Below are 57321 nucleotides of genomic sequence, written 5' to 3'. Positions count from 1 at the left end.
TCGAGCTGGTGCTCAGCGACCACGGGGGACCTCCTCGAGGATCAGCCGCGCCAGGACGGCGTCGGCGTCGCGCACGCCGTGCTCCCGGCTGGCGGCGGCCATGGCGGCGAGCCGGTCCGGCTCGGCCAGCAGCGGGTGGACGTGCTCGCGGTACCAGCCGGGGGTGAAGGCGTCGTCGGACACCAGCCGCGCCGCGCCCGCGGCCACGAGGGAGGCGGCGTTGAGCTCCTGCTCGCCGTTGCCCACGGGCAGCGGCACGAACACGGCCGGCAGCCCGACGGCCGCGACCTCGGAGACGGTCGCCGCCCCGGCGCGGGCCACGAGCAGGTCCGCGGCGGCGTAGACCCGCTCCATGCCGTCGACGTACTCGACCTGCACGTAGCCGGGGGCCTCCAGCAACGTGCCGTCGTCGCGGGTGACCTGCTTGCCGCGACCGGTGACGTGCAGCAGCTGGTGGCCGTGGGCGGCGACCTCCCCGGCCACCGCGGCCACGGTCCGGTTCATGTTCAGGGCTCCGGAGGAGCCGCCGGTGACCACGACGGTGGGCAGCTCGGGGTCGAGCCCGAAGGACCGGCGGGCCTCGGCGCGCCGGCCCGCCCGGTCCAGGCCGGCGATCTCCCGGCGCATGGGCATGCCCACGGTGACCGCCCCGCGCAGGGGCGTGCCGGGGAACGCGGTGGCCACGGTCCGGGCCCAGCGCGCGCCCACCCGGTTGGCGAGGCCGGGGCGGGCGTTCGCCTCGTGCACCACGACGGGCAGCCCGCGCCGGGCGGCGGCCAGGTAGACCGGGGTGCAGACGTACCCGCCGACGCCGACCACCACGTCGGGGCGCACCCGGTCCAGGATCTCCCCCGCCTGCCGCACGGCGGCGAGCAGCCGGCCGGGCAGCCGGGCGAGGTCCACGGAGATCCGCCGGGGCAGCGGCACCCGGTCGACGAGCTCGAGCGCCAGCCCGGCCTGCGGCACGAGCCGCGTCTCCATCCCGGAGGCGGTGCCCACCGCCGTGAGCCGGGCTCCCGGCGCCTGCTCGCGCAGGGCGGCGGCGACGGCCAGCAGGGGGCTCACGTGCCCGGCGGTGCCGCCGCCGGCGAGCAGGACCGACGGGGCGGCGCCCTCGGTGGTCGGTTCGGACGGTGTCATGCGCGATCCTCGTTCGGGGTGCGGGGGCGGGGGGTGCGGGAGGGGACCGGGATCCGCCGCGGCAGGCGGGTGAAGGACATCACCACGCCGACGGCGGCCAGGCTCATCAGCAACGAGGACCCACCGTAGCTGATGAACGGCAGGGGGACGCCGATCACCGGGAGCACCCCGGTGACCATGCCGATGTTGATGAACGCCTGTCCCACCAGCCACGTCACCACGCACGCCGTGGCGATCCGCACGAACCGGCTGCGCGCGCGCAGGATGATCCGCGCCATCGCCAGGGTCATGACCGCGAACAGGGCGAGGATCAGCACCGTGCCCAGCAGCCCCAGCTCCTCGCCGATGATGGAGAAGATGTAGTCGTTGTGCGCCTCGGGCACGTAGTTGTACTTGAGCCGCGACTGCCCCAGGCCCACGCCCCACCAGCCGCCCGAGGCCAGGGCGTTGAGCCCCTGGTCGGCCTGGTAGCAGGCGTCGGTGGCGCCGCACTCGCCGAACAGCCAGCCGGTGATGCGGTCCACCCGGTGGGGCGCCGCGGCGATCGCGACCGCCCCCAGCGTGACCGCCCCGGCGGCGGCGACGGCGAACAGCCGCAGCGGCGCCCCGGCGAAGAACAGCGCGGCGGCGTAGATGAGGGCGAAGACCAGGGCGGTGCCGACGTCGTCGCCGAGCACGACCATCAGGGCGGGGACCCCGATGCCCAGCGCCGAGGGCCACAGGGCCTGACGCCAGTCGCGCACGGCGTCACCCTGCCGGGCGAGGACCATCGCCAGCCACACGGACACGGCGAGCTTCGCGGCCTCGGAGGGCTGGAAGGACTGCCCGCCGACCACGATCCAGTTCCGGTTGCCGTTGATCTCCTGCCCCAGCGGGGTGAACACGAGCAGCAGGAGCAGCACGGCCAGCACCAGCAGGCCCGTGGCGCCGCGCCGGTACCAGGACGTGGGCACGAAGGAGAGCCCGAACATCAGCACGACGCCCAGGCCCGCGTACGTGGCCTGCTTCATGAAGTACGAGTAGGCGGACTCCTGGGCGGAGATGGACTCCACCGCGGAGGCGGAGAGCACCATCATGATGCCGATCCCGGTGAGCAGCAGCACGGACCCGGCCAGCGCGTAGTAGGAGTGCACGAGCGGGCCGTCCACGAGCGTGCGCCAGAAGCGCCGCAGCCCGCCCCGGGACCGGGTCACGCTCTCCGCGGCGCCGGGGCGGTCCTGGAGCTGCGTCACGACAGCCGCTCCACGAGCTCGGCGACCTCGCGGATGAACGCGTCGCCCCGGTGGGCGTAGGAGGTGAACTGGTCCATCGACGCGGACGCCGGGGCCATCAGGACGGTGTCCCCCCGCTGCGCCGCCCCGTGGGCCAGGCGCACCGCCGCGGCCATCACGGCGTCCCCGTCCGTGGCGCCGTCCGCCCCGGCCGGCAGGACGGGGACGCCGGGGGCGTGCTCGGCGAGGGCCGCCAGCAGCCCGTCGTTGTCGGTGCCGATGATCACCACCGAGCGCAGCCGGTCCGCGTGCCGGGCCACGAGCCGGTCGTAGGACACGCCCTTGGAGAGCCCGCCGGCGATCCACACCACCGAGCCGAAGGCCGACAGGGCGGCGTCCGCGGCGTGCGGGTTGGTGGCCTTGGAGTCGTTGACCCACACGACCCCGTGCGTGGTGGCCACGGCCTGGATCCGGTGGTCGCCGGGCTCCCAGGCGCGCAGCCCGTCCCGCACGGCCTCCGGGGGCGCGCCGGCGGCGCGGGCCAGCGCCGCGGCGGCCAGGGCGTTGGCGACCCCGTGCGGGGTCGGGAGGGGTCCGGTGTCCGCCACGGAGGCGAGCTCGAGGGCGGAGCCGCGCCGGTCCTCGAGGAACGCCCGGTCCACCAGCAGGTCCTCGACCACGCCGAGCATGCTCACGTCGGGGGTCTCCAGGGTGAAGCCCACGGCCCGGCAGCCCTCCACCACGTCGGCCTCCTCGACCATCCGCACCGTCTCGGGCTGCTGGGCGTTGTAGACGCAGGCCACCCGGGTGTGCTCGTAGATCCGCGACTTGTCCGCGACGTAGTTGGCGTAGCCGCCGTGCCAGTCCACGTGGTCCTCGGCGACGTTGAGCACCGCCGAGGCCAGCGGGGACACGGAGTGCGCCCAGTGCAGCTGGAAGCTGGAGAGCTCCACCACGAGCACGTCGTGCTCCACCGGCTCGCGCAGCGCGTCGAGGATCGGGGTGCCCACGTTGCCGACCGCGGCCACGGTGAGCCCGGCGGCCCGCAGCATCGCCTCCGTCATCCCCACCGTGGTGGTCTTGCCGTTGGTGCCGGTGACGCACACCCACTCGGCGGTCCGGCGCCCGGCGCGCTCCCGGACCCGCCAGGCGAGCTCGACGTCGCCCCAGATCTGGATCCGCTCGGCGGCCGCGGCGGCCAGCAGCGGGGAGTCGGGCCGCAGCCCGGGAGAGGTGACCACCAGCTCGGGGCGCTGCCCGTCGACGTCGGGCACGGAGGACTGGTGCTCCTCCCCCAGCAGGACGTCGGCGGTGCCCACGATCCGCAGGGTGTCGGCCTTGCCGCGGTTCGCGGGGGTGTCCGCCCCGTCGACGACGACGACGCGGGCGCCCAGCTCGATCAGGGTGTCGGCGGCGGCGAAGCCGGACACGCCGATCCCGGCCACGACCACGCGCAGCCCGGCCCAGTCCGCGTCCCAGGCGGTGAGCCCGGCCAGCCGCGGGCGGTCCAGGACGGGGTTGTCGTTGCTCGCGTGGATCATTGGATCATTCCTCCGTGGGAGAGCAGCCAGTCGCCGTAGAAGACGCCGAGCGCGGCCGCGACGAACAGCCCGGCGATGATCCAGAAGCGGACCACGATGGTCACCTCGTTCCAGCCCTTGAGCTCGAAGTGGTGCTGCAGGGGCGCCATCTTGAAGATGCGCTTGCCGCCGGAGAGCTTGAAGTAGCCGACCTGCAGGATCACGGAGACCGTGATCACCACGAACAGCCCGGCGATCAGCACGAGCAGCAGCTCGGTGCGGGTCAGCACGGCGAAGGCGGCCAGCGCCCCGCCGAGACCGAGGGATCCGGTGTCGCCCATGAAGATCTTCGCCGGGGAGGTGTTCCACCACAGGAAGCCCACGAGGGCGCCCACCAGCGCGGACGCGGTCAGGGCGAGGTCGGCGGCGTCGCGCACCTCGTAGCACACGCCCTCGGCCACCGTCCCGCACAGATGGGTGTTCTGCCACATGGCGATCAGCATGTAGCCGCTGAACACCAGGATCGACGCCCCGGTGGCGAGCCCGTCCAGTCCGTCGGTGAGGTTCACGGCGTTGGTGGTGGCCGTGGCGATGAGGTTGACCCAGACCACGAAGAGCAGCGCCCCGAGCACGGAGCCCGCGAAGGCGAGGTCCAGGGCGGTGTCCCGGGTGAAGGAGATCGCCGAGGACGCGGCGGTGGAGCCCTCCGGGTCGGGCACGAGCAGCACGAGCAGGGCGAACGCCGTGCCGATCAGCCCCTGCAGCACGATCTTGCCCAGGGGGCTCAGGCCCAGGTTCTGCTTCTTGGCGATCTTCTTGTAGTCGTCGATGAACCCGACCAGGCCCATGCCGAGCATGAGCAGCAGCGCGGAGAGCCCGGAGAGGGTCATCCCGCCGTAGGCGGGCCACAGCAGCCCGGAGGCCAGGTGGGTGAGGCCGTAGGCCAGCACCACGGAGCCGAGGATCGCGACGCCGCCCATCGTGGGCGTTCCGCGCTTGGTGTGGTGGCTGGTCGGCCCGTCGTCGCGGATGAACTGGCCGTAGCCGCGGCGGGCGAGGAACTTGATGAAGGCCGGGGTCCCGAACAGGGACAGCACGAGGGCGAGCCCGGCGGCCATGAGGATCTGGATCATGCCCGCTCGTCCCCCTCGGCGGCGGCGCCCGGGGTGACCGGCCGTCCGCTCGCGTCGAGGGAGGCGTTGACGAAGGGCCCTGCCGAGCGCCAGTGGTCGCCGCGTGCGGGGGCGTCGTTGCCGGGCGCGGGCCCGTCGGCGCCGGCGGAGGCGGTGGCCGCGACCCGGTCGCCCAGCACCCCGAGACCGGAGGCGTTGGACGCCTTGAACAGCACGATGTCGCCCGGGGCCAGTTCCCGGCGCAGGATCTCCTCGGCCTCCTCGGCCGTGGCCACCCACGTGGCCTCGTTGCCCCAGGAGCCCTCCAGCTGGGCGGCGTCGTAGACGGGGCGGGCGAGCTCGCCGACCGCGACCAGCTTGGAGATGTTGAGCCGCACGACCATGCGGCCCAGGGCGTCGTGCTCCTCGACGGTGCTGTCCCCGAGCTCGAGCATGCCGCCCAGCACCGCCCACGTGCGGCGGGGGGCGGAGCCGCCGGTCCCGCGGCCCAGCTGGGCCAGGGTCTGCAGCGCCGCGCGCATCGACTGCGGGTTGGCGTTGTAGGCGTCGTTGACCACGGTCACCCCGTCGGCCCGCTCGGTGCGCTCCATCCGCCACCGGCTCGCGGGGCCCTGGGCGTTGAGCGAGGCGGCGATCCGCTCCGGGGCCACCCCGGCCACGAAGGCCGCGGAGGCGGCCGCGAGGAGGTTGCTCACGTGGTGCTCCCCGATGAGCCGGGAGACGATCCGGTGCGCGGAGCCGTCGGGGAAGTGCAGCAGGAACTCGGGGCTGCCCCCGGGCCCGAGCCGCACCTCGGAGGCGTGGACCCGGGCGGCCGGGACGTCCGGCAGGGCGTTGGCCGGGGACTCCCCGAAGAACAGCACGGGGGCGACGGTGCGCCGGTGCATCTGCCGCACCAGGGCGTCGTCGTCGTTGAGGACGGCCACCCCGTCGGCGCGCAGGGACTCCACCATCTCGCCCTTGGCCCGGGCGATGTTGGCGACGCCGCCGAACTCCCCGGCGTGGGCCGAGCCCACGCACAGCACCACCCCGACGTCGGGGCGGACCATGCGGCACAGGTAGTCGATGTTGCCGATCCGGGTGGCGCCCATCTCGACCACGAGGTAGCGCGTCTCGGAGGTGCACTCGAAGACCGTCAGGGGCACCCCGACCTCGCCGTTGTACGAGCCGCGGGGGGCCACCGTGGGGCCCTCGGCGGAGAGGATGCCGCGGAGCAGGTCCTTGGTGGTCGTCTTGCCCACGGACCCGGTCACCGCGACGACCGTGACCTCGTGGTCGGCGCGCAGCTGGGCCACGACCCAGGCGGCCAGCCGGCCCATCGCCTCGACCACGTCGGGGACGAGGACGCCCGGGTAGGCCGCGCCGGCGGCGTCGGTCACCTCCCGTTCCACCAGGGCCAGCACCGCCCCGGCGGCGAAGGCCGCGCCCACGAACTCGTGGCCGTCGGTGACCTCGCCCGGCTTCGCCACGAACAGCGTCCCGGGGCGTGCCTCGCGGGAGTCGGTCGTGACGTGCCCGACGACGACCTCCCGCGCGGCGGCGTCGCCGACGGCGCGCCCGCCGGTGATCTGCGCGATCTGTGCTGCGGTCAGTTCGATCATCGGTCCTCCCTACGGCCCTGCTGCGCGTCCGCCAGTGCGGCCCGCAGCTCTTCCCTGTCGTCGAGCGGGTGGTCCACGCCCCGGATCTCCTGGACCGTCTCGTGCCCGCGGCCGGCCACGAGCACGGAGTCGCCCGGTCCCGCCATGGCCACCGCGGCCCGGATGGCCACGGCCCGCGGTGCGAGCACGAGCACCTCCTGGGCGCGCGCGCCGGCGGCCGCCCGCGCCCCGGCGGCGACCTCCTCGCGGATCCCGGCCGGCTCCTCGTCGTGGGGGTCGTCGTCGGTGACGATCACCACGTCGGCGTGCCGGGCGGCGATCGCGCCCATGACGGGGCGCTTGGTCCGGTCCCGCTCCCCGGTGGCGCCGAAGACGACGATCACGCGGCCCTGTCCGTCGGGGGGCTCCACGGCGGCGAGCGCCCGGCGGAGGGCGTCGGGGTTGTGCGCGAAGTCGACGACGGCGGTCGGCTCGGTGCCGATCAGCTGCATGCGCCCGGGCACGTCCGTGGTGAGCGGGTCGTCCTCGTCGAGCACGCGCTGCAGCTGCCCGGCGTCGACCCCGGAGGCCAGCACCATCACCACGGCGAGCGCGGCGTTGGCGACGTTGAAGTCCCCCGGCAGGCCGGTGGACACGCGCAGCGAGCGGCCGTCCCGGTGCACCAGGGTGAAGGAGTGGCCGATGCCGCGGCGGGTCAGGGCGGTGAGGGTCCAGTCGGCGCCGTGCCGGTCCGGCCCGGCGTCCCGGTCCTCGGCCACGTCGCCGCGCAGGGCGATCGTGTCCACCAGGTCCGCGCCGAGCTGCGCCCGGGCGTGGGCGGCCATGCGGGCGCCCCAGACGTCGTCCTCGTCCTGGAGGACCACCACGGCGCGGCCGGTCCGCCCGGGCGTGAACAGGCGGGCCTTCACGGAGAAGTACTCCTCCATGGACCCGTGGAGGTCCAGGTGGTCCTGGGTGAGGTTGGTGAACCCGGCGACGTCGAAGCGGACCCCGTCGACCCGGTGGAACTCCAGGGCGTGGGAGGAGACCTCCATGGACGCCGCGGTGATGCCGCGCTCGCGCATGAGGGCGAGCAGGGCGTGCACGTGGGGGGCCTCGGGGGTGGTCAGCCGGGAGGGGATGGCCTGCTCCCCGGCGAGGATCTCGATGGTGCCGATCAGCCCGGTGGTGCGGCCGAGCGCGCGCAGCAGCGAGTTGGTGAAGTAGGTCGTGGTCGTCTTGCCGTTCGTGCCGGTCACCGCGAGGAGCACCGGGGCGGTGCCGTCCTCGGGCCGGGAGCCGTAGACGCGGGCCGCGATCGTCCCGACCGACCGGCGGGGGTCCGGGGCCACGACGACGGGCAGGTCCACGCCGGTGCGCTCGAGCAGGTCGGCGCCCTCCGCGTCGGTGAGCACCGCGGCCGCACCCGACCGCTCGGCCTGTGCCGCGAACTGCGCGCCGTGCGCCCGGGCCCCGGGCAGCGCCGCGTAGAGGTCCCCCGGGCGCAGCTGCCGGGAGTCCAGGGAGATGCCGGTGACGTCCACGGTGCGGGCGGGGGCCGCCGCCCCGGCCAGCCGGGCCGCCTCCGTGAGGCTCAGCGGGCGGGGCCTGGCGGGGCGCATCGTCTGCGCGTCGTGTCCCTGCTGGGCTGTCGCGTCCATCAACGTCCTTCGTGGTCTGGAGGGCGGGTGGGTGGTCCGCCAGGTGCTGGGGGGAAGGTGCCCAGGGGGTCTCCGGGCACAGCGATACGGAAGTCTAGTCGCCCTCGTCGGCCCGCCGGGACGGGCTCGTCCCGGCGGAGCCCTGATCCGCGGTGGTCCCGGCCGCGCCCGCCTCCCGGTCCGTGGTGTCCTCCGCGGCGCTGTCCGTGGCGCCCTCCGCGGCGCTGTCCGTGGCGCCCTCCGCGGCGCCCTCCCCGGCGTCGTCCGCGGTGCCCGTGGTGTCCTCCGTCCCCACGACGTCCGGGGCGGCGTCCTCCGGGGCGGTCTTCTCCGGCTCGTCCGTGCGCAGGGGGATCTCCACCGGGTCCTCGGTCGAGGGCGGGACGTCGTAGTGGCGCAGCACCTGGCCCATGATCTTGCTGAAGGTGCCGGTCGTGCCGATGCTGCGGACGTCGCCCTGGGGTCGCTGGAGGGTCACGGCCACGAGGTACTGGGGGTCCTCGATGGGCGCCACGCCCACGAAGGAGGTGGTGTAGCCGTCGTAGCCGCCCTGCGCGCCGGGGGCCTCGGCGGTGCCGGTCTTCCCGCCCACGCGGTAGCCCTCCACGGCGGCCTCCTTGGCGCCGCCCTCCGTGACGGTGACCTCCATCATGTCCAGGATCTGCTCCGACGTCTCCTCGGAGACGATCCGCTCACCCTCGGGGCGCTCGACCGGGGTGCGGGTGCCGTCGGGCTCGATGACGGCCTCGACGACGCGCGGCTCCACTTGGACCCCGCCGTTGGCGATCGCCTGGAAGACGGTGGCGGTGCGCAAGGGCGTCTGGGACACGCCCTGGCCGAAGAGCACGGTGTACTGCTGGCGCTTGTCCCACTGGTCGGCCGCGGCCAGGATGCCCGGGGACTCCCCCGGCAGCTCGATCCCCGTGGTCTCGCCCACCCCGAAGCGCTGCATCCAGTCGTGGCGCTGCTCGCGGGAGAGCTGGCTGCCGACCATCACGGTGCCCGTGTTCATCGAGTCGGCGATGATCCCGGCGAAGGTGCGGTCCTGCTCGCCGTGGTCGAAGGAGTCGGTGATCTTCTCCCCGTCGATCTCCAGGAACGGCGGCACCGTGATCTCCGTCCAGGGCGTGGCCAGGCCCTCCTCCACGGCGGCCGCGGCGGTGAGGATCTTCTGGGTGGAGCCCGGCTCCACGGCCTGGGTCACGGCCCGCGCCCCGAGGTCCTCGGCGTCCGCCGAGCCGATGTCGTTGGGGTCCACGGTCGAGGAGTCCGCCAGCGCCAGGACCGCGCCGTCCTCGATGCGCATCACCACGGCGGTGCCCCAGTCGGCGTCGAGCTCCTGGGCGCGCTCGGTGACCGACTGCTGGGCGATGAACTGGACGTCGCTGTCGATGGACAGCTGCACCGAGGACCCGTCCACCACGGGGCTCTCCTCGGTGGGGGCCACCGGGATCCGCACCCCGTCGGCGCTGATCTCGAAGGTGCGGCTGCCGTCCGTGCCGCGCAGCAGCTCGTCCTGGGTCTGCTCGATCCCGCCGAGGGCCTCGTCGTCGCCGCCCATGAAGCCCACCACGCTGCCGGCCACGGGCCCGTTGGGGTAGATCCGGTCCGAGGACGGCTGGCCGTAGACGTAGGGCAGGTCGAGCTCGCGCACGGTGTTCCACTGCTCGGGCGTGACCCCGCGGGCCACGTACTCGAACGGCTTGTCGCCGTCGAGGGCGTCCTTGACCTCCGCGTCCTCGAGCTCGAGGGCGTCGGCGAGCTGGTACACCGCCTGCGTGGGCGTGACGGTCTCGGTGGTCCCGTCCGCCTTCAGCCGCTCGAACTCCCGGACCTTCGTCTGGTCGACCGTCACGTCGTAGCGCTGCAGCGTCCGGGCGAGCACGTTGCCCTCGGTGTCGCGGATCTCCCCGCGCCGGGCCGGGACCACCTCGGTGCGGGAGCGGTCCGTGGCGGCGGCCTCGGCCCGGCCGGAGACGTCGAAGCCCTGCACCCACACGAGGCGCAGCCCCAGCACCACGAGCAGGGCGAGCACGAGGACCACGCCGACGTGGCTGCGGCCGATGCCGGGTGCGCCGGGGGTGCCGTCGGTGGGCGTCGAGCGTGCGCGTGCCACGTGAATGCCTCGTTCCTGGTCTCGGCTGGGGGTCTCCGGTGAGCTGCTGGGTGCGGGGGCGGTGTCGGCGCCCCCGGTCACTCCCCGGGGGCGCGCTGCTGCGGGGCCGGCAGGCTTCCGCCGCCGAGCCCGGCGTCCGGCGCAGCGTCCTCGCGGGCCCGCCGTTCGGCGTCCTCCCGCTGCTGCTCCGCCTTCTCCCGCTCGCGGTCCTCCGCGCGCTGGGCGGCGCGGTCCGCCGCCTCCGAGCCGGTCTGCTGCGCGTGGTCGACCAGGATCTCGTGGTTCTCCTGCGGCTGCGCCGGCAGGGGGTCGCCCTCGACGGACCCGGTCGTGAGGTCCACCGTGCCCGAGCCCTGCGCGGGGACCATGCCGAGGTCCGAGGCCATCACGGCGAGGTTCTGCGGGGCGTCGTAGAACTCGAGGTCCTGGGTGAGGGCCTCGTTCTGCTGGCTCAGCGCCTGCTCCTGGGCGCGCAGCTCCACCAGCCGGTACTGGCCCCCGGAGATCTGGATGTTCAGGACGAGGATGGAGGCCAGCGCGACCACGAGCGCGAGCAGGCTCAGCGCCACCGTGGAGACCCGTCCCCGCCGGGCCCGGCCGGGCACCACGGACAGGGGTGCCCGGGTGGACCCGACGGTCTCCGGGGCGGGCGGTGCCGGGGTCTCGAGCTGACGTGCGGAGCTGCCGTCCACCGGCGGGCGCTGGCCGCGCCGGGCGGCCCACGCGCCGATGCCGGTGCGCGGAGGGGCCGGGCGGGCCGGTCGTCGCTGGAGTCCGGTGCCGCTCATGCGTTGTACCTCTGCGCGTTCTGTGGGGAGTGCGGTGGGTTCTGCCGGATCCGCTCGGCCGCCCGCAGGCGTGCCGAGGCGGCCCGGGGGTTCTCCTCGATCTCCCGGGGCGTGGGGGTCTCGGTGCCCCGGGTGAGGATCCGCAGCGTGGGCTTGTGCTCGTCGAGCTCCACGGGGAAGCCCTTGGGCGCGGTGGAGGTCGCACCGCGGGCGAAGGCCTGCTTGACGATCCGGTCCTCCAGGGAGTGGTAGCTCATCGCCACGACCCGCCCGCCCACGGGCACGGCGTCCAGGGCGGCGGGGACGGCCCGGCGCAGGACGTCGAGCTCTTCGTTGACCTCGATCCGCAGCGCCTGGAAGGTCTGCTTGGCCGGGTGGCCCTTGCGGTGCTGAGCGCCCTGGGGCACGGCTGCGCGGACGACCTCGACGAGCTCGCCCGTGGTCCGCAGCGGGGCCTGCGCCCGGCGCTCCACGACGGCCCGGGCGATCCGGGACGCGAAGCGCTCCTCGCCCCAGTCGCGCAGGATCCGGCGCAGGTCGGCCTCGCTGTAGTCGTTGAGCACGTCCTGGGCCGTCACGGGCGCGGTGGAGTCCATCCGCATGTCGAGCGGGGCGTCGTAGGAGTAGGCGAAGCCGCGCTCGCGCTCGTCGAGCTGGAGGGACGAGACCCCGAGGTCGAACAGGACCGCGTCCGCGGTGTCGAAGCCGTGCTGGGCGAGGGCCTCGGGGATGCGGTCGTAGGTGGTGTGCACCGGGTGGAACCGGTCGGCGAACGGGGCCAGCCGCGCCCCGGCGAGGGCGTGCGCCTGCGGGTCTCGGTCGATGGCCACGAGCTGCAGCCGGGGGAAGCGCCGCAGCAGCGCCTCGGAGTGACCGCCCATGCCCATCGTCGCGTCCACCGCCACGGCACCGTCCTCGGCGAGCGCGGGGGCCATCAGGTCCAGGCAGCGCTCGAGCAGCACGGGGACGTGGAGCTGCTCGGCTGGGCGTTGCGCCATGGGCCCTCTCTTCGGCGGTCGGTCGGTCTGGGATGGCCGGCGCCGGGTCGACGCCGTGGTGGGGCCGCGGGCGTTCCAGGATCAGAACCCCATCCGCTGGCCGTCCCTCGAATCCGGCCTGGCTCAGGGGAAGGTGAGTCAGGACGGTGACGGCTGTGCGGCTGGAGATCTCATCCGGGAGGCGGTGCCGCGCCCCGCGGGTGATGGTCGGCGACCCTGTGCTCAGAAGAGCCCGGGTACCACTTCCTCCTCGGTCTCGGAGAAGACGGCCTCCTTCTCGTTCAGGTACTCCTTCCACGCCTGGGCGTCCCAGATCTCCGCCCGGGTGCCCGCGCCGATCACTGCGAGCTCCCGGTCCAGACCGGCGTACTCCCGCAGCGGCGGCGGAATGGTGACGCGGCCCTGCTTGTCCGGGACCTCGTCCGAGGCGCCCGAGAGAAAGACCCTGATGTAGTCCCGGGCCTGCCTCGAGGACAGCGGCGCCGCCCTCAGCTGCTCGTGGACCCGCTCGAACTCGCGGACGCTGAAGACGTACAGGCACCGTTCCTGACCTCGTGTCAGGACCAGGCCCTCCGCCAGCTCCTCCCGGTATTTCGCCGGCAGGATCAGACGGCCCTTCTCGTCGAGACGGGGTGAGTACGTTCCGAGAAACATGCTCACCGCCTCTCCAGCCCGAGAGTTCTCCCAGATCCATCTCTTCGCCCCACTTTACTCCACTTCACTCCCCGGTCAACGAAACCGGGGTCCGCCCGGCCCGGCGTGGCGTGGCGGGCGGCGCGCCCGCCCGGCATCGCCCCAGGTGGGGCCCGGCGGTGCCGGAGCGGGGGCCCGGGGAGGCCGGCGGGGAGGAGAGTGGAGGGGCCGGCGGCGGCAGCGGCCCCCGGCACGAAGAAGCTCCCCGGCGGGACGCCGGGGAGCTGTTCGGGGACGGTGGGGGCGCCCTGCGGGCGCCGAGGTGGTGGATGGTGGAGGGGCCGGCCGCGCGGCGGTGCGCGGGGCCCCGGGCTAGGGCTGGCCCCCGGAGTTGCGCTGGTCCCAGCGCTGCTCGAGGTTCTGCAGGAAGGGCGAGGACCGGCGCGGGGAACCGCCCTTGCCGCCGGCGGCCTCGGAGCGGGGCTTGCCGGAGCGCAACGTGGCGACATAGACGCCGGCGCCCATGACGACGAAGCCCAGCACCCCCAGCAGGACGGTCTTGAGGACGACTCCACCGAGCAGGACGAGCAGGCCGACGACGGCGATGACGATCCCGAGGACGATGTTGCGGGTGGACGCGCCCCGGACGGCACGGGAGCCCATGCTCGTCACGAACCGCGGATCGTCCGCGTGGAGCTGCTTCTCGAGCTGGGCCAGGAGCTGTTGCTCGTGCTCGGACAGTGGCACGGTATGCCTCCTCATCCTTCGGGTGCGGAAATCCCCGGCTGTTCCGGCGCCGCCTGGTACCAGGATAGACCGTCGGCTGTGGATTGTGCACCGCGCGCGCGGCTGTCAACAGCCTTGGAATTGCCTTGCCGCTCGCGCGGCGCGGCGGGCAGCAGGCGGGCCGGACCGAGCCGGTCCGCCCCGAACCGGGCGTGCACCCGGTCCATGGCCTCCTCCGCGGCGCCCCACTCCTCCTCGCGGCCGTCGAGGCTCAGCTGCAGGGCGTCCGTGGACTGTTCCAGGGCCTCGGCGCGGATGCCGATGAGGCGCACCGCCTGCGGGCGCTCGCCCAGCTCCTCGAGCAGGCCGGCGCCGTGCTGGAGGAGGTCGTGGGCGGAGGTGAACGGCTGGGAGAGGGTCCGCGAGCGCGTGAGGGTGGTGAAGTCGGCGTAGCGCAGCTTGAGCCCCACCCGGCGGGCGCGCAGCCCATGGCGGCGCAGCCGCGAGGCGGTCCGGTGGCTGAGCCGGAGCAGGACCTCGTGCAGCACCCGGTCGTCGGAGACGTCCTGCGGGAACGTCTCCTCCGCGCCCACGCTCTTCTCCTCCCGCACCGGCACCACCGGGCGCGGGTCCCGGCCGTTGGCCAGTTCGTGCAGGTGGTGCCCCGCGGCCCGGCCGACCACCCGGGTGAGCTGGGGCAGCGGCGCGGCCGCGAGGTCGCCGACGTGCCGCAGGCCGGCACCGACCAGGGCCTCCGCCGTGCGCCCGCCGACTCCCCACAGGGCCGTGACCGGCAGCTCCGCGAGGAACGCGACCGTGTCCTCGGGCTGCACCAGCAGCAGGCCGTCGGGCTTGGAGCGGGTGGAGGCGATCTTGGCCACGGTCTTGTTGACCCCGATGCCCACGGAGGCCGTGAGCCCCAGCTCCTCCTGCACCCGGGCGCGCAGCGTCCGGGCGATGCCCACCGGCGGGCCGAGACGCCGGACGGCGCCGGCGACGTCCAGGAAGGCCTCGTCCACGCTGATCTGCTCCACCCGGTCGGTGATCTCCCAGAACATGGCCATGACCCGCCGCGAGTAGGCCTCGTAGGCGCTGCGGTGCGGCTCGAGGAGCACGGCGCCGGGGCACATGGCGCGGGCGCGCGCCAGCGGCATGCCCGAGCGCACCCCGAAGGCCCGTGCCTCGTAGGAGGCCGAGAGGACGACGGAACGGTGGCCCGAGCCGGCCACGATGACGGGCCGGCCGCGCAGTCCGGGGGCGGCGAGCAGCTCCACGCCGACGTAGAACATGTCCATGTCGACGTGCATGACGGCACACGCCCGCCAGCGGGCCAGCCGGTCCTTCGGCGTCTCGGTCACCGCGCCCTCCTCCTGCGTCCGGCACAGCATAGTTCCCGGCCCGGACAGCCGAGCCGCTTCGCTAGGCTGGGCGGAGACCGCGGACGGCCGCCCGGCCCGTCCTCCGCCGCCCGAGACCGAGGTCGATCCGCCCATGACGTCACCGTCCCTGCCGCACTCCTCCCACGCGCGTGCCGACACCGTGCCGCGCGAGGCGCCCGAGGACGCCTTCCGCGCCGAGGACGGTCGTTTCGTCGACCGGCTGCACGCCGAGCTGGAGCGCTTCTTCGAGGGCCAGCGGGACGTCCTCGGTGCCATCTCGGCGGACACCCTGCCGCTGCTGGAGGCCGTCGCCGGGCTCTCCTCCGGGGGCAAGCGGCTGCGCGCGCGGCTGTGCTACTGGGGCTGGCGGGCGGCGGGCGGCGACCCGGAGGACCCCGCGGTGGTCCGGGCCGGGGCGGCCCTCGAGCTCTTCCAGTCCGCCGCCCTGATCCACGACGACGTCATCGACCGCTCCGACACGCGCCGCGGCGCGCCCAGCGTCCACCGCCGCTTCGAGGCCCTGCACGCCGAGCACGGCTGGTCACTGGACGGGCCCGCGTTCGGGGTGGCGGCCGCGATCCTCTCCGGGGACCTGTGCCTGTCCTGGAGCGAGCAGCTGTTCGCCGGCGCGGCCGCGCCGGGGGCGGCGCGGGCCCGGGCAGTGTTCGACCTCATGCGCTCGGAGGTGATGGTCGGCCAGTACCTGGACGTGCAGGGGGAGGTCGCCGGGGCGGGTCAGGACCGGGCCGGCGCGGTGCAGCGGGCGCTGGACGTGATCCGCTACAAGTCGGCCAAGTACTCGGTGGAGCACCCCGTGGTCCTGGGGGCCGCCCTGGCCGGCGCGCCGAAGGCCGTGCTCGAGCGCTGCTCGGCGTTCGCGCTGCCCCTGGGCGAGGCGTTCCAGCTGCGCGACGACGTCCTGGGCGTGTTCGGCGACCCGGCCACCACGGGCAAGCCCGCCGGGGACGACCTGCGCGAGGGCAAGCGCACGGTGCTGGTGGGCTACGTGCGCCGGCTCGGCGACGAGGCGCAGATCGCCCGGCTGGAGGCCGCCCTGGGCCAGGCCGACCTGGGCGAGCGCGACGTGGCGGAGCTCCGCGCGGTCATCACCGGCTGCGGCGCCCTGCGCGCCACGGAGGAGCTCATCGACGCGCTCACCGCGGAGGCCTTCGCGGCGCTGGACCGGCTCGACGCCGACCCGGTGCCCCTGGCCGCGCTGCGCGGGCTCGCCGCGGCGGCGGTGCGCCGCTCGTCCTGACGCGCCCGGGCCCCAGCGCGTCAGGACGCCGGGGCCCAGGGCCGGGTCACCAGGCCAGGGCCTGGGCGCGGCGGCGGATCTCGGTCTTGCGGCCGTCGCGCAGCGCGTCCACGGGCCGGCCGGGCAGGGACTCGTCCTCGGTGAACAACCAGGCGATCGCCTCGGCATCGGTGAACCCGGAGTCCCGGAGGACCGCCACGGTGCCCTTGAGGGAGTCGAGCACGGCGCCGTCCTGGAGGAACGCCGCCGGGATCCGTCGGATGTTGTCGTGCGGGTTGCGCACCGCGAGCAGCGTCCCGTCGTCGACGAGACCGTGGACGCGGGTGACCACGAGACCGAGCTGTTCGGCGACGTCGGGCAGGGGCAGCCAGTCCTGGACGAGACCGTCCAGGCGGTCGAACTCCTCGGTGCTGTTTCCGGATGTCTTCTTCACGTTCCCAGAGTGCCACGTCCGCCGGTGCCCGTGCCACGCGGGGCCCGCACGGTATGCTCGGACCCGCGGAGACCGCTGAGACCTCCGCCTCTTCCCCGATCAGCGTCAGAGAGCCACTTCATGCCGTTTCCCCCCGAGCGCGACACGACCGACCCGAACGACGCACCGCACCGCACCACCACCGCCCGCACCACCACCGCCCGCTCCGGCGACCCCGACGGGGACCGCGGGGCCCGGGAGGACCGCTCCCCCCGCTGGGCCCGCCGCGCGAGGACCGGCTCGGCGGTGACCGCCGTGGCCGCCATGGCCGCGCTCGGCGGGGGCACCGTGGCCCACGCCGCCCCGGCCCAGACCTCCCAGGTCGCTCCGGCGCCCCTGGTCCTGGGGAAGAAGGCGTCCGCGGCCCCCGAGCACACCGTCGCCCCCGGGGACTCCCTGTGGGCGGTCGCCCAGCGCCACGGCGTGGCCGTCGACGAGCTGATGCGCTGGAACGACCTCTCCGGAGCCGCCCTGCTCCTGCCCGGACAGACCCTCCGCCTGGCCGCCCCGGAGTCCGCGGCGCCCCGGCCCGCCGAGGACCCGGCACCCGCCGCGCCGCAGCCGCGCGCCGCGCCGGCGGCCACCGAGCACGCCGTGCGCTCCGGGGACACCCTGTGGAGCATCGCCCAGGCCCACGACGTGTCGGTCCAGCAGCTGCTGGACGACAACGACCTCACCGTCGGATCGCTGCTGCGCCCCGGTCAGAAGCTCACGGTCGCCGGCAGCGCCGCCGCCCGGCCCGCGGCCGTCCCGGAGCCCGCCCGGACCCCCGCGACGGAGCCCGAGCCGGAGCCCGAGCGCGCCGTCGGGGACACGTTCCTCGGCCGGAGCTACGAACGGGACGTGGTGAAGTCCGCGAACCGCCACCACGAGCAGCTGGCCTCCCGGCCGGCACCGTCCCGGGAGGAGATGCGGCGGATCGTCCACGACACCGCCGTGCAGATGGGCGTGGACCCCGCCCTCGCGCTCGCCCACGCCCACCAGGAGTCCGGGTTCGACCACCACGCGGTCTCCCCCGCCGACGCCGTGGGCACCATGCAGGTCATCCCGGACGCCGGCGAGTGGGCGTCGGGGCTCGTCGGCCGCGAGCTCGACCTGCTCGACCCGCAGGACAACGTCACCGCCGGGGTCGCGATCATCCGCCAGCTCGGCCGCAGCGCCCCCAGCACGGACGTGGCCATCGCCGCCTACTACCAGGGCCTGCACGGGGTGAAGAAGTACGGGATGTACGACGACACGAAGCAGTACGTCAAGAGCGTCAAGGCCCACCGCCGGTCGTTCGGCGCGTGAGCCGCGGCTCAGCCGCCGCACAGCGCCGCGCTCTAGACTGATCCCGTGCAGCACGCGCACCCCGACCGCCTGACCGGGTCCCTCCTGGAGGGCCGGTACGAGCTCGGACCCCGGATCGCCCGCGGGGGCACGGCCACCGTGTACCGCGCGGTGGACACGCGCCTCGAGCGCACCGTGGCCGTCAAGCTCATGCACCCGCACCTGGCCGAGGACCCGGCGGCCGCGGACCGGTTCGTGCGCGAGGCCCGGGCGGCCGCGCGGCTGTCCCACCCGCACGTCGTGTCCGTGCTGGACCAGGGCCACGCCGCGGACGGGGTGCCCTACCTCGTCATGGAGCACGTGGAGGGCTCCACGCTGCGGGACCTGCTGCGCCGGCGCGGCGCCCTGACCCCGCGCGAGGCGCTGGAGGTGATGGAGGCGGCCCTGGACGGGCTGGCCGCCGCCCACCGCGCCGGCCTGGTGCACCGCGACGTCAAGCCGGAGAACGTGCTGATCGCGGCCGGCGGCCGGGTCACCGTGGCGGACTTCGGGCTCACCCGGGCGGTCGACCAGCACACGGCCAGCGGCACCGTGCTGGGCACCGTGGGCTACGCCTCGCCCGAGCTCGTGACCGGTCAGCGGGTGGACACCCGCGCGGACGTCTACTCGGCCGGCATCGTGCTCTTCGAGCTGCTGTGCGGGCGCCGCCCGTTCGAGGGCACCCCGCTCGCCGTGGCCCGCGCCCACGCCGAGGGGAGGGTGCCGGACCTGCGCTCCGTCGACCCCGGTGTCCCGGGAGCGCTGGCACGGCTGGTGGCCCGGGCCACCGCCCGGGACCCGGAGGACCGCCCCGCGGACGCCCGGGAGATGCTCGAGCAGCTGCGCGCGGTGCGCGCGGTCCTGCACCCCGGCGAGCTCGACCGGACCCCCGCACCGCGGCCGCGGACCGGCGGCCCGGCCCCGCAGGCCACGGGCACCGACAGCGCCGGGACCGGGACGCCCGCCCCCCGCAGCGCCCGCACCGAGGTGCTCGACCGGCACCCGGACGCCGGCGGGTCGCCCGCCCCCGGCGGCACCCGGACCGGGACCCTCGGCCGGCAGCAGGCTCCGACGCAGACCCTGCGCCGGCACCTGGCCCCCACCGAGGCCCTCCGCCCGGCCGTGGCGGCGACCGAGGCGCTGCCGGCGCCGCGCCCGGCGGGCTCGACCGACCCGTGGCGGCCCGCGATCGAGCTGCGCCCGGTGCGTCCCCTGCGCACGGCGGCGCACCTGGCGCTGGCCGCGCTCGCGGTGGCCGCGGCCGCCTTCCTGGGCTGGTTGATCGGGACCGGGCCGGGCGGGACGGTGAGCGTGCCGGAGGTGCGCGGCACCGGGGCGGAGCTCGCCCAGCAGTACCTCGCCGGAGCCGGGCTCCGGAACGTGGCCGTGCACGAGACCCCCGATCCGGCCGCGCCCGCCGGGACGGTGATCGGCACCGACCCGGCCGCGTCCGCGACCGTGCGCCCCGCGGAGCAGGTCGTCCTGCTCGTCTCGAGCGGCCCGGAGCAGGTCACCGCCCCGGACGTCGTCGGGATGAGCGCGGAGGACGCCGCCGCCCGCCTGGGCGACGCCGACCTGGCCGCCGGGCAGCGGACGGCGGTGACCGACGACGCCGCCGCGGGCACGGTGGTGGGCCAGCACCCGGAGGCGGGCACGGACGTGGCCGCCGGTTCGGCGGTGGACCTGGCCGTCTCCCGCGGCCCGCGGGCCGAGAGCGCCCCCGACGTCGTGGGCCGGCCGGTGGAGGAGGCGGTGCAGGTGCTCGAGGAGGCGGGCTTCACCGCGCGGGTCGAGGAGAGCTTCGGCGCCCCCTTCGGCTACGTGCTGTCCCAGACGACGGACGGGGCCGAGGTCGTCCTGACCGTCCTGTAGCGGACGGCCGGTCCGGTCCCGGCCCCGTCGGCCCGGTCCCGCTCAGCGGCGGGAGAGGTAGCCCGCCACGAGGAAGGCGATCTCCAGGGACTGCATGTGGTTCAGCCGCGGGTCGCACAGCGACTCGTAGCGGTCCTCGAAGGAGGACTCGTCCACGGGATCGGCGCCGCCGAGGCACTCGGCGACGTCGTCACCGGTCATCTCCACGTGGATGCCGCCGGGGAAGGAGCCGATCGCCTCGTGCACCTCGAAGAAGCCGCGCACCTCGTCCACGACGTCGTCGAAGTTGCGGGTCTTGTACCCGGACGGCAGCGACACCGTGTTGCCGTGCATGGGGTCGGTGACCCACACGACCTTCGCGCCGGAGCGCTCCACGGCCTCGACCAGCGGCGGCAGCTTCTCGCGGATGTTCTTCGCCCCCATGCGGGTGATGAAGGTCAGCCGGCCGGGCTCGCGCTGCGGGTCCAGCTTGTCGATGAGCGCCAGGGCGTCGTCGCCGGTGGTCTTCGGGCCGAGCTTCACGCCGATCGGGTTGCGCAGCTTCGAGAGCAGGTCCACGTGGGCGCCGTCGAGCTCGCGGGTGCGCTCCCCGATCCACAGGAAGTGCCCGGACGTCCCGTACGGCAGGTGGGTGCGGGAGTCGATGCGGCTCAGCGCGCGCTCGTAGTCCAGCAGCAGCGCCTCGTGCCCGGCGTAGAACTCGGTGGTGCGCAACGCGTCGAAGTCCGCCCCGCAGGCGCCCATGAACTTCACGGCCCGGTCGATCTCGCGGGCCAGGGACTCGTAGCGGGCGTGGGCGGGGTTCGTGGTGAAGCCCATGTTCCAGGCGTGCACCAGGCGCAGGTCGGCGAAGCCGCCGGTGGTGAAGGCCCGGATGAGGTTCAGGGTGGACGCGGACGTGTGGTAGCCGCGGACCATCCGCCGGGGGTCGTGGACCCGGGACTCCTCGGTGAAGTCGAAGCCGTTGACCATCTCCCCGCGGAAGGTCGGCAGGGTGACGCCGTCGCGGGTCTCGTCGTTGGACGAGCGCGGCTTCGAGAACTGGCCCGCCATGCGGCCCATCTTCACGACCGGCATGGACGCGCCGTAGGTGAGCACCACGGCCATCTGCAGCAGGGTCTTGACCCGGGCGCTGATCCGGTCGGCCGTGGCCCCCTCGAAGGTCTCCGCGCAGTCGCCGCCCTGCAGGAAGAAGGCCCGGCCGTGGGCGACCTCGGCCAGGCGCTCGCGCAGCTGGTCCACCTCTCCGGCGAAGACGAGCGGCGGGACCGCGTTGAGCTCCCCGATGGCGGCGGCGAAGTCCGGGTGGTCGCGCCACGTCGGCTGCTGGTCGGCGGGCAGCTCGCGCCAGTCGTCCAGCCCGGGGTAGTCGGCCGCCGAGGGCACGGGCGAGGCCAGGTGGCGGAGGCTGTCGGGAACGGTGAAGTCGAGCATCATGTCTTCCTATGGTCTCGTCCGGGGCGGGCCCGGACGGGGGGTTCAGGGTGCGGTGGTCCCGGACGCGTCGTCGTCCGCGGCCGCGGGACGGTCGCGGTGGGTGAGGGAGTCTGCGGCGTGCCGGGCGGTCTGGGCGGCGGTGCGCGCCCGGTCCTTGGCGCTGCCCACGAGCTCCGCGGCGGCCTGCTTGGTCTCCTGGCGCTTCTGCTCCGCGAGGCGCTTCTTGTGCTCGGCCGCGTAGACGTCCACGTAGACCTGGCCCGAGAGCGCCTGGATGGCGTGCATGATCTCGTCGGTGACCTCGCGCAGCAGGGCGTGCTCGCTCTGGCGGCCCTGGTAGCGGGAGAAGTCGAGCGGCTCCCCGAAGATCGTGGTCACCCGAGCCCTGCCGCGGGGCAGCGGCACCCGCGCGCCGATCGGCTGCACCTTGTCGGTGCCCACCATCGCGATGGGCACGACCGGCGCGCCGGTCTCGAGCGCGAGCCGGGCCACGCCGATCTTCCCCTTGTACATCCGCCCGTCCGGGGAGCGGGTGCCCTCCGGATAGATGCCGAGCAGCTCGCCCTCCTGCAGCTTGCGGCCCCCGTTGCTCAGGGACGTGGCGCTGGCGCGGCCGCCCGAGCGGTCCATGGGGATCTGGTTGATGGCCCGGAAGAAGGCGGCCATGACCCGGCCCTTGAGACCGGGGCTGTTGAAGTAGTCCGACTTCGCGAGGAAGAACACCTGGCGCGGCACGGCCACGGGCATGAACACCGAGTCGGAGACGGAGAGGTGGTTGCTGGCCAGGATCGCCGGACCCTCGCTCGGCACGTGCTCCAGGCCGCGGACCTCGGGACGGAAGGCGACGTTGACCAGGGGTCCGACGACGTAGCGCTTCAAGAACATGTAGACCATCTGGGAGAGGACTCCTTCGTGCTGATCGGGATGTCGCGAGGGTCCGTGCCGCTCGGACCGGGTCCGGCCTCCGGTATTCTCTCACGTCCGCGCGCCCGCGAGCGCCAGAGCGCCCGGCCCGGGCCCCCTCCTGCCATCATGGACCCATGACGCATCCCGTCGAGGACCACCGCCCGCCCGCCCCGGCCGCGCCCGCGGCCGCCGACTCCCCCGCGGCGCCCTTCCGCTACCGGGCCGAGGGCCCGGCGGGCGTCCTCGTGCTGCACGGCTTCACCGGCGTCCCGTTCAGCGTCCGCCCGTGGGGCCGCGCCCTGCACGAGGCCGGGGCCGAGGTCCTCGGCCCCGTGCTGCCCGGCCACGGCACCCGCTGGGAGGACCTGGCCGCCGTGCGATGGGAGCAGTGGCGCGACCACGCCGCCCGGCACGTGCGGGAGCTGCGCGCCCGGCACGACGTCGTGGTGGTCTGCGGGCTGTCCATGGGCGGGGCACTGGCCCTGCACCTCGCCGCGCTCCTGCCCGTGGACGGGGTCGTGGCCCTCAACCCGGCGCTGTCCCTGGTGAGCCGCACGGCGCGGTTCGCCCCGGCCCTGCACCGCGCGGTGCCCTCCGTGGCCTCCGTGGCGGACGACATCAGCCTCCCGGGCGTCACCGAGCACGCCTATCCGCGCACCCCGGTGGCGGGGGTCGCGGAGCTGGGCCGGTTCATGGCCAGGACCCGCCGGCTCCTGCCCGCGGTGACCGCCCCGGTGCTGCTGCTGCGCTCGCAGCACGACCACGTGGTCTCCGACGCCTCCCACGCCCACGTGCTCCGGCGCGCGGGCGGGGACGTGGAGATCGTGCGCCTGACCCAGAGCTTCCACGTGGCCACCCTCGACCGGGAGGCGGACGTCCTGCACGCCCGGTCGGTGCGCTTCGTGGGCGACCTCGTGGCCGGGCGCAACCCGGTCACCGGCGTGCCCCGGCGCCCCGCCGCCCCGGGAGCCGGACGATGAGCGCCCGGCCCGGCGGGACCGGGCCCGAGGACGAGTGGACGGAGATCGTCTCGGGGCTGGAGGACGTGCGCCGGGCCGGGGACCGGCACCTCGCCGGACCCCGGGACTGGTCGCCCGAGGACGCCACCCCCGGCGGTGTCCCCGCGGAGGCGGACGACGGGCCGGACGACGTGCCGGACGACGACGCGCCCTACTCCCCCGACCCCGGCCCCATCACGCAGGGGCTCAGCCGCGGGGCGCTGCTGTCCTGGGCCGTGCTGATCGGCGTGCCGGTGCTCCTGCTGGTGCTGGGCCTGATGCCCGGGTCGCTGCCGTGGTGGGCGATCGTGGCGGGGCTGGTGGCCGTGGTCGGGGCGATCGTCCACCTGCTGACGTCCCTGCCGGAGGACCGTGACGACCTGGACGACGGCGCCCGCGTCTGAGCAGGTTTGCGTGAGCCAACTCACTAGACTGGGGAGGAACAGCACAGCCACCGATCCGAGGAGAACTCCATGCGCCACGTCGCCACCGACGCCCTCGTGGACCCGCCCGCCCACCGCAGCATCACGGACTTCCTGCTGATGCAGGCCGACCGGGACGGGGACCCGCACCTGTACACGGTGCTGGGCCCGGGCGGGGCCGCCCGCGAGGTCCGGGCCCGGGAGTTCCGCACGGCGGTGCAGGGGGTGGCCAAGGGTCTCGTGGCGGCGGGCATCGAGCCCGGGGACCGCGTGGGCATCCTCAGCCGGACCCGGTACGAGTGGACCCTGGTGGACTTCGCGATCTGGTACGCCGGTGCGGTCCCCGTCCCGGTCTACGACTCCTCCTCGGCGCAGCAGATCCGCTGGATCATGGCCGACTCCGACGCCAAGGCGGTCTTCGTCGAGACCGAGGCCCTGGAGCGCGCCGTGGCCGAGGCCGCCCGGGAGGAGCCGTTCGCGGCCGCGGAGCGGATCTGGCGCCTGGACGGCACCGGCGCCGACCTGGACGGGCTCATCGCCTCCGGGGCGGGCGTCCCGGACGAGGAGCTCGAGGCGCGGCGCTCGTCCCGGGGGCTCGAGGACGTCGCCACGATCATCTACACCTCGGGCACCACCGGCCCGCCCAAGGGCTGCGAGCTCACGCACGGCAACTTCGTGCGGCTGTGCGAGAACACCACCCTCGTGGTGGCGGAGATCATCCACCCCGGCGCCCGCACCCTGCTCTTCCTGCCGCTGGCCCACGTGTTCGCGCGCTTCGTGGAGGTCATCGCCCTCTACTCGGGCACCGTCCTGGCCCACACCCCGGACGTGAAGAACCTCATGGGGGACCTCGAGTCCTTCCGGCCCACGTTCATCCTCGCCGTGCCGCGGGTGTTCGAGAAGATCTACCAGAGCGCCCGGCTCAAGGCCGAGAAGGGCGGGAAGGCCAAGGCCCTGATCTTCGAGCGGGCCGTGCGCACGGCCGTCGCCTACTCCCGGGCCCAGCAGTCCGGGCGGGTGCTGCCGCTGCTGCGCGCCCGGCACGCCCTCTACGACCGGCTCGTCTACACCAAGCTGCGCGAGGCGATGGGCGGGGAGGTCACGCACGCCGTCTCGGGCGGGGCCGCCCTCGGGACCCGCCTGGGCCACTTCTTCGACGGCATCGGCGTCTACGTGGTCGAGGGCTACGGGCTGACCGAGACCACCGCCCCGATCGCCGTGAACACCCCGGAGGTCGGCAAGATCGGCACCGTGGGGCTGCCGCTGCCCGGCAACGAGGTCCGGATCGCCGAGGACGGCGAGGTCCTGGTCCGCGGCACCCACGTGATGCGCGGCTACCACGGGCGCGAGGACCTCACCGCGGCCGCGTTCGAGGACGGGTGGTTCCGCACCGGCGACCTCGGCTCCCTGGACGAGGACGGCGCCCTGACGATCACCGGGCGGAAGAAGGAGATCATCGTCACCGCCGGCGGCAAGAACGTGGTGCCCAACGTGCTGGAGGACCCCATCCGCGCGTCGGCCGTGGTCTCCCAGGTGATGGTCGTCGGCGACGACCGCCCGTTCGTCGCGGCCCTCGTGACCCTGGACCAGGACGTGCTCCCCGCGCGCCTGGAACTGATGGGCCTGGACCCGGCGATGCCGCTGGCCGAGGCCGCCCGGCACCCGAGGATCGTGGAGCACGTGCAGGAGATCGTCGACCACGCCAACAAGGCGGTCTCCCGGGCGGAGAGCATCCGCTCGTTCGAGATCCTCGACGTCGACTGGACGGAGGCCTCCGGGCACCTGACCCCGTCCATGAAGATCAAGCGGGCGAGGATCGCCCAGGACTTCGCGGACCGGATCGAGGAGATCTACTCGCGGCCGGCGCCGGAGCCGGCCCCGGCGCCGGCCACCCCGGCGGAGCGGATCAAGGAGAAGCTCTCCCACGCCCACCTGCCGGGCCGCGGCGAGGGCTGAGCCGCGCGGCGGCCGGTGGGCTCACCGGCCGCCGACCAGCTCCTGCCGGGCCAGCGGCGAGTGCTCCGGGACCTCCAGGCCCAGCAGCGCGTTCTCCACGACCTCGCTCAGCGCCGGGTGGATCCAGTACTGGCCCCGGGCCATCGTGTGGGCGTCCAGGCCGAAGGACATGGCCTGCACCAGCGGCTGGATCAGCAGGGAGGCCTCCTCCCCGACGAGGTGGGCGCCCAGCAGCCGGCCCGTGCCCTTCTCCGCGATGAGCTTGCACAGGCCGGTGTGGTCCTCCATGGCCCAGCCGTAGGCCGTGGCGCCGTAGTCCTGCACCTTCACCGTGATCTCGGTGCCGTGCTCGACCGCCCACTGCTCCGCCTCGTCCTGGGTCATGCCCACGGAGGCGATCTGCGGGCTGGTGAACACCGCCGAGGGGACGAACCGGTGGTCGGTGGCCCGGAGATCGCCGGGGTTCAGCAGGTTGTGCTGGACCGTGCGCGCCTCGGCGTTGGCCACGTGCTTGAGCTGGTACGGGGAGCTGATGTCGCCCAGCGCCCACACCCCCTCCGCCGGCGCCCCGTCCGACAGGGCCCGCTGGTACTCGTCGACGGCGAGCAGGCCGTCCTCGCGCACGTCGAGCCCGCCCGCCCGGGCGTCGAGCACGTCGGTGTTCGGCTGCCGTCCCGTGGCCACGAGCACGACGTCGGCGGGCAGGCGCAGGGTGAGCTCCGGGTCCTCGGGGTCGCGGAAGGTGACCATCGCGGCGCACTCGTCCCCGGCCCACTCCTCGATCGCCGTCAGCGTCCAGCCCGTCTCGAGCTTCCACTGCCGGGAGGCCTCCCGGGCGAACCGCTCGGCGATCTCGGGGTCGTGGTAGCGCAGGAGGCGCTGGGAGCGGTTCACCTGGGTGACCCGGGAGCCCAGGCTCGAGAAGACGTGGGCGAACTCGGCGCCGATGTAGCCGCCGCCGACCACCACCACGCGGCGCGGCAGCTCGTCGATGCGCATCACGGTGTCCGAGGTGTGCACCTGGGGCAGGTCGATCCCGGGGACGTTGGGGCGGACCGGACGGGACCCGGAGGCCACCACGATCCGCGGGGCGGTGATCTCCTCCCCGGACGCGGTGCGCAGGACCCGCGGCCTGACGAAGCGCACGTGCTCCTGGTAGACGGTCACCTGCGGCAGCGTCCGGCGGTACTCCAGGCCCCCCTGGGAGATCGCGTCGATCCGCCCGAAGATCCGGTCCCGCATCTCCCGCCAGCGCACGTCCTGCACCTCCGCGCGGACCCCGAGCCGGTCGGCGTCCGCGGTGTGCCGGGCCAGCGTGGCCGGGTAGGCGTACATCTTCGTGGGGATGCAGCCCACGTTCAGACAGGTGCCCCCGAAGGTCCCCCCGTCGACGATCGCCACGTCCAGGCCCTCGTAGTCCTCGTTGAGGATCGAGTTGCCGGAGCCGGAGCCGATGATGATGAGGTCGAATGTCCGCATGGCGCCATCCTATGCGCCTCCCGTGCCCTCCCGGCCGGCCGCCCCTACCCTGGATTCACGAGCACGGGCACGGAGGATGTGGTGGCGACAGCAGCGGCGGCCGGGGCGGCGTGGGACGCCTGGTGGGCCGAGCACGCCGGGACGGCGGCCGTCGCGCGCCGGCAGCAGGTCCGCCTGGCCGCGCTCGTGGACCACGCCCGCCGGGCGTCGCCCTACTACCGGCGGCTCTACCGCGCGGTGCCGCCGGGCGTGACGGATCCGGTGCTGCTGCCGCCGGTGGCGAAGCCGCAGCTCATGGAGCACTTCGACGAGTGGGTGACGGACCCGCGGATCACCCTCGCGGGGCTGCGCCGTGACGTCCTGGCCGACCCGGCCCGGGTGGGCGCCCCCTACCTCGGCCGGTACCACGTGCTCACCAGCTCCGGGAGCAGCGGGGAGCCCGCGGTGCTGGTGCACGACGACCGCTCGTGGTCGAGCGCCGGCGCGGTGCTGGGGGTCCGGGCGCGGCGCACGCTCCTGCGCCCCGGCGTGCTCGCCCCGGTGGCCCGCCACGGCCTGCGCGTGGCCGCGCTGCTGGCCACGGGCGGGCACTTCGCGGCCGTCACCGCCGCCGAGGACCTGCGCCGGCGCGGCCCGCGCCGGGCCGAGCGGCTGCGTGTGCTCTCCGTCCTGCGGCCGCTCCCCGATCTCGCGGCGGAGCTCGACGCCTTCCGCCCCACGGTGCTCGTGGGCTATCCGAGCGCCGTGGACCTGCTCGCCGCGGAGCAGGCCGGCGGACGGCTGCGGATCGCCCCGGCGCTGGTCGCCGTCGGCGGGGAGACGCTCACCCCCGCCGCCCGGCGCCGGATCCGGGCCGCCTTCGGCTGCCCCGTCCTCGACGAGTACGCGTCCTCCGAGGCCCCGGGCCTGGCCGTGCAGTGCCACCGCGGGACGCTGCACGTGAACGCCGACCGGTACCTGTTCGAGCCCGTCGACGAGGCCGGCCGCCCCGTGGCCCCGGGCACCACCTCGGCGACCGTGCTGGTGACGGACCTCGGCAACCGGGTGCAGCCCATCGTCCGCTACGACCTCGGCGACCGCGTCGAGCTCCGGGCCCGGCCGTGCCCGTGCGGCAGCCCGCTGCCCGCGGTGCGGGTGGAGGGGCGCGCCGGGGACGTCCTGCGCTTCGCGTCGGCCGACGGCCGCACGGTGCCCGTGCTGCCCCTGGCCCTGGGCACGGTCGTCGAGGAGACCCCGGGGGTCCGGCGGTTCCAGGCGGTGCGGACCGCCCCGAACGCCCTCGTCCTGCGGCTGGAGCCGGAGCCCGGCGCCGATCCGGGACGGGTGCGCGCGGCCGTGGACGCCCGGGTGCGCGCCTTCCTCACGGACCGGGGGCTGGGCGCGGTCGCCGTCCGGCACGCCCCCGACCCGCCCCGCCCGGAGCCCTCCGGGAAGTTCCGCCAGGTGTGGTCGGCCTGAGCCGGGCGCACCGCCCGGCCCTCCGACGCCCCGGCGGGCTGCCCCGGACACGTCGGGCCGGGCGGGCGGGACGCGTCAGCCGGCCGGCTCGAGGACGAGCAGGAGATCCCCGCCGGAGACCTGGGCGACGCCCTGCAGCGCGACGCGCTTGACGGTACCGCCGGTGGGGGCCGTGATGGAGGCCTCCATCTTCATGGCCTCGATGGTGGCCACCTGGGCCCCCGCCTCCACGGTGTCGCCCTCGGCCGCCGTGACGGTCACGGCGCCGGCGAAGGGAGCGGCCACGTGGCCGGGGTCGGCCGGGTCGGCCTTCTCGGTCTCGGGCACGGCCGAGGCGATCGAGGCGTCCCGGACCTCGATCATGCGCGGCTGGCCGTTGAGGGTGACCATCACCGTGCGCATGCCCTTGTCGTCCGCCTCGGAGATCGCCTGCAGCGTGACGAGCAGCCGCACCCCCTTGCCCAGGGAGATCACGTGCTCGTGGTCCGAGGTCAGGCCGTAGAGGAAGTCGCGGGTGTGCAGCAGGGCGAGGTTGCCGTACTTCGCCCGGCTGGCCTCGAAGTCGCGGGTGGGGCCGGCGAAGAGCAGCCGGTTCAGCGTCGCCCGACGGGTCGCGGAGTCCCCGGCCAGGGCCCGCGAGTCCTCGGGGGCCAGCTCGGTGATCCCGACCTTGACGGTGCGCCCCTCGAGCGCCCGGGAGCGGAACGGCTCGGGCCACCCGCCCGGGGGCGTGCCCAGCTCCCCGGCCAGGAAGCTGATGACCGAGTCCGGGATGTCGAACTTCTGCGGGTTCGCCTCGAACTCGGCCGGGTCCACGCCCATCCCCACCAGCTGCAGCGCGAGGTCGCCGACGACCTTGGAGGACGGGGTCACCTTCACGAGCCGCCCGAGCATGGCGTTGGCGGCCGTGTACATGTCCTCGATGGCCTCGAAGCGCTCCCCCAGCCCCAGCGCGATGGCCTGCTGGCGCAGGTTCGACAGCTGCCCCCCGGGGATCTCGTGCCGGTAGACTCGCCCGGTCGGGGCGGTGAGCCCGGACTCGAAGGGGGCGTACATCCGGCGGATGACCTCCCAGTAGGGCTCCATCGCGGTGGCGGCCTCGAGCGGGATGCCGGTGTCGCGGTCGGTGTGGGCCAGCGCGGCGATCAGCGCCGAGGCCGGGACCTGGGAGGTGGTGCCGGCCATCGAGGCCTCGGCGACGTCCACGGCGTCCACCCCGGCGTCGATCGCCGCCATCAGCGTGGCGAGCTGGCCACCGGCGGTGTCGTGGGTGTGCAGGTGCACGGGCAGGTCGAAGCGCTCCCGCAGCGCCGTGACGAGCGCGGCGGCGGCGGCCGGGCGCAGCAGCCCGGCCATGTCCTTGATCGCCAGCACGTGCGCACCGGCGTCGACGCACTGCTGGGCGAGGTCGAGGTAGTAGTCGAGGGTGTAGAGGTCCTCGGCCGGGTCCAGGAGGTTGCCGGTGTAGCACAGGGCGACCTCGGCCACCGCGGTGCCGGTGGCCCGCACCGCCTCGATCGCCGGGCGCATCTGCTCGACGTCGTTGAGCGCGTCGAAGATGCGGAAGATGTCCACCCCGGTGGCGGCGGCCTCCGCGACGAAGGCGTCGGTGACCTCGGTGGGGTACGGGGTGTAGCCCACCGTGTTGCGCCCGCGCAGCAGCATCTGGATCGGGATGTTGGGCATCGCCTCGCGCAGCAGCCGCAGCCGCTCCCAGGGGTCCTCGCCGAGGAAGCGCAGCGCGACGTCGTAGGTCGCCCCGCCCCAGGCCTCGACCGAGAGCAGCTGCGGGAGGGTGTGGGCGTAGGCCGGGGCGGCGGCGAGCAGGTCGCGGGTGCGCACCCGGGTGGCCAGCAGCGACTGGTGGGCGTCGCGGAAGGTCGTGGACGTCACCGCCACCGCCGACTGCTCCCGCAGGGCCCGCGCGAAGCCCTCGGGGCCCAGCTCCTGCAGCCTCTGCCGCCAGCCCGGCGGCGGGGTGTGCTCGGAGGGCCCGTCGAAGGGCGAGCGGAACGGCTCCTCGACCTTGTCCCCCGGGTAGCGGGGCAGCTTGTTGCGCGGGTCGATGCCCTCCACCCGCTCCCCGTTGGGCTTGTTCACGGTGACCTCGGCCAGCCACGTGAGCGCCTTGGTGGCCCGGTCCCCCGAGGTCCTGGCCTCGAGCAGCTCGGGGCGCCGTTCGATGAAGTCGGTGGCCACGTCCCCGGCGAGGAACTCGGGGTCGGCCAGCACCGCCTGCAGGAACTGGATGTTGGTGGCCACCCCGCGGATGCGGAACTCGGCCAGGGCGCGCTGGGAGCGGTGCACCGCGGTGGCGTAGTCCCGGCCGCGGCAGGTGAGCTTCACCAGCATGGAGTCGAAGTGCGGGGAGATCTCCGCGCCCGCGTAGACGGTGCCCCCGTCCAGGCGCACCCCCGCCCCGCCGGCGGAGCGGTATGCGGAGATCCTCCCGACGTCGGGGCGGAAGCCGTTGGCGGGGTCCTCGGTGGTGATCCGGCACTGCAGCGCGGCCCCGCGCACCGCCAGCTGCTCCTGGGCGATGCCCAGATCGGCCAGGGACTCCCCGGCCGCGATGCGCAGCTGGGACTGGACCAGGTCGACGTCGGTGATCTCCTCGGTGACCGTGTGCTCCACCTGGATGCGGGGGTTCATCTCGATGAACACGTGCTGGCCGGCGCGCTCGCCGGCGGTGTCCACCAGGAACTCCACCGTCCCGGCGTTGACGTAGCCCAGCTCCCGGGCGAACTTCACGGCGTCGGCGTGCAGGGCCCGGCGGATGCCCTCGTCGAGGTTCGGGGCCGGGGCGATCTCCACGACCTTCTGGTGCCGGCGCTGCAGCGAGCAGTCCCGCTCGAAGAGGTGGACGATCTCGCCCTCGTTGTCGGCCAGGATCTGCACCTCGATGTGGCGGGGGCGCAGCACGGCCTGCTCCAGGAACACGGTGGGGTCCCCGAAGGCGGTGTCGGCCTCGCGCATCGCCGCCGCCAGCGCCTCGGGCAGCGCCTCGGGGGTCTCCACCCGGCGCATCCCCCGGCCGCCGCCGCCGGCGACCGCCTTGACGAAGATGGGGAAGCCGATGTCGGCCGCCTGGGCGATCAGCGCCTCGGCGTCCGCCGAGGGCTCCGTGGACGCCAGGGTGGGGATCCCGGCGCGCTTGGCGGCCTTGAGCGCCGCGACCTTGTTCCCCGCCAGCTCCAGGATCTCCGCGGCCGGGCCGACGAACGTGATGCCCTCCCGGGCCGCCGCCCGGGCCAGCTCCGGGTTCTCGGAGAGGAAGCCGTAGCCGGGGTAGATGGCGTCGGCCCCGGACTCCTTGGCGACCCGGACGATCTCCTCGACGTCGAGGTAGGCCCGCACGGGGTGGCCCTCCTCCCCGATCCGGTACGCCTCGTCGGCCTTCTGCCGGTGGATCGAGTTGCGGTCCTCGTACGGGAACACCGCCACCGTCTTGGCCCCGAGCTCGTACGCGGCGCGGAAGGCGCGGATCGCGATCTCACCACGGTTGGCCACCAGGATCTTGGAGAACATCTACACCCGTCCCGCACCCGGGGCCGTCCGGCGGACACCCGGGCACTGTTTCTTCGAAGGTCGTGCCCCTCCGGACACACGGTCAGCATGGCCACCCGCGGGCGCCCCTGACCAGTGAACCACGCCGCACCGGGGCGGACTGTGACCGCCGTCACGGCGGGTGTCCGTGGTCAGGGTACTCCCCTCGTGGCGCCGGGCGGGCCGCCGGGTGGCGTGTGACTCCGCGCCGCGCCGGGGCCGAGCACGCGTGCCCGGCTACGATGGGCCCGGACCGTCTCCTCACCGCGGCCCCCGACCCCGGTCTTGAGGAGCCGCTTCCGCTGTTTCCCCCGTCTCCCAGCGAACGAAGGGTGCCCCCTCCGTGCAGATCGTCAGCGTCAGCAGCCTCAAGGGCGGTGTCGGCAAGTCCTCGGTGACCCTCGGGATCGCCTCCGCGGCGCTCCGGGCGGGCGTGCCCACCCTCGTGGTGGACCTCGACCCCCACGCGGACGCCACGACCGGACTGGGCGTGCAGCCGGCGCGCGGCCACGACGTCGGCGAGGCGCTGCGCCGGCCCCGCCGGGGGGCCCTCGAGCGCGTGGTCGCGGCCTCGGCCTGGGCGGTGCGCGAGGGCCTCGACGCCAAGGCCCTCGACGTGGCCCCGGGCTCGGCGCGCTCGTCCTACCTCGACCGCTCCGAGTACCGGGACAAGGACCTGGGCCGGCTGGAGCGGGCCCTGGCGGGGGTCTCCGGCTACGACCTGGTGCTGGTCGACTGCCCCCCGACCCTGAGCGCCCTGACGCGCACCGCGTGGGCCGCCAGCGACAAGGTCCTCTCCGTCGCGGAGCCGTCCCTGTTCTCGGTCGCGGGGACGAAGCGCACCATGACCGCCATCGCCCAGTTCGAGCAGAGCCGCAGCTGGGCGGTGCCGTCCGCCGGCGTGGTGGTGAACAAGGTCCGGCACGCGTCGGTGGAGCACCGTCACCGGCTGCAGGAGCTCGGGGAGCTGTTCGGGCCGCTGCTGGTCAGCCCCGTGCTCCCGGACCTGCCGGTGTGGCAGCAGGCGCAGGGCGCGGCCTGGCCGATCCACCGCTGGCCCGGCGCCGAGGCCAAGGACCTCTCCGGGCGGTTCACGGCGATCCTCCAGGGCCTGCTGGAGCGACCGGCCTGAGCCCGGGCCTCAGCCCGCGCTCTGCCGGCGGGCCCGGCGGGCCGAGAGCTCGTCGTCGGGCGCGGGACGCCCGGCCGGGGCGGGCGGCTGCCCGGTGTGCTCCCCCGGCATCGCCGCGAGGGTCCCCTCGACCTCGCGCCACACCCGGCCCACCGCGATCCCGAAGACCCCCTGGCCGCCCTGCACCAGGTCGATGACCTCGTGCGGGGACGTGCAGGCGTAGACGCTGGCGCCGTCGCTCATCATCGTGAGCTGCGCGAGGTCCTCGACGCCCTGCGCCCGCAGCGCGCCCACGGCGGTGCGGATCTGCTGGAGGGAGACCCCGGTGTCCAGCAGCCGCTTGACGATCTTGAGCACCAGGATGTCCCGGAAGCTGTACAGCCGCTGGGTCCCGGAGCCGGAGGCGCCGCGGACGGTGGGCTCCACCAGCCCGGTCCGCGCCCAGTAGTCGAGCTGCCGGTAGGTGATCCCGGCGGCCTTGCACGCCGTGGGACCGCGGTAGCCCACGGACTCGTCCCGGACCGTCGAGTCGTCGAAGAGGACGCCCTGGGTGCCGTGGGCCGGCGGGCGGTCGGGGCCGGCCGGGACGCCGGGCTGCTCGCGGTCGCTCACGCCGCCTCCTCGTTAGTGGGTCCGGTCCTCGCGGCACCGGCAGGACATGCTCTGGGCGAGACGTCCGGACCCCCCGGGGACACCTCGAGTACAGCTTCGACGTTAGACCTCCCCGGTGACGGGGTCAAAGACATCCGCCGCCGCGGGCCCGTGTCGGCGCGGCCGGCCACCCGGGGCTCAGAAGTCCTCCGGGTCCACGTTGTCCAGGAAGTCGCGGAACTGCTCGACCTGCGTCTCCGGGGGCAGCTGCTGCTCGCCCTCGCCCGGACGGTGCGACGGCTCCCGCAGCTCCCCGTCCCCGCTCATCACGAGCCCGGCCTCGTCCAGGACGGTCTCGGTGCACAGGATGGGGCAGTCGGTCCGGGCCGCCAGGGCGATCGCGTCCGAGGCGCGGGAGTCCACCACCGTCCCGTCCGAGAACTCCAGGGCCGCGTGGAAGACGCCCTCCTCCACGGTGTGGATCCGCACCCGGGTGAGGGTGCGCCCGAAGGCGGTGGCCACCGACAGCAGCAGGTCGTGCGTCAGCGGCCGGGGCGGTTCGATGCCCTGCACCGCGAAGACGATGGACGTCGCCTCGTTGGTGCCGATCCAGATCGGCAGGTGCCGGCCGCCCTCCACCTCGCGCAGCACCACGACGGGCTGGGCGGAGGGCACGTCCATCCGCACCCCGGCGATCTCCATCAGGACCTGGTGCACGGCCATGTCAGTGCTCCACCGCGGCGCGCTCCTGGAGCGCGGCGATCTCGGACCTCACGAGCGAGGTGTGGATGGTCAGGCACAGCCCGGAGATCTCCTGGGCGCGCTCGACGGCCCGGGCGCGCGAGGCGGCGTCGCGGCGGGAGCTCAGCGGCGCCACGGCCCGCTCCACCAGGCCGAGCTCCCGGTCCGCCGCCGCCTTGAAGGGACGCAGGTGCCGCGGCTCGAGGCCGTGGGCGGTGAGGGCGAGGGCCGCGCGGGTGATCGCCAGCGCGTGGTCGTCGAAGACGCCGTTCTGCTCGCGGATCAGCCCGTAGCTCACGAGCTCGCGCACGAGGGGGATCCCGGCCCCGGTGCGCCCGGCCAGCTCGCGCAGGCTGTACGCGGGCGGCGCGGGGACGATCGGGATCGGGGCGGTCACGGGGTCCGCGGCCTCCGGGACCCGCCGGTCGCCGTCGTCCGGCGAGGGAGCGTCGGCGTCGAGCCGCTCCCGGATGACCTTCAGTGGGAGGTAGCGGTCGCGCTGGAGCTCCAGGATCCGGCGCAGCCGCTCGATGTCGGCCCGGGAGAACTTCCGGTAGCCCGAGGCGGTGCGGGCCGGATGCACCAGGCCCTTGTCCTCGAGGAAGCGCAGCTTGGAGGCGGTGATGCCCGGGTGATCCGCGCCGAGCTCCTTGAGCACGGCGCTGATGCCCACCCGGGGCTCGTGCTGGACGTCGTCCCGGTGCAGGTCGGTCTCGGCGGGGTCGGCCATGGCTCCCTTCTACTGGTCCGACTGCGTGCGCAGCGAACGGTAGAACGTGAACCGGAACTTCCCGATCTGGACCTCGTCGCCGTTGTCGAGCGTCGCGCTGTCCACCCGGTCCCCGTTGACGTAGGTCCCGTTGAGGGAGCCCGAGTCGATGATCTCGAAGGTGTCGCCGCGGCGGACGAACCGCGCGTGCCGGCGGGAGACGGTGACGTCGTCCAGGAAGATCTCCGAGGACGGGTGGCGTCCGGCGGGGACCTCGTCCCGGTCCAGGAGGAAGCGGGAGCCGGTGCCGCCGCTGTCGTGGGCGACGAGCAGGGCGCTGCGCGGGGGCAGGGCCGAGACCGCGGCGTTCTCCTCCGGGGAGAGCTTGTGGGAAGCGGCGCGGGAGAGGACCTCGGCCACGATCTGGATCGACGTGGTCTCCGGCTCCCCCTGGGGTGCGTTCGAGCCGTTCTGGGTTCTGGACATCTCTTCCCTCGACTGGTGACGTGATGGTTGGCGGATCCCGTGGGATCCCGACCCCGCGACCGCCTGTTCCGGGGGTCTCCCGGGGGCGGCCGGAGCCACCCGGTTGCAGTTCCCAGTGTACTGGGTGGGGGCGACGGGACGCGGCGGCCGGGACACGTCCCGGTCGCCGGTCCACCGGGCACGGCCCGGGGGCGGTTCAGCCCAGCTGCGCGGCGTAGCCCTCCGCGTCCAGGAGCCCGGAGCGGTAGTCCTCGTCCGCGGGACGGACCTCGAACAGCCAGCCCTCGCCGTAGGGGGCGGTGTTCACGGCCGCGGGCTCCTCCTCGAGGCGGTCGTTGACCGCGGTGACCTCGCCGGAGACCGGGGCGAAGATGTCGCTGACGGACTTGGTGGACTCGATCTCGCCCACGGCGGCGCCGGCCTCGACGGCCTCGCCCACCTCGGGCAGCTGCACGAAGACGACGTCGCCCAGCTCGCTCTGCGCGTGGTCGGTGATGCCGATGCGCACCACGCCGTCGGCTCCGGGGGCCGCGACCCACTCGTGCTCGGCCGTGTAGGACAGGTCGGCGGGGATCTCGCTCATGGGTCGCTCCTGGTCGGACGTGCGCGGTCGGCTCGATTATGGCACAGAGCACCCGGCGGGCCGGGCGCGGCGGCGCGGCGGCTCAGCCCCGCTCCCACGCGCGGATCTCCTCGTGCAGCTCCCGCTTGCGCGGCGCGTCGGCGAAGGAGGCGTCCACCGCGTTGCGGGCCAGGGCGACGGCCTGCTCGTCGGTGAGGCCGAGGGCCTCGCGCAGGCCCTGGAAGGCGTCGCCCACGTAGCCGCCGAAGTAGGCCGGGTCGTCCGAGTTGACGGTGACCACGAGCCCGCGCTCGAGCATGTCCAGCACCGGGTGCTCCGCGAGGGTGCGGACCACCCGCAGGCGCACGTTGGACTGCGGGCACACCGTCAGCGGGACCCGGTCGGCGACGAGGCGCTCCACGAGCCGGGGGTCCTGCAGGCACTGGATGCCGTGGTCCACCCGCTCGACCCGCAGCACGTCCAGCGCCTCCCGGACGTACTCGGGACCGGCCTCCTCCCCCGCGTGGGCGACCACGTGCAGCCCGGCGTCCCGCGCCCGGGCGTAGACCTCCTCGAACAGCGCCGGCGGGTGACCCACCTCGGCCGAGTCGAGGCCGATCCCGTCGATCCGGGCGAGCTGGTCCCCCAGCGCGTCGAACATCGCCAGGGCCTCGGCGGCGGGCCGGTCGCGCAGGAAGCACAGCAGCAGCGTGCTGGTGATGCCGTGCCGCGCACGGGCGGTGTCCAGCCCGGCCCGGACGCCGTCGATCACCGCCTCCAGCGGCACCCCCCGGGCCGTGTGCGCCTGCGGGTCGAAGAAGACGTCGACGTGGCGCAGCCCCTGGCCCGCCGCCCGGTCGAGGTAGGCGCAGGTGAGGGCCTCGAAGTCCGAGGCCTCGCGCAGCACGGTCATCGTGGCGTAGTACAGCTCCAGGAAGGAGGACAGGTCCTCGAAGTCGTACTGCCGCCGCAGCTCCTCCACCGAGGCGTACGGCAGCTCCACGCCGTTCCGGGCGGCGAGCTCGAACGCGAGCTCGGGCTCCAGGGTGCCCTCGATGTGCAGGTGCAGCTCCGCCTTCGGCAGGGTGTACAGGTCCTTCATCCTCGACGCTCCTTCGCGTCCCGCGGCGTCCCGCCACGGGCGGCGGGATCCCGAGCAGTGTACCGGTGGCCGCGTCCGGTGCCGGGCAGGCGGGGACGAGCCGCTCCCGGTGCGGGCGGCGCAGCGGCGCGGGACCCCGCGGATTCACCCGCGGCGGGTGAGCCGCCACGGGGCGCGGTGGGGCGAGAGTGGCCGCAGCGGGCCGCCGCCCGCTCCCCGGGCACCCGGGGACGGACGACCGGGACCGGCCGAGACGGACGGAGGACACGGACGTGACCCCGAGCCCCACCCCGCCGCCGCGGTCCGCGGAGGCGGCCGAGCGGGCCCGCGAACGCTGCCCGCTGCCCGCGCACGGCCTGCTGGAGCCCGCGGGCGCGCAGCGCGACCCCGTGGCGCTGCTGCGGTCCCAGGACGAGGGGCGGCTGCCGGAGCTCGTCCCGCTGCGGCACGAGCGCATGGCCGCCTCGCCGTTCGCCTTCTTCCGGGGCGCCGCGCTCGTCATGGCCCACGACCTCGCCCGCCGGCCCGCCACCGGTCTGGAGGTGCAGCTGTGCGGGGACGCCCACCTGTCGAACTTCGGGGTCTTCGGCACCCCGGAGCGCCGGCTGCTGTTCGACCTCAACGACTTCGACGAGACCGCCCGCGGCCCGTGGGAGTGGGACGTGCTGCGCCTGGCCGCCAGCCTCGCCGTGGCCGGGCGCCAGAACGGCGTCGGCCGGGGCGAGCGCCGCGGCGTCGTCGCCGCCGCGGCGCGGTCCTACCGCCGGGCGGTGCGCGGCTTCGCGCGCGAGTCCACCCTGGCCGTCTGGTACGCCGCCGCCGACACCGAGCAGGTCCGGCACCAGTACGCCCGCGGCAAGGAGGCGTCCCGCCGCACCGAGGCGGCGCTGCGCAAGGCCCGCTCCCGCGACAGCCGCCGGCTCCTGGGCACCCTGACGGAGGAGGTCGCGGGCCGGCCCCGCTTCGCCTCGGACCCGCCCGTCCTGGTGCCGGCCCGGGAGCTGCTGGGCCCGGCCGGGCGCACGGCCCTGGCCGAGCGCATGACCCGGCTCCTGGACGGCTACCGCGAGACCCTCGTGAGCGACCGCCGTTTCCTGCTCGACCAGTTCGACGTGGTCGACATCGCCCGCAGCGTGCGCGGCCTCGGCAGCGTCGGGACGCGCAGCTGGCTCGTGCTCCTCACGGGGCGGGCGGACGGAGAACCGCTCTTCCTCCAGGTCAAGGAGGCCGGGGAGTCGGCGCTCACCGCCGCCGGGGCCGTCCCGTCCGGCGCGCCCGGGGCCGGGCACGGGGGCGAGCGCGTGGTCGCCGGGCAGCGGCTCATGCAGGCCGCCAGCGACACGTTCCTGGGCTGGCTGTCCGTGGTCGACGCCGACGGGGTGCCCCGCGACTACTACGTCCGCCAGCTTCGGGACTGGAAGGCCTCCGCCGCGGTGGAGCGGATGACCCCCGGCGGGATGCGGTCCTACGGCGAGCTGTGCGGCTGGACCCTGGCCCGGGCCCACGCCCGCTCCGGGGACCGGATGGCGCTCGCGGCGTACCTGGCGAAGGGCAAGGTCCTCGACGAGGCCCTGGCGGACTTCGCCGAGGCGTACGCGGACCGCAACGACGAGGACCACCGACGGTTCTGCGCCGCGCTCGAGGCAGGGGACCTGGCGCCGGGGCCCGCACGGCCGTCCCGCGCCACGGCCTCCGGGGGGCCGTCCGCGTGACGCTCCCCGCCGTTCCCCGACCGCTCCGGGCGGGCCCTGCACCGCCCGCCCCGGTCCCGCTCCTGCGCACCGGCCGGCCATCGGCCCGGCGGCCCCGGGCCCGGGCCCGGCCCGAACCGCCCGGATGCGGAGGACACAGTACCGGCCCTCCGGCCCCGCGAGTAGCCTCGAACCATGAGGACCGCACCGACCCGGGGGCTGGTGGGCGCTGCCGGAGTCCTGACGGCCACCCGGTCCCTCGTCCCCCGGCTGCCCGCCGGTCTCGTGCGCCGTCCCCGCCTGGAGCGGCTGCTCGACGACGGCGTCGCGGCCGGCACGGTGGTCGTCTCCGCTCCGGCCGGCTCGGGCAAGACGCTCCTGCTGACCTCGTGGGCCGCCGGACGCCGCCCGCCGGTCGCGTGGCTGTCGGTCGAGCCGGCCGACGCGGACCCGCACCAGTTCTGGGCCCGGGTGCTCTCCTCGCTGCAGGCCGTGGCCGACGTGCCGCCGGCCAGCCTGCTCGCGACCCTGCATCCGCCCTCCGCGCACGACCCGCGCTTCGTCTCCGTCCTGGTCGAGGCCTGCACGGCGCTGCCGGGCCCGCGCGTGCTGGTGCTCGACGACGCGCACCTGATCGCGGGCACCCCCGCCGAGCAGTCCCTCGCCGCGGTGGTCCGCCGCGGCCTCGGCGGACTGCGCCTGGTCGTGGCGACGCGGACCGTCCCGGGGCTGCCCCTGCAGCGGCTGCGCCTCGAAGGGGGGCTCACGGAGCTGCGCGCGGAGGACCTGGCGTTCGACGCCGAGGAGGCCGCGCAGCTGCTCCGGGCGCACGGCGTGGTGCTGCCACCGGCGCACCTGGCCACGCTCCTGGAGAAGACGGAGGGATGGGCGGCCGGGCTGCGCCTGGCGGCCCTGTCCCTGGAGAGCTCGGGAGACCTCGGCGCCGTCGTCGAGCAGCTCGCCGGCGACCAGCGGGCCGTGGCCGACTACTTCGTGCAGGAGGTCCTGGACGGCCAGGACCCGGAGCTGATCGCGTTCCTGCTGGACACCTGTGTGGTCCACCGGATCTCGGGGGACCTGGCCGACGCCCTCACCGGCCGCGCGGACGGCCGCCTGCTGCTGGGCCGGCTCGCGCGGGCGAACCTGTTCGTCGTCGCCCTCGACGACCGGGGCGAGTGGTACCGCTGCCACCAGCTCTTCGGGGACCTGCTGCGCCACCGGCTCCGCACCCAGGCCCCGGAGCGCCGACGAGAGCTGCACCGGCGGGCCGCGGCCTGGTTCGCGGCGCGCGGGGAGCTCCTGGAGGCCGCCCGGCACCTGCGGGCCGCCGAGGACTGGACCGCCCTCGCCCGCTTCGTGCTGCGCAGCGCCGGCGCGGAGATGCTCGGCACGGAGCGCGCCGCGCTCGTCGCCCTTCTCACGGACGTGCCCGTCGACCTCGTCACCCGGCACGCCGAGGTGGCGGCGGCGACGACGGTGGCCAGCTACGCCGAGTACGACGCCGGGGGCCTCGCCTCGCGCATCGCCCGCGCACGGACCCTGCTGCCCGGTCTCCTCCCGCGCGACGCCCAGCTGACCGAGGCGGTCCTCACCACCCTGGAGGCGCTGCTCGCCTGGATGCACGCGGACGCCGCCGCGCAGGTGCGGTCCTCGGAGGAGGCGCTCCGGCGGCTCGAGGACGTCCTGCCCGAGGAGATGCCGGCCGCCCCCGTCTACCGCATCGCCGCGACCACCGTGCAGGCGATGGGCAGGCTGTGGTCCGGGGAGCTGGGCGAGGCCGGGACGGCGCTGCGGCGGACGATCACGGCGGTCTCGGCCCGCCAGGAGATGACCCCGGTGCTGGCCCTGCACCTGCACGGGAACCTGGCCGTGCTCGAGGCGATGGGCGGACGGCTGCACGAGGCCCGCCGGGACGTGGACATCGCCCTGGCCGTGGCGGAGGAGTCCGGCTGGACGTTCCTGCCGCAGGCGGCCACGGCCTACCTGGCCGAGTCGCTGATCCGGCTGCTCGAGGTCGACACCGAGGCCTGCGCCGCGGCGCTCGCGCGCGGACTCGCCTGCGTGGGGAACCTGCGGGACCGCTACGCGGAGACGGGCCTGTCCCTGGTCGGCGTCCGCCTGGAGGTGTCGCGGGGCGACCTCCGGGCGGCGCGCGCCGCCCTGGCGCAGCTGCGCGGGCGGACGGCGGACTGGGCCATGCCCCGCTTCCTGGGGCAGTGGTGCACGCTCGTGGAGGCCGAGGTGCTCCTCGCGGAGGGGCACCCCGAGGAGGTCGCGCGACTGCTCGTCGCCGCCCGGACCGCCGCGGCGGGGGGCGAGCGCCCGCACGCCCACCGCCTGGTGCTGCTCGCGCGCTCCCGTCTGGTGGCGGGCCGGCCGCAGGAGTGCCTGCAGGCCCTGCAGCCGCTGCTCGAGGAGCCGCCGGAGGACCGCGGCCCGGCCACCGACCTCTGGGTGCTCGCCGCTCTCGCCCACGACCGGCTGCGCGAGGACGCGGCGGCGCAGGCGGCCCTGGACCGGGCGCTGGCCGTGGCGGCCCCGGAGGGCATCGCCCGCCCCTTCCTCGTGGCCGGGGACGGCGCGCTGCGCCTGCTGGAACGGCACGGCCGCGCGCATCCCTCCCACGGCGGGTGCGCCGCCCAGCTGGTCGAGCGCCTCGGCGGAGCCGCGCGCCCCGCTGCTCCCGACGGGCCGGCCGAGCCGCTGACCAATCGCGAGCGCAGCGTCCTGCAGCTGCTGCCGACGATGATGAGCAACTCCGAGATCGCCGGCGAGCTGTACCTGTCGGTGAACACCGTCAAGGTCCACCTGAAGTCCCTGTACCGCAAGCTCGGGGTCGGCACCCGGCGCCAGGCGGTGCTGCGGGCCGGAGAGCTGGGCCTGCTGGGCGGGTCCGCCCCCGGCCCGACGATCACCCGCCCGGGGTGATCCCGCCGCGCCCGGCCGGGCGGGAGCCTGGAGCCGGGCCCGGAGAATCCGCGGCCACGTGGACCGAGGAGAACCCGATGGATTTCTGGGACGTCTTTGTACTGATGCTGATCTGGGTGCCGCTGTTCCTGGTGTGGGGCATGGCGCTGCACGACATCTTCCGGCGCGACGACATCCGGGGCGCCATGAAGGCGGTGTGGACCCTGGTGGTCATCTTCCTGCCGTTCCTGGGCACCCTGATCTACCTCGTCGTCCGGCCGGCCGGGGCCACCGAGCAGGAGCGCCAGGCGATCGACACGGCGAGCCGGCAGTTCGTGGCCCGGTACGCGCCCACCGACAACGCCCAGCAGCTGGCCCTGCTGACCGACCTGCGCGACCGCGGCGCGCTCACCGCCCAGGAGTTCGAGGCCGAGAAGGCCCGGGTCCTGGGGCAGGCCGCACCCGGGCGCGCCCCGGCCGAGCCGGCGCTCTGAGCGCCGGCTCGGCGCGCACCGTCACGACGCCCGCCCCGGGTGCCCGGAGGTCCTCGTCGAGGTCCTGGCCCGGCGCACCCGGGGCGGGCGGTCTGTGCGCGGCCGAGCGGCCTCCGCCGGGCGGGCCTCCGCGGGACCGTTCGCCGCCGGATCGGCCGCCGGGGCTCCGGCCCCCGCGGCCGCGGCACTCCCCCGGCCGGTGTCCGCGGCGCCGGACAGCAGCGGGCCGACCCACCGGGTGCGGGGGTCGGCGTCCACGAGGACCGCCTTGAAGAAGAGCGTGAGCGGCACCGCCAGCAGCGCCCCCAGGGCCCCCAGGGTGGCCGCCCAGAAGACGAGCGAGAGCATGGTCACCGTCACGGACAGCCCCACCGCGTCCCCGACGATCTTCGGCTGGATGAAGGTCTGGATCACCACGTTGACCACGCTGTAGACCACGACCACCGCGAGCATCAGCCGCGGTCCGCCCTCGAGCAGGCCGATCAGGGCCGGGGGGACGAGGCCCAGGACGAAGCCGATGTTGGGGATGTAGTTGGTGATGAACGCCAGCAGGCCCCACAGCACCGCGACGGGCACGCCCAGCCAGATCAGCGCCAGGGTGTCCACCACCGCGACGATCAGCCCGAACGCCGTGGTGACGATGAGGTACTTCCGGCTCGTGGCGGCGAAGTGGCCCAGCGCCACGGCGAGTTCCCCCGGGGCGCCCCGCAGGGCGGCCAGCTTGCCGGGGAAGGACGCGGCGTCCACCGCCATGAACAGCACCAGGGTCACGATGAAGAACAGGTCGGTGAGCAGGGCGAGCAGGCCGCCCAGCAGTCCGCCCGCGAGAGAGGCCACACGCCCGAGGTCCACCCCCGAGAGGATCCGGGAGATCTGCTCCTGGCCCACCCCGAACTGGGCCAGGGCCGCGACCAGCCCGTCCAGCAGCGCGTCCAGCTCGGCCTGGTAGGTGGGCACCAGGGTGGCGAAGCGGGCGCCGGCGACCACCAGGGACGCCGTGAGGACCAGCAGGGCCGCGTAGACGGCGACCAGGGCCACGGCCGTGCCGACCCAGCCCGGCAGCCCCCGGCGCACGAACCAGCCCCGCAGCGGGTGCGCCGCCAGGGTGAGCACCAGGGCGAGGAACGCCGGGCCCAGCAGGTCCGCCATCGTGCGCATCCCGAGGACGACGACGACGGCCGCGGCGAGCCCCACGAGCACTGCCACGGGCCGGCCCAGCAGCGCCCCCGGTGCCCGTCCGGGGGGGGCGTGTGGGCTCCGGTTCCTGCCTGCAGTGCCATGACGACTCCTCCGTGTCGGCGCCCCGGGCGCAGGGCGCGTGGCGCCCGGGGTCGTCTCCACCGTCGCGCTCCGCGCCCGGTGCGCGCATCACCCCTCGCGGGTGACGCCCGCCCCGCCGGCCGGTGCCCTCGCCGCGGCCGGTGCGCTGCCCTAGGCTGGCGGCAGGACCGGTCCGCCGTCGGAGGGAGGGCCCCGTGCCCGGTGTCGTCGTGGTGGGGCAGGTGGCGCGCGACCTCGTGCTGGTCGTCGACCGGGTCCCCGAGGAGGGCGGCTCGGCGGACGTCCGCGAGCGCCGGGAGCTGCTCGGCGGCAAGGGCGCGAACCAGGCCGTGGCGTGCCGCCGGCTGGGCGCCGCGGTGGAGCTGCTCGGGGTCGTCGGCGCCGACCGGGCCGGCGAGGACGTGCTCGCCCAGGCCGCCGCGGACGGGATTGGCGTCGCCGGCGTGCTGCGCCGCGAGGGCGTCCCGACGGCGCTGCTGGTCGACGTCGTCGGCCCGCCCGGGGTGCGCCGCCTGCTCGAGGACGTGGCGCCGGGGGCGCTGCTCACGCCCGAGGACGTGCGCGCCCGGGCGGGCCTGCTGCGGGACGCGGACGCCGTGCTGGTCCAGCTCCAGCAGCCGGGCCCCGCGGTGGTGGAGGCGCTCGCCGCCGCCGGCGGTGCGCTGGTCGTGGCCGACGGGGCCCCGGCGGACGCGCGGACCAGGCGGCGGGTCCTGGACGCGGCGGACGCGGTGCGCGCCGACGGCTCGGAGGCCGAGGCGCTGGTGGGGTGGGCCCCGCGCGGGGTGCCGGAGACGGTGCGCGCGGCGCAGGAGCTGCTCGAGGAGGGCCCGCGCGTCGTCGCACTGGCCGCCGGGGAGACGGACGTGGTCGCGTGGGCCGGCGGTCACGTGGTGCTGCCGCACCTCGGCGAGGAGCCGGTGGACCCGACCGGCGCCGGGGACGCGTTCGTGGCCGCGCTCGCCGTCGCGCTGCTGCGCGGCGAGGACCCGGCCACCGCGGCCTGGTGGGCCGCGGCGGCCGCCGCGCAGGTGGTCGGCACGCCCGGCGGGCGGCCGCACCTGGACCCGGACCGGCTGCGGGAGACGGTCCGGCGCCACCGGGGAGCCTGAGCCGGCCGGAGGACCCCGGGCACGACGAAGGCCGGTGGTCCGCGTTCCCGCGGTCCACCGGCCTCCAGTTCGTCGGGCTGACAGGATTTGAACCTGCGACCCCTTGACCCCCAGTCAAGTGCGCTACCAAGCTGCGCCACAGCCCGAAGCGCTCAGTACGTCGCCGCCCTGAGCACTCGCATCACATTACAGCAACCCGGGGCGGAATTCATCTCGGCCGGCGCCGGCGCTCAGCGCTTCCGGGCGCGCTTCTCGCGCACCCGCATGCTGACCTCGATCGGGGTGCCCTCGAAGCCGAAGGTCTCCCGCAGCCGGCGGGTGATGAAGCGGCGGTAGCCGGGGTCGAGGAAGCCGGTGGTGAACAGCACGAACCGCGGGGGGCGGGAGGAGGCCTGCGTGCCGAACAGGATGCGGGGCTGCTTGCCGCCGCGCACGGGGTGCGGGTGGGCGGCCACGATCTCGCCGAGGAACGCGTTGAGCCGGCCGGTGGGGACGCGGGTGTCCCAGGACTCGAGGGCCTTCTCCAGCGCGGGCACCAGCCGGTCCTTGTGCCAGCCCGTCTTCGCGGAGACGTTCACCCGCGGCGCCCAGGCCACGTGGGCGAGGTCCCGGTCGATCTCGCGCTCCAGGTAGTAGCGGCGGTCCTCGTCCATCAGGTCCCACTTGTTGAAGGCCAGCACGAGGGCGCGCCCGGAGTCCACGGCCAGCTGCAGGATGCGCACGTCCTGCTCCGAGAGCACCTCGTCGGCGGCCAGCAGCACCACGGCGACCTCGGCGCGCTCCAGAGCGGCCTGGGTGCGCAGGGACGCGTAGAAGTCGGCGCCCTGGGCCATGTGCACGCGGCGGCGGATGCCGGCGGTGTCGATGAAGCGCCACGGCTTGCCGCCCAGCTCGATGAGCTCGTCGACCGGGTCCCGGGTGGTCCCGGCGAGCGGGTCGACCACGACGCGCTCGGAGCCGGCGAGCTTGTTGAGCAGCGAGGACTTCCCGACGTTGGGGCGCCCGATCAGCGCCACCCGGCGGGGCCCGCCGGTGAGCTCGGTCTCGGCCACGGCGGAGAACTCCGGCAGCACCTCCATGACGGCGTCCAGGACGTCGGCGGCGCCGCGCCCGTGCAGCGCGGAGACCGGGTGCGGCTCCCCCATGCCCAGGGACCACAGGTAGGTGGCCTCGACCTCCAGCTGCGGGGAGTCCACCTTGTTGGCGACCAGGATCACCGGCTTCCGCACCTTGCGCAGCATCTTCACGATGGCCTCGTCCGCGGCGGTCACCCCCACGGTGGCGTCGAGCACGAGCAGCACGGCGTCGGCGAACTCCACCGCCAGCTCGGCCTGCTCGGCGACACGGGCGTTGATGCCCTTGGCGTCGTACTCCCACCCGCCGGTGTCCACGAGGGTGAAGTTGCGCCCGGCCCAGGTGGCCCGGTAGGAGACCCGGTCCCGGGTCACGCCCGGGGTGTCCTCCACCACGGCCTCGCGCCGGCCGAGGATCCGGTTGACCAGGGTGGACTTGCCGACGTTGGGCCGGCCCACGATGGCGAGCACGGGGGCGGGGCGGCGCACCGGCGCCTGGTCCTCGCCCTCGGCCCACCCGGCGAGCAGCGCGGCGTCCTCCTCGTCGAGCTCGTAGTCCTCGAGCCCGGCCCGCAGGGCCTGCGCGCGCTGCTCGGCCTCGTCGTCGTCGATGGCCGCGAGCCGCTTGGCGACGTCGTCCGTGCTGCCGCCGAGGATCTCGGCCTCGTAGGGGTCGTGGGCGGTGTCGTGCGCGGAGTTCTCGGGGTTGCCGGTCATGGCTGTCCTTCGCTGGGCCGGGTGCGGCCGGTCGGGGTGCGGGTGGATGTCGGGGGAGGCCGGGCGGGCCCGGCTCAGGCCGTGCGGCCGGCGGCCCGGAGGACGGCGTCGAGCACGGCCTGGACGGTCTGCTCGACCGTGAGGTCGGAGGAGTCGATGGTCACGACGCCGTCGGCGGCCTCGGTGAAGTTGACCACCGTGGAGTCCTTCGCGTCCCGGCCCACGACCTCGGCCCGCAGCTGCGCGGCGTCCTCGACCCCGCCGTTCTGCAGGCCGCGGCGGGCCATCCGGGCCCGCTCGTCCGCGGTGAGCAGGATCCGGGCGTCGGCGTCCGGGGCGACCACGGTGGTGATGTCCCGGCCCTCGGCCACGATGCGGCGGCCGCTGTCGGCGATGAGCTCCTGCTGCCGGGCCACCAGGACGGCACGGGCCGCCGGGTTCGTCGCCACGGCGCTGACCGCCCCGGTCACCCGGGCGCCGCGGATCTCGACGGCCACGTCGGTGCCGCCCACCAGGACCAGCTCCCGGTCGGGGTCGGTGCCCTGGGCGAGGGGGAAGGTGCGGGCGGCCTCCACCACGGCGTCGGCGTCGGCGAGGTCCACCCCGCGGTCGAGGCACCACCAGGTGAGGGCCCGGTACATCGCCCCGGTGTCCAGGTAGGCGAGGCCGAAGCGGCGGGCCACCTCCTTGGACACGCTGGACTTGCCCGAGCCGGAGGGCCCGTCGATCGCGACGACCAGCTCCCGCCCGGCGGCGGGGAACGGCGCCCCGGCCGGCGGAGCACCCGCGGCGGCGCTCGTCCCGGTGTTCGATCCGGCGTTGGTTCCGGTGTTCACTGCACGACCTTCCATCCGCGCTCCTGGAGCGCCTCGACGAGTTCCTTGCGGCGGTTGGGGAGCACGGAGACCTCGGCGAGGCCCACCGGCTGGCCCGGGGAGTGCTCGAGGCGCAGGTCCTCGAGGTTGACGCCGATCTCCCCGATCTCGGTGAGCAGGCGGGCCAGCTGACCGGGCACGTCGCCGACCAGCACGGTCAGGCTGGCGAAGGCCCGGGGCGCCCCGCCGTGCTTGCCGGGGATGCGGGCCTGGCCCGCGTTGCCCTCGGCGATGAGCTGGGCGATGTCCAGGCGCGCCCCCGGTGCCTCGGGCCCCTCGAGGGTGGCGATGAGGCGGTCGAGGTCCTGGCGCACCCCGTGCAGGGACGCCACGACCGGTTCGGCGTTGGCGGCGAGGATCTGCACCCACAGGTGCGGGTCCGAGGCGGCGATGCGGGTGGTGTCCCGCAGTCCCTGGCCCGCCAGGGACAGGTGGTGCAGCGGGGTGTCCTGCAGCCGGGAGGCCAGCAGGGAGGACATCACCTGCGGCAGGTGGGAGATCAGCGCCACCGTGGCGTCGTGCTCGCGGGCGTCCATGAAGGTCACGGTCGCCCCGAGGTCCACCGCGAGGTTCTTCGCGGCGGCCAGGGCCGCCGGCGAGGAGCGCCCCGAGTCGCACACGACCCAGGGCATGGAGGTGAACAGCTCCCCGCGGGCGGCCACGGGCCCGGACCGCTCGCGCCCGGCCATCGGGTGGGTGCCCACGTACCGGGTGAGGTCGCCGCCGAGCTCGCGCACGCCCTCGAGGACCGCCTCCTTGACGGAGGCGATGTCGAGGACCACGGCGCCGGGGTGGCGCTCCAGCGCCTCGGCCACGGTCCGGGCCGTGACGTCGGGCGGGGTGGCGACGACGACGAGGGCCGGCTCCGGGGCCGGACCGGCGGCCCGGCAGGAGCGGCCGGCGCCGATGTCCTGGGCCACGGCCTCGGCGGTGGGCGAGGCGTCCTGCAGCCACACGTCCACGCCCAGGTGGCGCAGGCCCAGCCCGATGCTGGCGCCGAGCAGCCCGGCGCCGACCACGAGCACGGGGCCGGCGGTCGCCGCGGGGGCCGGACGGGCGGAGGAGGTCTGCGTCACCGGGGACTCCTCACATGCCGACCGAGGCGAGGAGGTGCCCGACCTCGGTCTTCGACAGCTTGCGGATGGTGCCCTGGCGCTGGTCGCCGATCCGGATGGGACCCACCTGGGTGCGCACGAGCTTCTCCACGGGGTGGCCCACCGCGTCGAAGAGCCGGCGCACGATCCGGTTGCGCCCGGAGTGCAGGACGACCTCCACGAGGATGTGCCCGGGAGTGGAGTCCACGAGGCGGAACGAGTCGACGGAGGCGGGCCCGTCCTCGAGCTGGATGCCGGCCTTCATGGCGGCCCCGACGCCCTTCTCCATGGGCCCGCGCACCTGCACGAGGTAGGTCTTGGGCACCTCGTAGGAGGGGTGGGTGAGCCGGTTGGTCAGCTCGCCGTCGTTGGTGAGCAGCAGCAGCCCCTCGGTCTCGACGTCGAGGCGGCCCACGTGGAACACGCGCTCGTTCTTCTGCTGGTTCAGGTAGTCGGCCACGCACGGGCGGCCCTCGGGGTCCTCCATGGTGGAGAGCACGCCCTCGGGCTTGTTGAAGGCGTAGTAGACGAGGTTCTCGTCGAGCTGGACGCGCACGCCGTCCACGTGGATCTCGACGGTGGCCGGGTCCACGCGGATGCCGAGCTCGGTGACGGTCTCGCCGTTGACCTGCACCCGGCCGGCCTCGATCATCTCCTCGCAGACCCGCCGCGAGGCCACCCCGGCCTGGGCCATGAGCTTCTGCAGGCGGACCCCGTCCGGATCGTGCTGGTCCAGCCGGTCCACCGGCGGGTTCGTGGGGCGCCGGCGACGGTGCGGCGGACGGTAGGGCGTGGCCGGCATCCGCCGGGCGCTGCGCTCGGAGGAGGCGAACGGCCGGGGCCCGCGGTCCTGGGCCCCGCCCTTCGCAGCGGCGCCCTTCGCCGTGCCGCCCTTCGCCGTGCCGCCCTTGCCGGCGCCGCCCTTGGGACCGGCGCCCTTCGCGGTGCCGCCCTTCGCGGTGCCGCCGCGCCCGGAGCCGGCCGGGGCCGCGCCGCGGCCGGTGCCGCCGCGCCCGCCCGGGAAGGACGCGCCGCCCTGGCCGCTCCGGGGCTTCCCGCCCTGGGAGCCGGGGCCGCGGCGGCCGCCGGGCCCGGGACGGCCGGATGATGAACGTGATGTGGCCATGGTGGTGTCTCAGTCCTCGTAGTGGTCGATCTGATCGATGCCCGGCAGATGAGGGGCGATGTCGGGGAGCTCGTCGAGCGATCCGATGCCCATCCTCTCCAGGAAGAACGTGGTGGTGCCGTAGAGCACGGCCCCGGACTCGCCGTCCCGCTCGAGCTCGCGGATCAGCCCCCGCTGCACGAGGGTGCGGACGACGCCGTCGACGTTCACCCCGCGGATCGCGGAGATCCGTCCTCGGCTCACGGGCTGGCGGTACGCCACCACGGCCAGGGTCTCCAGGGCCGCCTGGGACAGCCGGGCGGCCTGCCCCTCCGCGACGAAGGCGGAGACGACCGGGGCGAACTCGCTGCGGGAGTAGATCCGCCAACCGGCACCGGTGCTGCGCAGCTCGAAGCCGCGCGGCTCCAACGTTCCAGCATACCCCAGATCCGCGGCCCGTCCGTCGTACTCCGCGCGCAGCCGGTCCAGGACCCGCTGCACCGAGGCGACCGGCACCACGAGCGCGGCGGCGATCTCGTACTCGCTGACGGGTTCGTCGGCGACCATCAGGATCGCCTCGACGGCGGCCCGCAGGCCCCCGGGCAGGGCCTCGAGGTCCGGGCCGGTCTCCGGCACGGCGCTCACGCGGGCACCCCCGCCGGGGACGCGACGGACGAGGGCACCGGGCCGGCCGTCGGTCCGGTCACCGGGCCGGCGTGGTCCGCGGCGGTGTCGTCCGCAGCGGTGTCGTCCGTGGCGAGGCGGTCGGCGGTCCACCCGCTGCCGGCGCCGGTCCAGCGCACCGTGAGCTCCCCCAGCGGGGCGTCCTGGGCGAGCTCGATCACGGCGTCCCGGAACATCTCCAGCAGCGCCAGGAACCGGACGACCACCGCGAGGGTGGACCCGGCGTCGGCCACCAGGGCGTGGAAGGACCGGGGCCGGCCGTCCTCGAGCAGGCGGACCAGGGTCTCGGCCTCGTCCCGCACGGTGACGGCGGCCCCGTGCAGGTGGTCGACACCGACCTCGGGGGGCGTCCCCGGCCGGGCCGCGAACACCGCCCGGGCGATCTCGGCGAACTGTTGGGGGGTGGTCCGCCAGTCGAGCTCGGGCAGGACGGCGGCGACCTCCGGGTCCAGCGGCACCACCCGCGGCAGGCGGGTGGACTCGGCCCGCATCCGGTCGTCGAGCAGGCCGGCGACCTCCTTGAAGGCCTTGTACTGCAGCAGCCGGGCGAAGAGCAGGTCCCGGGCCTCGAGCAGGGCCACGTCCTCCTCGTCCTCGACCTCGCCCCGCGGCAGCAGCCGGGCGGCCTTGAGGTCCAGGAGGGTGGCGGCGACCACGAGGAACTCGCTGGCCTCGTCGAGGGCGCGGACCGACCCGGAGTCGTGCAGGGCGCGCACGTACTGGAGGAACTCGTCCGTGACGGTGGCCAGCGCGATGCGGGTGATGTCCATCTCGTGCTTGGCGATCAGGGAGAGCAGGACCTCGAAGGGCCCGGCGAAGTCCTCCAGCTGCACCGTGAAGCCGCCGGCCCCGGAGGGCTCCGGCAGCTCCTCCGGATGCATCAGGGCGCGCCGCCGCGCGAGATGAGCTCCCGCGCCAGCTGGCGGTAGGACTCGGCGCCCTGGTGGGCCGTGGCGAAGGAGAGGATGGGCTCGGCGGCGACCGTCGCGTCCGGGAACTTCACGGTGCGCTTGATGACCGTGTCGAAGACCTTGTCCCCGAACGCGTCCACGATCCGGGCCATGACCTCCCGGGAGTGCAGCGTCCGGGAGTCGAACATCGTGGCGAGCACGCCGTCGATCTGCAGGCGCGGGTTGAGCCGGTCCTGGACCTTCTCGATGGAGTCCACGAGCAGGGCCACGGCGCGCAGCGCGAAGAACTCGGCGATGAGCGGGATGACCACGCCGTGGGCGGCGGTCAGCGCGTTGACGGTCAGCAGGCCCAGCGAGGGCTGGCAGTCGATGATGATGACGTCGTAGTGCTCCTCGAGCTTGCGCAGCGCGCTGGCCAGGACCTGCTCCCGGGCCACCTCGGTGACCAGCTGCACCTCGGCCGCGGAGAGGTCGATGTTGGCCGGGAGCAGGTCCACGCCCTCGACGTCGGTCTCCTGGACCACGTCCCACACGTCCACGGAGCGGTCCATCATCACGTTGTAGACCGTCAGCTCGAGCTCGTGCGGGTTCGCCCCGAGTCCGGCGGAGAGCGCGCCCTGCGGGTCGAAGTCGACGAGCAGGACCTTGCGCCCGAGCTCCGCCAGGGCGGCCCCCAGGTTGATGGTGGACGTGGTCTTGCCCACCCCGCCCTTCTGGTTGACCATCGCGATGATCCGGGCGGGCCCGTGGGAGGACAGCTCGGGCGGTTCGGGGAAGTCGCGGACGGGACGGCCGGTGGGGCCCAGGGCTCCCGCCGCGGTCTCGCCCGTTCCGGGGATCCTCTCGTCGCTTCGCTGGCTCACTCGTGGCACCGCTCTTTCGTTCGTGGTCGCTGGCGCGGGCGGGCCGGCCCGGGCGCGGGGCGGCCCGGGCCGGTGGGGCCGACCTGGGGTTTTCCTGGACTCGATCAGCTACCAGCGTACCGCCGCCGCCTGCCGGTCCCGAATTGCCGGGGCCGCGGGGCGGGGCCCGGGAACGGACGGACCGCGCCTGCCGGACCCGGTGGGGTCCGGCGGGCGCGGTCGGCTCGCCGGCAGGAGGCGGTGCTCAGCGGGAGCTGGCGGCTGCCTCGACCTTCTCGGCGACGGAGTCCTCGACGCGGTCGCCGTCGGTGCCGGCGTCCTGCTCGGGGGCGCCGTGCGAGTGGGCGGCCATGGTGGACTCGTCGAAGCGGTCCTGGCCGGAGAGCACGCGCTCGACCTGGTCGAGGTCGATCTCCCGGGTCCACTTGCCGATCAGCAGGGTGGCCACGGCGTTGCCCGTGAAGTTGGTCAGGGCGCGGGCCTCGGACATGAAGCGGTCGATGCCCACGATGATGCCCACGCCGTCGACCAGGTCCGGGCGGTGCGACTGCAGCCCGCCGGCGAGGGTGGCCAGGCCGGCGCCGGTGACGCCGGCAGCACCCTTGGAGGCGATGATCATGAACACCAGCAGGGAGATCTGCTCGCCCAGGGCCAGGGGGTTGCCCATGGCGGAGGCGACGAACAGGGCGGCCATGGTCAGGTAGATCGCGGTGCCGTCCAGGTTGAAGGAGTAGCCGGTGGGGACCGTCACGCCGACCACGGGCTTGGAGACGCCGACGTGCTCCATCTTGGCGATCAGCCGCGGCAGGGCGGCCTCGGAGGAGGAGGTCGAGAAGATCAGCAGGTACTCCCGGGCCAGGTACTTCATGAGCCGGAAGATGTTGATCCCGGTGACCGCCTTCAGCAGCCCGCCCAGGACCACCACGATGAACAGGACGCAGGTGAGGTAGAAGGCGATCATCAGGGTGGCCATGGAGATGATGGCCTGCACGCCGGTCTCCCCCACCACGCCGGCGATGGCGCCGAACGCACCGATCGGGGCGACCCACATGACCATGATCAGGATCCGGAAGACCAGGGCCTGGATGTAGCCGACGGCCTTGAGCACGGGCTTGCCGGCCGGGCCCATCTGCTGGAGCGCGAAGCCGACGATGAGGGCCACGAAGAGGGTCTGGAGGATGTTGCCCTCGGTCAGCGAGGAGAGCAGCGTGGTGGGGATGATGCCGAGCAGGAAGCCGATCGTCCCGCCCTCCCCCTCGCCGTGACCGGTGTCCGTGATCTCGTACTCGGAGCCCTGGATGTTCAGGCCCTCGCCCGGGTGGATCAGGTTGCCCACGAGCAGCCCGATGGCCAGCGCGGCGGTGGACATCGCCATGAAGTAGGCCAGGGCCAGGCCGCCGACCTTGCCGACGGTGGCCGCCTTGGCGATGGAGCCGACGCCCAGCACGATCGTGCAGAAGATGATGGGGGCGATCATCATCTTGATCAGGGCGATGAACGCGGTGCCGACGGGCTTGAGCGTCTGGGCGAACTCGGGGGCCACGAGGCCCAGCACGGCGCCGGCGACGACGGCGACGATGACGAAGACGTACAGGTAGTGCGTCTTGTCCTTCTTCTGCTTCTGGACGGGCCGTTGCGGGTCGACGGGTTCCGTGGCGACGGTGGCCATGCTTCTCCTGACGGTGCGGATGGAGGGTGCGGACGGACGGTGCGGGTGGACGGTGCCGGCGGGCGGTGCCGGGAAGCCCCGCCCGTGGCCCGGGACCGGGCCGTTGTGACGAGTCTCACCGGCCGCCGCGGCCCTGTCGCGTTGTGGTCATAATGGTCGTGACGCCCACCACAACCGGACCCCGCGCACGTGGCACGGGCCGTCGACACGGGCCGGAGGGGAGGAGGCGGGCATGTCGTTGGCCAGGCGCTTCCTCCTCCTCCAGCTGGTCGTCGTGGCGGTCGTGACCGTCGCGGTCTCCCTGGTGCTGTTCGCCCAGGAGCGGGAGGCGGTCCGGGAGCGCGCCGAGGCCGTGACGCGGGCCGTGGCCACGGCCCTGGCCGACGACCCCTACGTCCTGGAGGCCGCCGGCGCCCCGGACCCCCACGCCGCCCTGCAGCCGCTCACGGACCGGCTGCTCGAGGACACGGGCCTGGACTTCGTGACGATCATGGCCCCCGACGGCACCCGCTGGACCCACCCGTGGCCCTCCTCGGTGGGCGACCCCTACCGGGGCGACCGCTCGCGCGCGCTCGCCGGAGAGGTCTGGACCAGCACGGAGCGGGGCAACCTCGGGCCCTCGGTGCGCACGATCGCCCCCGTGCGGGACGCGGACGGGACGGTCGTGGCGCTCGTGGCCACGGGCGTGCTGCTCGAGGCGCTCTCCGAGCAGGCCCTCGCCCAGCTGCCGGCCGTGCTCCTGGTGGGGGTGCTGCTGCTCGCCGCCTCGGCCACGGTCGCGGCCCTCGGGGCGCGCTACCTGGGCCGGGTCACGCACGGCTGGGGCCCGGAGGAGCTCGCCCAGGTCCACTCCCTGCACGACGCCGTGCTCAACGAGGCCACCGAGGGGCTGCTGCTCGTGGACCCCTCCGGGGCGGTCCCGGTGCTCAACGCCCGGGCCCGCGAGCTGCTCGGGATCGCCCCGGACGCCGCCGGGCCCGGTCGGCGCAGCGCACCGCTCGTCGAGGCGCTGGGCCTGCCCCCGGCCCTGGAGGCCGTGCTGCGCTCGGGGGCCGTCGTGCACGAGCAGTGGGTCGTGGTCGGCGAGCGCACGCTCATCGTCTCGAGCCTGCCGGCGGGCGGGGCGCTCGCCGGACGCGGCATGGTCGTGATCCTGCGCGACCACACCGAGATCTCCCGGCTCTCCGGGCAGCTGCGCGCCACCTCGGCCCTGGCCGGGGCCCTGCGGGCGCAGACGCACGAGCACGCCAACCGGATGCACACGGTGGTCTCGCTGCTGGAGCTGGGGCGCGAGGCGGAGGCCCTGGACTTCGCCTCCGCGGACCGGCAGCGCACTCAGGAGCTGTCCCAGGACCTGCTCGCCCGGCTCGAGGATCCCTTCCTCGCCGCCCTGCTCGTGGGCAAGACGGCCGCCGCCCACGAGCGCGGTGTGGAGCTGGAGGTCGCCGTGGGCCCGGACGTGCCGCGCGTCCCGCTCTCCCCCGCCGACCTCGTCACCCTCGTCGGCAACCTCGTCGACAACGCCGTCGAGGCGGCCGCGGCCAACGCCGACCGCGTCCGCCCCGTGGTGGAGGTGGAGATCCTGGGGGCGCACGACGACGCCGCCCCGGGCAGGGACACGGTCGTGGTCACCGTGGCCGACACCGGCATGGGCGTCCCGGAGGAGCTCGTCCAGGACGTCTTCGAGCCCGGGGTCAGCACCAAGCCCGCCGGCCCCGAGGGCCGGGGCGTCGGCCTGCACCTGGTGCGCGAGGTCGTGGAGCGCTGGGGCGCCCGGATCGAGCTGGGCAACGACGGCGGGGCCGTGTTCACCGTGACCATCCCGGTCCCCGGGGACTCCGTGCCGGAGCGGCTCCCGTGACGGCGACGGTGCGGGTCCTCGTCGTCGACGACGAGCCGCTGACCGCCGCCGCCCACGCGGAGTACGTCGAGCGCTCCCCGGGCTTCCGGGCCGTGGCCACCGCCGTGTCCGGGCACACGGCGGTGCAGGCCGTGCAGGCCGCCCGGCGGGCGGGCCGGCCCGTGGACCTGGTGCTGCTGGACGTCAACCTCCCGGACATGTCCGGGCTCGACGTCGCCCGCACCCTGCGGGCGCGCGGGGAGTCGGTGGACCTGCTGGTGATCACGGCGCACCGGGACGTGGCCACCGTCCGCGAGGCGACCACGCTCGGCGTGGTGGGCTACCTCATCAAGCCCTTCACCTACGCCGTGTTCGAGCAGAAGCTCGCCGCCTACCGCAGCTACCGCTCCGCCCTCGGGCGGGCCGGGGCCGTGGGCCAGGCGGAGGTCGACCGTGCCTTCGCGGCCCTGGGCTCGCCGGTGCGGCCCGCCGCGCCCAAGGGGCTCTCCGCCCAGACCCTGGCCGCCGTCACCGAGCTCGTGCGCGGCGGCGAGTGGCTCTCCGCCGGGGAGGTGGCCGAGCGCAGCACGCTGTCGCGGGTGACGGCCCGGCGCTACCTGGAGCACCTGGCCGACCGCGGCCTCGTGCGCCGGCGCTCCCGCTACGGCACCCCCGGGCGCCCGGAGCTCGAGTACGCGTGGGCCGGCTGAACGAACGCCGCCCCGGACGTTCCCGGCGCGCACCGGCACGGTGCCCGCGTCCGCCCCGGTGCGTAGTCCTCTCGGGGTCGACCCCATCCGCCGAAGGAACGAGGTCCAGGTGTTCGACGCCCCGAGTCTGATGTTCGCCGCCGCCGGTCTGGCCGTGTTCGCCGCCGCGCTGCTGCCGCGGCTGCTGATGCGCGCCCCCGTCTCGATGCCCATGGTCTTCCTCGGGACGGGCCTGGCCGTCTTCTCCGTGGCGGACACCCTCCCGGACCCGGACCCGGTGGCCCACGGCGAGATCACCCTGCACCTGAGCGAGATCTGCGTCATCGTCTCCCTGATGGGCGCCGGCCTGGCCCTGGACCGCCCGATCGGATTCAAACGCTGGGCCACCACCTGGCGGCTGCTGGGCATCGTCATGCCGCTGTGCCTCGTGGGGCTGACCCTGCTCGGGTGGTCGGTGCTGGGGCTGAGCCTGGCCGCCGCCCTGCTCGTGGCCGCGGCCCTGGCCCCCACCGACCCCGTCCTGGCCTCCGAGGTCCAGGTCGCGGATCCCTCAGAGGCCCAGGAGGACCTCGACGGGGAGGACGAGGTCCGCTTCGGCCTCACCTCCGAGGCCGGGCTCAACGACGGACTGGCCTTCCCCTTCGTCTACCTCGCCATCGCCCTCAGCGTCGTGGGCACCGCGCCCGCGGCGTGGCTGCCGCACTTCACCGCCGTGGACGTCGCCTGGCGGATCGCGGTCGGGTGCCTCGCCGGATACCTCGTGGGCAGGCTGCTGGGGCGGGTCTTCTTCCGCTCCCCGATCGACAGCATCCGCATGGCCTCCCACTCGGAGGGCTTCGTCGCCCTGGCCGCGACCTTCCTCACCTACGGCATCACCGAGATGATCGAAGGCTACGGATTCATCGCCGTGTTCGTGTGCGCGCTCACCATCCGGGCCGGTGAGCGGACCCACGGCTACCACGGGGTGCTGCACAG

The 57321-nt window shown here is 74.9% G+C and carries 48 protein-coding genes and 1 tRNA gene (1 of these 49 only partly in view); 15 read left to right on the top strand and 34 right to left on the bottom strand.

All coding sequences use genetic code 11. The features are described 5' to 3' along the window. From murC to dinB, 13 genes are all read right to left on the bottom strand, one after another. Positions 1-23: the start of a UDP-N-acetylmuramate--L-alanine ligase gene (gene murC / locus GMA12_RS13390; RefSeq protein ID WP_162459848.1), read on the bottom strand. The gene continues 1381 nt to the left of window position 1, outside the view; the window shows 23 of its 1404 coding nt (coding positions 1-23); the start codon lies at positions 21-23; its stop codon lies off the left edge, out of view. Continuing rightward, on the bottom strand, positions 13-1140 hold the full coding sequence (gene murG, locus GMA12_RS13385; RefSeq protein ID WP_156269989.1) for an undecaprenyldiphospho-muramoylpentapeptide beta-N-acetylglucosaminyltransferase: 1128 nt from the start codon (positions 1138-1140) through the stop codon (positions 13-15). The genes murC and murG overlap by 11 nt, the downstream gene beginning before the upstream one ends. Further along, positions 1137-2372 carry a putative lipid II flippase FtsW gene (gene ftsW / locus GMA12_RS13380; RefSeq protein ID WP_162459847.1) on the bottom strand — a complete coding sequence of 412 codons (1236 nt, stop codon included), beginning with the start codon at positions 2370-2372 and terminating at the stop codon, positions 1137-1139. Before ftsW ends, murG begins: the two co-directional genes overlap by 4 nt. Then, positions 2369-3892, bottom strand: coding sequence for a UDP-N-acetylmuramoyl-L-alanine--D-glutamate ligase (gene murD / locus GMA12_RS13375; protein ID WP_156269988.1), 1524 nt, complete (start codon positions 3890-3892; stop codon positions 2369-2371). The genes ftsW and murD overlap by 4 nt, the downstream gene beginning before the upstream one ends. Then, positions 3889-5004 (bottom strand): phospho-N-acetylmuramoyl-pentapeptide-transferase, encoded by a 1116-nt coding sequence (gene mraY / locus GMA12_RS13370; protein ID WP_156269987.1) that lies wholly within the window; start codon positions 5002-5004, stop codon positions 3889-3891. Before mraY ends, murD begins: the two co-directional genes overlap by 4 nt. Beyond that, on the bottom strand, positions 5001-6605 hold the full coding sequence (locus tag GMA12_RS13365) for a UDP-N-acetylmuramoyl-tripeptide--D-alanyl-D-alanine ligase (protein WP_156269986.1): 1605 nt from the start codon (positions 6603-6605) through the stop codon (positions 5001-5003). The genes mraY and GMA12_RS13365 overlap by 4 nt, the downstream gene beginning before the upstream one ends. Further along, entirely contained in the window at positions 6602-8245 is a 1644-nt protein-coding gene (locus GMA12_RS13360; protein WP_156269985.1) for a UDP-N-acetylmuramoyl-L-alanyl-D-glutamate--2,6-diaminopimelate ligase, read from the bottom strand. The genes GMA12_RS13365 and GMA12_RS13360 overlap by 4 nt, the downstream gene beginning before the upstream one ends. Before the next feature lie 94 nt (positions 8246-8339). After that, complete coding sequence (locus GMA12_RS13355) at positions 8340-10361, bottom strand: peptidoglycan D,D-transpeptidase FtsI family protein (RefSeq protein WP_162459846.1); 2022 nt, start codon at positions 10359-10361, stop codon at positions 8340-8342. 77 nt (positions 10362-10438) lie between these two features. Further along, a complete protein-coding gene (gene ftsL / locus GMA12_RS13350; RefSeq protein WP_206064700.1) occupies positions 10439-11149 on the bottom strand; it encodes a cell division protein FtsL in 711 nt (236 codons plus the stop codon). After that, positions 11146-12147, bottom strand: a complete 1002-nt coding sequence (gene rsmH / locus GMA12_RS13345) for a 16S rRNA (cytosine(1402)-N(4))-methyltransferase RsmH (protein ID WP_156269984.1) — start codon at positions 12145-12147, stop codon at positions 11146-11148. Before rsmH ends, ftsL begins: the two co-directional genes overlap by 4 nt. Before the next feature lie 222 nt (positions 12148-12369). Then, the gene (mraZ, locus tag GMA12_RS13340; protein ID WP_156269983.1) at positions 12370-12801 is read right to left on the bottom strand and encodes a division/cell wall cluster transcriptional repressor MraZ; all 432 of its coding nucleotides are present in this window, start codon (positions 12799-12801) and stop codon (positions 12370-12372) included. 351 nt (positions 12802-13152) lie between these two features. Next, positions 13153-13527: an SCO2097 family morphological protein gene (locus tag GMA12_RS13335; RefSeq protein WP_162459845.1), complete on the bottom strand. Its 375-nt coding sequence runs from the start codon at positions 13525-13527 to the stop codon at positions 13153-13155. An 11-nt stretch (positions 13528-13538) separates the two neighbouring features. Beyond that, on the bottom strand, positions 13539-14864 hold the full coding sequence (gene dinB / locus GMA12_RS13330) for a DNA polymerase IV (RefSeq protein ID WP_370831570.1): 1326 nt from the start codon (positions 14862-14864) through the stop codon (positions 13539-13541). Between the two features lie 133 nt (positions 14865-14997). On the opposite strand from dinB, the gene GMA12_RS13325 reads away from it, so the two are divergent. After that, positions 14998-16143: a polyprenyl synthetase family protein gene (locus tag GMA12_RS13325; RefSeq protein ID WP_156269980.1), complete on the top strand. Its 1146-nt coding sequence runs from the start codon at positions 14998-15000 to the stop codon at positions 16141-16143. A 46-nt stretch (positions 16144-16189) separates the two neighbouring features. On the opposite strand, the gene GMA12_RS13320 is transcribed toward GMA12_RS13325, so the two are convergent. Continuing rightward, positions 16190-16576 carry an Rv2175c family DNA-binding protein gene (locus GMA12_RS13320; RefSeq protein ID WP_162459844.1) on the bottom strand — a complete coding sequence of 129 codons (387 nt, stop codon included), beginning with the start codon at positions 16574-16576 and terminating at the stop codon, positions 16190-16192. A gap of 120 nt (positions 16577-16696) precedes the next feature. On the opposite strand from GMA12_RS13320, the gene GMA12_RS13315 reads away from it, so the two are divergent. After that, the gene (locus GMA12_RS13315) at positions 16697-17905 is read left to right on the top strand and encodes a lytic transglycosylase (RefSeq protein ID WP_156269979.1); all 1209 of its coding nucleotides are present in this window, start codon (positions 16697-16699) and stop codon (positions 17903-17905) included. Positions 17906-17950: 45 nt separating this feature from the next. After that, positions 17951-19795 carry a Stk1 family PASTA domain-containing Ser/Thr kinase gene (pknB, locus tag GMA12_RS13310; protein ID WP_370831567.1) on the top strand — a complete coding sequence of 615 codons (1845 nt, stop codon included), beginning with the start codon at positions 17951-17953 and terminating at the stop codon, positions 19793-19795. Positions 19796-19837: 42 nt separating this feature from the next. Here the strand turns inward: pknB and GMA12_RS13305 are convergent, their stop codons facing one another. Together GMA12_RS13305 and GMA12_RS13300 are read right to left on the bottom strand one after the other, a co-directional pair. After that, entirely contained in the window at positions 19838-21232 is a 1395-nt protein-coding gene (locus GMA12_RS13305; protein WP_370831565.1) for a class II 3-deoxy-7-phosphoheptulonate synthase, read from the bottom strand. A 42-nt stretch (positions 21233-21274) separates the two neighbouring features. Further along, a complete protein-coding gene (locus GMA12_RS13300; protein ID WP_156269978.1) occupies positions 21275-22126 on the bottom strand; it encodes a lysophospholipid acyltransferase family protein in 852 nt (283 codons plus the stop codon). 146 nt (positions 22127-22272) lie between these two features. Between GMA12_RS13300 and GMA12_RS13295 the strand changes: the two genes are divergently transcribed. From GMA12_RS13295 to GMA12_RS13285, 3 genes are all read left to right on the top strand, one after another. Continuing rightward, positions 22273-23118, top strand: a complete 846-nt coding sequence (locus GMA12_RS13295) for an alpha/beta hydrolase (protein WP_156269977.1) — start codon at positions 22273-22275, stop codon at positions 23116-23118. Then, positions 23115-23540, top strand: a complete 426-nt coding sequence (locus GMA12_RS13290; protein ID WP_156269976.1) for a hypothetical protein — start codon at positions 23115-23117, stop codon at positions 23538-23540. Before GMA12_RS13295 ends, GMA12_RS13290 begins: the two co-directional genes overlap by 4 nt. Before the next feature lie 69 nt (positions 23541-23609). Further along, positions 23610-25514 (top strand): AMP-dependent synthetase/ligase, encoded by a 1905-nt coding sequence (locus tag GMA12_RS13285; RefSeq protein WP_156269975.1) that lies wholly within the window; start codon positions 23610-23612, stop codon positions 25512-25514. Positions 25515-25535: 21 nt separating this feature from the next. Here the strand turns inward: GMA12_RS13285 and GMA12_RS13280 are convergent, their stop codons facing one another. After that, entirely contained in the window at positions 25536-26993 is a 1458-nt protein-coding gene (locus GMA12_RS13280) for a mycothione reductase (RefSeq protein ID WP_156269974.1), read from the bottom strand. Between the two features lie 81 nt (positions 26994-27074). Between GMA12_RS13280 and GMA12_RS13275 the strand changes: the two genes are divergently transcribed. Next, positions 27075-28451, top strand: coding sequence for a phenylacetate--CoA ligase family protein (locus GMA12_RS13275; RefSeq protein WP_206064699.1), 1377 nt, complete (start codon positions 27075-27077; stop codon positions 28449-28451). Positions 28452-28526: 75 nt separating this feature from the next. Here GMA12_RS13275 and GMA12_RS13270 read toward each other — a convergent pair whose 3' ends face one another. Further along, positions 28527-31979 carry a pyruvate carboxylase gene (locus GMA12_RS13270; RefSeq protein WP_156269973.1) on the bottom strand — a complete coding sequence of 1151 codons (3453 nt, stop codon included), beginning with the start codon at positions 31977-31979 and terminating at the stop codon, positions 28527-28529. A 361-nt stretch (positions 31980-32340) separates the two neighbouring features. On the opposite strand from GMA12_RS13270, the gene GMA12_RS13265 reads away from it, so the two are divergent. After that, entirely contained in the window at positions 32341-33129 is a 789-nt protein-coding gene (locus tag GMA12_RS13265; protein WP_162459842.1) for a ParA family protein, read from the top strand. 9 nt (positions 33130-33138) lie between these two features. On the opposite strand, the gene GMA12_RS13260 is transcribed toward GMA12_RS13265, so the two are convergent. From GMA12_RS13260 to GMA12_RS13235, 6 genes are all read right to left on the bottom strand, one after another. After that, positions 33139-33741, bottom strand: a complete 603-nt coding sequence (locus GMA12_RS13260; protein ID WP_162459841.1) for a MerR family transcriptional regulator — start codon at positions 33739-33741, stop codon at positions 33139-33141. A 177-nt stretch (positions 33742-33918) separates the two neighbouring features. Next, a complete protein-coding gene (locus GMA12_RS13255; RefSeq protein ID WP_156269972.1) occupies positions 33919-34443 on the bottom strand; it encodes a bifunctional nuclease family protein in 525 nt (174 codons plus the stop codon). A 1-nt stretch (position 34444) separates the two neighbouring features. Next, positions 34445-35191 carry a transcriptional regulator FtsR gene (ftsR, locus tag GMA12_RS13250; protein ID WP_156269971.1) on the bottom strand — a complete coding sequence of 249 codons (747 nt, stop codon included), beginning with the start codon at positions 35189-35191 and terminating at the stop codon, positions 34445-34447. A 9-nt stretch (positions 35192-35200) separates the two neighbouring features. After that, positions 35201-35656: an FHA domain-containing protein gene (locus GMA12_RS13245; RefSeq protein ID WP_156269970.1), complete on the bottom strand. Its 456-nt coding sequence runs from the start codon at positions 35654-35656 to the stop codon at positions 35201-35203. A gap of 196 nt (positions 35657-35852) precedes the next feature. Next, positions 35853-36239, bottom strand: a complete 387-nt coding sequence (gene gcvH, locus GMA12_RS13240) for a glycine cleavage system protein GcvH (RefSeq protein WP_156269969.1) — start codon at positions 36237-36239, stop codon at positions 35853-35855. A gap of 82 nt (positions 36240-36321) precedes the next feature. Continuing rightward, on the bottom strand, positions 36322-37320 hold the full coding sequence (locus GMA12_RS13235) for an adenosine deaminase (protein ID WP_156269968.1): 999 nt from the start codon (positions 37318-37320) through the stop codon (positions 36322-36324). A gap of 272 nt (positions 37321-37592) precedes the next feature. Between GMA12_RS13235 and GMA12_RS13230 the strand changes: the two genes are divergently transcribed. The 3 genes from GMA12_RS13230 (at position 37593) to GMA12_RS13220 (ending at position 42412) form a co-directional block, all read left to right on the top strand. Beyond that, on the top strand, positions 37593-39032 hold the full coding sequence (locus tag GMA12_RS13230) for a DUF2252 domain-containing protein (protein ID WP_162459840.1): 1440 nt from the start codon (positions 37593-37595) through the stop codon (positions 39030-39032). A gap of 174 nt (positions 39033-39206) precedes the next feature. After that, positions 39207-41939 (top strand): winged helix-turn-helix domain-containing protein, encoded by a 2733-nt coding sequence (locus tag GMA12_RS13225; RefSeq protein ID WP_156269967.1) that lies wholly within the window; start codon positions 39207-39209, stop codon positions 41937-41939. A gap of 77 nt (positions 41940-42016) precedes the next feature. After that, entirely contained in the window at positions 42017-42412 is a 396-nt protein-coding gene (locus GMA12_RS13220) for an SHOCT domain-containing protein (protein WP_156269966.1), read from the top strand. Between the two features lie 21 nt (positions 42413-42433). Here the strand turns inward: GMA12_RS13220 and GMA12_RS13215 are convergent, their stop codons facing one another. Beyond that, positions 42434-43618 (bottom strand): AI-2E family transporter, encoded by a 1185-nt coding sequence (locus GMA12_RS13215; RefSeq protein WP_156269965.1) that lies wholly within the window; start codon positions 43616-43618, stop codon positions 42434-42436. Between the two features lie 269 nt (positions 43619-43887). Between GMA12_RS13215 and GMA12_RS13210 the strand changes: the two genes are divergently transcribed. Next, on the top strand, positions 43888-44805 hold the full coding sequence (locus GMA12_RS13210) for a PfkB family carbohydrate kinase (RefSeq protein ID WP_162459839.1): 918 nt from the start codon (positions 43888-43890) through the stop codon (positions 44803-44805). A gap of 72 nt (positions 44806-44877) precedes the next feature. Here GMA12_RS13210 and GMA12_RS13205 read toward each other — a convergent pair. From GMA12_RS13205 to GMA12_RS13165, 9 genes are all read right to left on the bottom strand, one after another. Beyond that, a tRNA-Pro gene (locus GMA12_RS13205) sits at positions 44878-44951 on the bottom strand. 84 nt (positions 44952-45035) lie between these two features. Further along, entirely contained in the window at positions 45036-46595 is a 1560-nt protein-coding gene (der, locus tag GMA12_RS13200) for a ribosome biogenesis GTPase Der (protein ID WP_156269964.1), read from the bottom strand. 74 nt (positions 46596-46669) lie between these two features. Further along, on the bottom strand, positions 46670-47335 hold the full coding sequence (cmk, locus tag GMA12_RS13195) for a (d)CMP kinase (RefSeq protein WP_156270048.1): 666 nt from the start codon (positions 47333-47335) through the stop codon (positions 46670-46672). 92 nt (positions 47336-47427) lie between these two features. Beyond that, positions 47428-48546, bottom strand: coding sequence for a prephenate dehydrogenase (locus GMA12_RS13190; protein ID WP_162459838.1), 1119 nt, complete (start codon positions 48544-48546; stop codon positions 47428-47430). A gap of 10 nt (positions 48547-48556) precedes the next feature. Then, positions 48557-49690, bottom strand: coding sequence for a pseudouridine synthase (locus tag GMA12_RS13185; RefSeq protein ID WP_156269963.1), 1134 nt, complete (start codon positions 49688-49690; stop codon positions 48557-48559). A gap of 9 nt (positions 49691-49699) precedes the next feature. Continuing rightward, on the bottom strand, positions 49700-50314 hold the full coding sequence (scpB, locus tag GMA12_RS13180; RefSeq protein WP_162459837.1) for an SMC-Scp complex subunit ScpB: 615 nt from the start codon (positions 50312-50314) through the stop codon (positions 49700-49702). After that, positions 50311-51234, bottom strand: coding sequence for a segregation and condensation protein A (locus tag GMA12_RS13175; protein WP_156269962.1), 924 nt, complete (start codon positions 51232-51234; stop codon positions 50311-50313). The genes scpB and GMA12_RS13175 overlap by 4 nt, the downstream gene beginning before the upstream one ends. Continuing rightward, positions 51234-52127, bottom strand: a complete 894-nt coding sequence (locus tag GMA12_RS13170) for a ParA family protein (protein ID WP_062733211.1) — start codon at positions 52125-52127, stop codon at positions 51234-51236. The genes GMA12_RS13175 and GMA12_RS13170 overlap by 1 nt, the downstream gene beginning before the upstream one ends. Positions 52128-52371: 244 nt before the next feature. After that, on the bottom strand, positions 52372-53796 hold the full coding sequence (locus tag GMA12_RS13165) for a cation:dicarboxylate symporter family transporter (RefSeq protein ID WP_156269961.1): 1425 nt from the start codon (positions 53794-53796) through the stop codon (positions 52372-52374). 232 nt (positions 53797-54028) lie between these two features. On the opposite strand from GMA12_RS13165, the gene GMA12_RS13160 reads away from it, so the two are divergent. From GMA12_RS13160 to GMA12_RS13150, 3 genes are all read left to right on the top strand, one after another. Further along, positions 54029-55657 carry a sensor histidine kinase gene (locus GMA12_RS13160; protein ID WP_156269960.1) on the top strand — a complete coding sequence of 543 codons (1629 nt, stop codon included), beginning with the start codon at positions 54029-54031 and terminating at the stop codon, positions 55655-55657. Beyond that, complete coding sequence (locus GMA12_RS13155; protein ID WP_162459836.1) at positions 55654-56346, top strand: response regulator; 693 nt, start codon at positions 55654-55656, stop codon at positions 56344-56346. The genes GMA12_RS13160 and GMA12_RS13155 overlap by 4 nt, the downstream gene beginning before the upstream one ends. Before the next feature lie 109 nt (positions 56347-56455). After that, the coding region (locus GMA12_RS13150; RefSeq protein WP_162459835.1) for a cation:proton antiporter domain-containing protein at positions 56456-57321 on the top strand (866 nt) is incomplete at its 3' end.

The sequence above is a fragment of the Kocuria sediminis genome (assembly GCF_009735315.1).
GTDB lineage: Bacteria > Actinomycetota > Actinomycetes > Actinomycetales > Micrococcaceae > Kocuria > Kocuria turfanensis.
Note: the sequence above shows the minus strand (reverse complement) of the source record. Positions and strands in the feature narration are given on the sequence as shown.

Bases quoted from the DNA above. Each gene is read 5' to 3' on its own strand.
- murG (WP_156269989.1), bottom strand. From the start codon at position 1,140: ATGACACCGTCCGAACCGACCACCGAGGGCGCCGCCCCGTCGGTCCTG.
- murD (WP_156269988.1), bottom strand. From the start codon at position 3,892: ATGATCCACGCGAGCAACGACAACCCCGTCCTGGACCGCCCGCGGCTG.
- mraY (WP_156269987.1), bottom strand. From the start codon at position 5,004: ATGATCCAGATCCTCATGGCCGCCGGGCTCGCCCTCGTGCTGTCCCTG.
- GMA12_RS13365 (WP_156269986.1), bottom strand. From the start codon at position 6,605: ATGATCGAACTGACCGCAGCACAGATCGCGCAGATCACCGGCGGGCGC.
- GMA12_RS13360 (WP_156269985.1), bottom strand. From the start codon at position 8,245: ATGGACGCGACAGCCCAGCAGGGACACGACGCGCAGACGATGCGCCCC.
- ftsL (WP_206064700.1), bottom strand. From the start codon at position 11,149: ATGAGCGGCACCGGACTCCAGCGACGACCGGCCCGCCCGGCCCCTCCG.
- rsmH (WP_156269984.1), bottom strand. From the start codon at position 12,147: ATGGCGCAACGCCCAGCCGAGCAGCTCCACGTCCCCGTGCTGCTCGAG.
- mraZ (WP_156269983.1), bottom strand. From the start codon at position 12,801: ATGTTTCTCGGAACGTACTCACCCCGTCTCGACGAGAAGGGCCGTCTG.
- GMA12_RS13325 (WP_156269980.1), top strand. From the start codon at position 14,998: ATGACGTCACCGTCCCTGCCGCACTCCTCCCACGCGCGTGCCGACACC.
- GMA12_RS13315 (WP_156269979.1), top strand. From the start codon at position 16,697: ATGCCGTTTCCCCCCGAGCGCGACACGACCGACCCGAACGACGCACCG.
- GMA12_RS13305 (WP_370831565.1), bottom strand. From the start codon at position 21,232: ATGATGCTCGACTTCACCGTTCCCGACAGCCTCCGCCACCTGGCCTCG.
- GMA12_RS13300 (WP_156269978.1), bottom strand. From the start codon at position 22,126: ATGGTCTACATGTTCTTGAAGCGCTACGTCGTCGGACCCCTGGTCAAC.
- GMA12_RS13295 (WP_156269977.1), top strand. From the start codon at position 22,273: ATGACGCATCCCGTCGAGGACCACCGCCCGCCCGCCCCGGCCGCGCCC.
- GMA12_RS13290 (WP_156269976.1), top strand. From the start codon at position 23,115: ATGAGCGCCCGGCCCGGCGGGACCGGGCCCGAGGACGAGTGGACGGAG.
- GMA12_RS13285 (WP_156269975.1), top strand. From the start codon at position 23,610: ATGCGCCACGTCGCCACCGACGCCCTCGTGGACCCGCCCGCCCACCGC.
- GMA12_RS13280 (WP_156269974.1), bottom strand. From the start codon at position 26,993: ATGCGGACATTCGACCTCATCATCATCGGCTCCGGCTCCGGCAACTCG.
- GMA12_RS13270 (WP_156269973.1), bottom strand. From the start codon at position 31,979: ATGTTCTCCAAGATCCTGGTGGCCAACCGTGGTGAGATCGCGATCCGC.
- GMA12_RS13255 (WP_156269972.1), bottom strand. From the start codon at position 34,443: ATGGCCGTGCACCAGGTCCTGATGGAGATCGCCGGGGTGCGGATGGAC.
- ftsR (WP_156269971.1), bottom strand. From the start codon at position 35,191: ATGGCCGACCCCGCCGAGACCGACCTGCACCGGGACGACGTCCAGCAC.
- GMA12_RS13245 (WP_156269970.1), bottom strand. From the start codon at position 35,656: ATGTCCAGAACCCAGAACGGCTCGAACGCACCCCAGGGGGAGCCGGAG.
- gcvH (WP_156269969.1), bottom strand. From the start codon at position 36,239: ATGAGCGAGATCCCCGCCGACCTGTCCTACACGGCCGAGCACGAGTGG.
- GMA12_RS13235 (WP_156269968.1), bottom strand. From the start codon at position 37,320: ATGAAGGACCTGTACACCCTGCCGAAGGCGGAGCTGCACCTGCACATC.
- GMA12_RS13225 (WP_156269967.1), top strand. From the start codon at position 39,207: ATGAGGACCGCACCGACCCGGGGGCTGGTGGGCGCTGCCGGAGTCCTG.
- GMA12_RS13220 (WP_156269966.1), top strand. From the start codon at position 42,017: ATGGATTTCTGGGACGTCTTTGTACTGATGCTGATCTGGGTGCCGCTG.
- der (WP_156269964.1), bottom strand. From the start codon at position 46,595: ATGACCGGCAACCCCGAGAACTCCGCGCACGACACCGCCCACGACCCC.
- GMA12_RS13185 (WP_156269963.1), bottom strand. From the start codon at position 49,690: ATGGCCACATCACGTTCATCATCCGGCCGTCCCGGGCCCGGCGGCCGC.
- GMA12_RS13175 (WP_156269962.1), bottom strand. From the start codon at position 51,234: ATGCATCCGGAGGAGCTGCCGGAGCCCTCCGGGGCCGGCGGCTTCACG.
- GMA12_RS13165 (WP_156269961.1), bottom strand. From the start codon at position 53,796: ATGGCCACCGTCGCCACGGAACCCGTCGACCCGCAACGGCCCGTCCAG.
- GMA12_RS13160 (WP_156269960.1), top strand. From the start codon at position 54,029: ATGTCGTTGGCCAGGCGCTTCCTCCTCCTCCAGCTGGTCGTCGTGGCG.